Source organism: Vibrio sp. 10N.222.52.B12 (assembly GCF_002875385.1).
Taxonomy (GTDB): domain Bacteria; phylum Pseudomonadota; class Gammaproteobacteria; order Enterobacterales; family Vibrionaceae; genus Vibrio; species Vibrio jasicida.
The window spans coordinates 57672-115342 of sequence record NZ_MDAW01000102.1 but is presented as its reverse complement, the minus strand read 5'-3'; the positions used below and the strand labels follow the sequence as shown (position 1 = coordinate 115342).

Annotated in this window: 52 protein-coding genes and 1 pseudogene (2 of these 53 cut by a window edge); 26 read left to right on the top strand and 27 right to left on the bottom strand. The window is 44.8% G+C overall.

The window, feature by feature from the left end:
• The 5 genes from BCT11_RS07335 to BCT11_RS07315 all read left to right on the top strand — a co-directional run.
• Window positions 1-172, top strand: partial view of a winged helix-turn-helix domain-containing protein gene (locus BCT11_RS07335; RefSeq protein WP_102387794.1) — the 3' portion only. The gene continues 578 nt to the left of window position 1, outside the view; only the last 172 of its 750 coding nucleotides appear in the window; its start codon lies beyond the left edge, outside the window; it ends in the stop codon at window positions 170-172.
• Window positions 169-630 (top strand): hypothetical protein, encoded by a 462-nt coding sequence (locus BCT11_RS07330; RefSeq protein WP_038872374.1) that lies wholly within the window; start codon window positions 169-171, stop codon window positions 628-630. Before BCT11_RS07335 ends, BCT11_RS07330 begins: the two co-directional genes overlap by 4 nt.
• A 498-nt stretch (window positions 631-1128) precedes the next feature.
• Window positions 1129-2601, top strand: a complete 1473-nt coding sequence (locus BCT11_RS07325) for an aerolysin family beta-barrel pore-forming toxin (RefSeq protein ID WP_039976639.1) — start codon at window positions 1129-1131, stop codon at window positions 2599-2601.
• A gap of 177 nt (window positions 2602-2778) precedes the next feature.
• Window positions 2779-3447: a ParA family protein gene (locus BCT11_RS07320; RefSeq protein WP_102387788.1), complete on the top strand. Its 669-nt coding sequence runs from the start codon at window positions 2779-2781 to the stop codon at window positions 3445-3447.
• Between the two features lie 284 nt (window positions 3448-3731).
• Window positions 3732-5201, top strand: a complete 1470-nt coding sequence (locus BCT11_RS07315; RefSeq protein ID WP_102387770.1) for an aerolysin family beta-barrel pore-forming toxin — start codon at window positions 3732-3734, stop codon at window positions 5199-5201.
• Between the two features lie 69 nt (window positions 5202-5270).
• On the opposite strand, the gene BCT11_RS07310 is transcribed toward BCT11_RS07315, so the two are convergent.
• A complete protein-coding gene (locus tag BCT11_RS07310; RefSeq protein ID WP_102387769.1) occupies window positions 5271-5837 on the bottom strand; it encodes a threonine transporter RhtB in 567 nt (188 codons plus the stop codon).
• Window positions 5837-6472, bottom strand: a complete 636-nt coding sequence (locus BCT11_RS07305; protein WP_038878644.1) for a LysE family translocator — start codon at window positions 6470-6472, stop codon at window positions 5837-5839. Before BCT11_RS07305 ends, BCT11_RS07310 begins: the two co-directional genes overlap by 1 nt.
• A 365-nt stretch (window positions 6473-6837) precedes the next feature.
• Between BCT11_RS07305 and BCT11_RS07300 the strand changes: the two genes are divergently transcribed.
• Window positions 6838-8316 carry a carboxypeptidase M32 gene (locus tag BCT11_RS07300; protein WP_102387768.1) on the top strand — a complete coding sequence of 493 codons (1479 nt, stop codon included), beginning with the start codon at window positions 6838-6840 and terminating at the stop codon, window positions 8314-8316.
• Between the two features lie 92 nt (window positions 8317-8408).
• Here the strand turns inward: BCT11_RS07300 and BCT11_RS07295 are convergent, their stop codons facing one another.
• Window positions 8409-8708, bottom strand: a complete 300-nt coding sequence (locus BCT11_RS07295; protein ID WP_102387767.1) for a DUF3861 domain-containing protein — start codon at window positions 8706-8708, stop codon at window positions 8409-8411.
• 20 nt (window positions 8709-8728) lie between these two features.
• Window positions 8729-9223: a DUF2798 domain-containing protein gene (locus BCT11_RS07290; protein ID WP_102387766.1), complete on the bottom strand. Its 495-nt coding sequence runs from the start codon at window positions 9221-9223 to the stop codon at window positions 8729-8731.
• A gap of 96 nt (window positions 9224-9319) precedes the next feature.
• Here BCT11_RS07290 and BCT11_RS07285 point away from each other — a divergent pair, with 96 nt between their 5' ends.
• Window positions 9320-9754: a MarR family transcriptional regulator gene (locus BCT11_RS07285; protein WP_038872355.1), complete on the top strand. Its 435-nt coding sequence runs from the start codon at window positions 9320-9322 to the stop codon at window positions 9752-9754.
• Between the two features lie 69 nt (window positions 9755-9823).
• Here the strand turns inward: BCT11_RS07285 and thpR are convergent, their stop codons facing one another.
• The 4 genes and pseudogenes from thpR to BCT11_RS07265 form a co-directional block, all read right to left on the bottom strand.
• Complete coding sequence (gene thpR, locus BCT11_RS07280; RefSeq protein ID WP_102387765.1) at window positions 9824-10345, bottom strand: RNA 2',3'-cyclic phosphodiesterase; 522 nt, start codon at window positions 10343-10345, stop codon at window positions 9824-9826.
• Window positions 10346-10355: 10 nt separating this feature from the next.
• Window positions 10356-10487 (bottom strand): annotated as a pseudogene (locus tag BCT11_RS28340) (glutathione transferase); the annotation flags it as partial.
• 81 nt (window positions 10488-10568) lie between these two features.
• A complete protein-coding gene (locus BCT11_RS07270) occupies window positions 10569-11516 on the bottom strand; it encodes an LpxL/LpxP family Kdo(2)-lipid IV(A) lauroyl/palmitoleoyl acyltransferase (protein WP_038878656.1) in 948 nt (315 codons plus the stop codon).
• A 248-nt stretch (window positions 11517-11764) separates the two neighbouring features.
• Entirely contained in the window at window positions 11765-12706 is a 942-nt protein-coding gene (locus BCT11_RS07265; protein ID WP_102387764.1) for a LysR family transcriptional regulator, read from the bottom strand.
• Window positions 12707-12963: 257 nt separating this feature from the next.
• On the opposite strand from BCT11_RS07265, the gene BCT11_RS07260 reads away from it, so the two are divergent.
• Both BCT11_RS07260 and BCT11_RS07255 read left to right on the top strand, forming a co-directional pair.
• Window positions 12964-13593 (top strand): LysE family translocator, encoded by a 630-nt coding sequence (locus BCT11_RS07260; RefSeq protein WP_042601340.1) that lies wholly within the window; start codon window positions 12964-12966, stop codon window positions 13591-13593.
• 522 nt (window positions 13594-14115) lie between these two features.
• Window positions 14116-15543: an APC family permease gene (locus BCT11_RS07255; protein ID WP_061035713.1), complete on the top strand. Its 1428-nt coding sequence runs from the start codon at window positions 14116-14118 to the stop codon at window positions 15541-15543.
• Between the two features lie 92 nt (window positions 15544-15635).
• Here BCT11_RS07255 and BCT11_RS07250 read toward each other — a convergent pair whose 3' ends face one another.
• From BCT11_RS07250 to BCT11_RS07235, 4 genes are all read right to left on the bottom strand, one after another.
• Entirely contained in the window at window positions 15636-15989 is a 354-nt protein-coding gene (locus BCT11_RS07250) for an SMR family transporter (RefSeq protein ID WP_038872335.1), read from the bottom strand.
• Window positions 15990-16122: 133 nt separating this feature from the next.
• A complete protein-coding gene (locus tag BCT11_RS07245) occupies window positions 16123-16800 on the bottom strand; it encodes a hypothetical protein (RefSeq protein ID WP_038872333.1) in 678 nt (225 codons plus the stop codon).
• A 188-nt stretch (window positions 16801-16988) separates the two neighbouring features.
• On the bottom strand, window positions 16989-17486 hold the full coding sequence (locus BCT11_RS07240; protein ID WP_102387763.1) for a GNAT family N-acetyltransferase: 498 nt from the start codon (window positions 17484-17486) through the stop codon (window positions 16989-16991).
• The gene (locus tag BCT11_RS07235; protein WP_038872327.1) at window positions 17486-17890 is read right to left on the bottom strand and encodes a hypothetical protein; all 405 of its coding nucleotides are present in this window, start codon (window positions 17888-17890) and stop codon (window positions 17486-17488) included. Before BCT11_RS07235 ends, BCT11_RS07240 begins: the two co-directional genes overlap by 1 nt.
• Window positions 17891-18243: 353 nt before the next feature.
• Here BCT11_RS07235 and BCT11_RS07230 point away from each other — a divergent pair, with 353 nt between their 5' ends.
• From BCT11_RS07230 to BCT11_RS07210, 5 genes are all read left to right on the top strand, one after another.
• Window positions 18244-18546: a DUF1330 domain-containing protein gene (locus BCT11_RS07230; protein ID WP_045405646.1), complete on the top strand. Its 303-nt coding sequence runs from the start codon at window positions 18244-18246 to the stop codon at window positions 18544-18546.
• 149 nt (window positions 18547-18695) lie between these two features.
• Window positions 18696-19637 carry a homoserine O-succinyltransferase gene (gene metA, locus BCT11_RS07225; protein WP_038872321.1) on the top strand — a complete coding sequence of 314 codons (942 nt, stop codon included), beginning with the start codon at window positions 18696-18698 and terminating at the stop codon, window positions 19635-19637.
• Between the two features lie 148 nt (window positions 19638-19785).
• Window positions 19786-20514 (top strand): type IV pilus biogenesis/stability protein PilW, encoded by a 729-nt coding sequence (gene pilW, locus BCT11_RS07220; protein ID WP_038872471.1) that lies wholly within the window; start codon window positions 19786-19788, stop codon window positions 20512-20514.
• Window positions 20515-20868: 354 nt separating this feature from the next.
• Window positions 20869-22461: a S41 family peptidase gene (locus BCT11_RS07215; protein WP_102387762.1), complete on the top strand. Its 1593-nt coding sequence runs from the start codon at window positions 20869-20871 to the stop codon at window positions 22459-22461.
• Window positions 22445-22849 (top strand): hypothetical protein, encoded by a 405-nt coding sequence (locus BCT11_RS07210; protein WP_045421356.1) that lies wholly within the window; start codon window positions 22445-22447, stop codon window positions 22847-22849. Before BCT11_RS07215 ends, BCT11_RS07210 begins: the two co-directional genes overlap by 17 nt.
• Window positions 22850-22924: 75 nt before the next feature.
• Here BCT11_RS07210 and BCT11_RS07205 read toward each other — a convergent pair whose 3' ends face one another.
• The 3 genes from BCT11_RS07205 to hrpA all read right to left on the bottom strand — a co-directional run bounded on the left by BCT11_RS07205 (window position 22925) and on the right by hrpA (window position 28381).
• Complete coding sequence (locus tag BCT11_RS07205) at window positions 22925-23440, bottom strand: outer membrane beta-barrel protein (RefSeq protein WP_038872315.1); 516 nt, start codon at window positions 23438-23440, stop codon at window positions 22925-22927.
• Window positions 23441-23655: 215 nt separating this feature from the next.
• Window positions 23656-24135 carry an outer membrane beta-barrel protein gene (locus BCT11_RS07200; RefSeq protein WP_038878755.1) on the bottom strand — a complete coding sequence of 160 codons (480 nt, stop codon included), beginning with the start codon at window positions 24133-24135 and terminating at the stop codon, window positions 23656-23658.
• 214 nt (window positions 24136-24349) lie between these two features.
• Window positions 24350-28381, bottom strand: a complete 4032-nt coding sequence (gene hrpA / locus BCT11_RS07195; protein WP_198593926.1) for an ATP-dependent RNA helicase HrpA — start codon at window positions 28379-28381, stop codon at window positions 24350-24352.
• A gap of 196 nt (window positions 28382-28577) precedes the next feature.
• Here hrpA and BCT11_RS07190 point away from each other — a divergent pair, with 196 nt between their 5' ends.
• Window positions 28578-29162 (top strand): FMN-dependent NADH-azoreductase, encoded by a 585-nt coding sequence (locus BCT11_RS07190; protein WP_038878688.1) that lies wholly within the window; start codon window positions 28578-28580, stop codon window positions 29160-29162.
• Window positions 29163-29217: 55 nt separating this feature from the next.
• Here BCT11_RS07190 and BCT11_RS07185 read toward each other — a convergent pair whose 3' ends face one another.
• From BCT11_RS07185 to BCT11_RS07160, 6 genes are all read right to left on the bottom strand, one after another.
• Entirely contained in the window at window positions 29218-29715 is a 498-nt protein-coding gene (locus tag BCT11_RS07185) for a 4Fe-4S binding protein (protein ID WP_038878691.1), read from the bottom strand.
• Window positions 29702-30313, bottom strand: a complete 612-nt coding sequence (locus BCT11_RS07180) for a molecular chaperone TorD family protein (RefSeq protein ID WP_038878694.1) — start codon at window positions 30311-30313, stop codon at window positions 29702-29704. Before BCT11_RS07180 ends, BCT11_RS07185 begins: the two co-directional genes overlap by 14 nt.
• A 111-nt stretch (window positions 30314-30424) precedes the next feature.
• Window positions 30425-31276, bottom strand: a complete 852-nt coding sequence (locus BCT11_RS07175; protein ID WP_012128140.1) for a DmsC/YnfH family molybdoenzyme membrane anchor subunit — start codon at window positions 31274-31276, stop codon at window positions 30425-30427.
• Entirely contained in the window at window positions 31276-31905 is a 630-nt protein-coding gene (locus BCT11_RS07170) for a DMSO/selenate family reductase complex B subunit (protein WP_005433785.1), read from the bottom strand. Before BCT11_RS07170 ends, BCT11_RS07175 begins: the two co-directional genes overlap by 1 nt.
• On the bottom strand, window positions 31905-34352 hold the full coding sequence (locus BCT11_RS07165) for a DmsA/YnfE/YnfF family dimethyl sulfoxide reductase (protein WP_102387760.1): 2448 nt from the start codon (window positions 34350-34352) through the stop codon (window positions 31905-31907). Before BCT11_RS07165 ends, BCT11_RS07170 begins: the two co-directional genes overlap by 1 nt.
• Before the next feature lie 524 nt (window positions 34353-34876).
• A complete protein-coding gene (locus BCT11_RS07160; protein ID WP_198593925.1) occupies window positions 34877-36190 on the bottom strand; it encodes a MipA/OmpV family protein in 1314 nt (437 codons plus the stop codon).
• Window positions 36191-36463: 273 nt separating this feature from the next.
• On the opposite strand from BCT11_RS07160, the gene BCT11_RS07155 reads away from it, so the two are divergent.
• Window positions 36464-38482, top strand: a complete 2019-nt coding sequence (locus tag BCT11_RS07155; RefSeq protein ID WP_102387759.1) for a M4 family metallopeptidase — start codon at window positions 36464-36466, stop codon at window positions 38480-38482.
• Window positions 38483-38532: 50 nt separating this feature from the next.
• Here the strand turns inward: BCT11_RS07155 and BCT11_RS07150 are convergent, their stop codons facing one another.
• Window positions 38533-40353 carry a ricin-type beta-trefoil lectin domain protein gene (locus BCT11_RS07150; protein ID WP_241908998.1) on the bottom strand — a complete coding sequence of 607 codons (1821 nt, stop codon included), beginning with the start codon at window positions 40351-40353 and terminating at the stop codon, window positions 38533-38535.
• 323 nt (window positions 40354-40676) lie between these two features.
• Here BCT11_RS07150 and BCT11_RS07145 point away from each other — a divergent pair, with 323 nt between their 5' ends.
• From BCT11_RS07145 to BCT11_RS07135, 3 genes are all read left to right on the top strand, one after another.
• Complete coding sequence (locus BCT11_RS07145; RefSeq protein WP_038872292.1) at window positions 40677-41027, top strand: hypothetical protein; 351 nt, start codon at window positions 40677-40679, stop codon at window positions 41025-41027.
• Window positions 41028-41049: 22 nt separating this feature from the next.
• A complete protein-coding gene (locus tag BCT11_RS07140; RefSeq protein WP_102387757.1) occupies window positions 41050-42990 on the top strand; it encodes an alkaline phosphatase D family protein in 1941 nt (646 codons plus the stop codon).
• Window positions 42991-43133: 143 nt separating this feature from the next.
• Window positions 43134-43574, top strand: coding sequence for a TerB family tellurite resistance protein (locus BCT11_RS07135; RefSeq protein WP_005451837.1), 441 nt, complete (start codon window positions 43134-43136; stop codon window positions 43572-43574).
• A gap of 207 nt (window positions 43575-43781) precedes the next feature.
• On the opposite strand, the gene BCT11_RS07130 is transcribed toward BCT11_RS07135, so the two are convergent.
• Together BCT11_RS07130 and BCT11_RS07125 are read right to left on the bottom strand one after the other, a co-directional pair.
• A complete protein-coding gene (locus BCT11_RS07130) occupies window positions 43782-44312 on the bottom strand; it encodes a 3'-5' exonuclease (protein ID WP_102387756.1) in 531 nt (176 codons plus the stop codon).
• Window positions 44313-44395: 83 nt separating this feature from the next.
• Window positions 44396-45937 (bottom strand): sensor domain-containing diguanylate cyclase, encoded by a 1542-nt coding sequence (locus BCT11_RS07125; RefSeq protein WP_102387755.1) that lies wholly within the window; start codon window positions 45935-45937, stop codon window positions 44396-44398.
• A 287-nt stretch (window positions 45938-46224) separates the two neighbouring features.
• Here BCT11_RS07125 and BCT11_RS07120 point away from each other — a divergent pair, with 287 nt between their 5' ends.
• Genes BCT11_RS07120 through BCT11_RS07110 form a run of 3 tightly spaced genes read left to right on the top strand, consistent with a single transcriptional unit; the run spans window position 46225 to window position 51702 of the window.
• Window positions 46225-46857: a DUF2760 domain-containing protein gene (locus tag BCT11_RS07120; protein ID WP_102387754.1), complete on the top strand. Its 633-nt coding sequence runs from the start codon at window positions 46225-46227 to the stop codon at window positions 46855-46857.
• Window positions 46857-48821, top strand: a complete 1965-nt coding sequence (locus BCT11_RS07115; protein ID WP_102387753.1) for an Hsp70 family protein — start codon at window positions 46857-46859, stop codon at window positions 48819-48821. The genes BCT11_RS07120 and BCT11_RS07115 overlap by 1 nt, the downstream gene beginning before the upstream one ends.
• A 55-nt stretch (window positions 48822-48876) precedes the next feature.
• Window positions 48877-51702 (top strand): Hsp70 family protein, encoded by a 2826-nt coding sequence (locus tag BCT11_RS07110; RefSeq protein ID WP_102387752.1) that lies wholly within the window; start codon window positions 48877-48879, stop codon window positions 51700-51702.
• A gap of 351 nt (window positions 51703-52053) precedes the next feature.
• Here BCT11_RS07110 and BCT11_RS07100 read toward each other — a convergent pair whose 3' ends face one another.
• Window positions 52054-52248, bottom strand: a complete 195-nt coding sequence (locus BCT11_RS07100; protein WP_005377692.1) for a hypothetical protein — start codon at window positions 52246-52248, stop codon at window positions 52054-52056.
• An 86-nt stretch (window positions 52249-52334) separates the two neighbouring features.
• Between BCT11_RS07100 and BCT11_RS07095 the strand changes: the two genes are divergently transcribed.
• Complete coding sequence (locus tag BCT11_RS07095; protein WP_005377694.1) at window positions 52335-53021, top strand: DNA-3-methyladenine glycosylase I; 687 nt, start codon at window positions 52335-52337, stop codon at window positions 53019-53021.
• 84 nt (window positions 53022-53105) lie between these two features.
• Here BCT11_RS07095 and BCT11_RS07090 read toward each other — a convergent pair whose 3' ends face one another.
• Together BCT11_RS07090 and BCT11_RS07085 are read right to left on the bottom strand one after the other, a co-directional pair.
• A complete protein-coding gene (locus BCT11_RS07090) occupies window positions 53106-54083 on the bottom strand; it encodes a Gfo/Idh/MocA family oxidoreductase (protein ID WP_102387748.1) in 978 nt (325 codons plus the stop codon).
• An 11-nt stretch (window positions 54084-54094) separates the two neighbouring features.
• Window positions 54095-54382 carry an antibiotic biosynthesis monooxygenase gene (locus BCT11_RS07085; protein ID WP_042601318.1) on the bottom strand — a complete coding sequence of 96 codons (288 nt, stop codon included), beginning with the start codon at window positions 54380-54382 and terminating at the stop codon, window positions 54095-54097.
• Between the two features lie 103 nt (window positions 54383-54485).
• On the opposite strand from BCT11_RS07085, the gene BCT11_RS07080 reads away from it, so the two are divergent.
• The 3 genes from BCT11_RS07080 to BCT11_RS07070 form a co-directional block, all read left to right on the top strand.
• Complete coding sequence (locus tag BCT11_RS07080) at window positions 54486-55361, top strand: LysR family transcriptional regulator (RefSeq protein ID WP_038878725.1); 876 nt, start codon at window positions 54486-54488, stop codon at window positions 55359-55361.
• Window positions 55362-55693: 332 nt separating this feature from the next.
• Window positions 55694-56185, top strand: coding sequence for a type II secretion system protein (locus tag BCT11_RS07075; RefSeq protein WP_045421390.1), 492 nt, complete (start codon window positions 55694-55696; stop codon window positions 56183-56185).
• A 271-nt stretch (window positions 56186-56456) separates the two neighbouring features.
• Window positions 56457-57671: the 5' portion of an ABC transporter transmembrane domain-containing protein gene (locus BCT11_RS07070; RefSeq protein ID WP_102387747.1), read on the top strand. 525 nt of this gene lie beyond the right edge of the window; the window shows 1215 of its 1740 coding nt (coding positions 1-1215); its start codon is at window positions 56457-56459; the stop codon falls past the right edge of the window.

The window sequence follows — 57671 nt, the reverse complement described above, 5'->3', positions numbered from 1 at the left end:
GACGAAACATCAGTGCGTTTGTGTCGTTTACATTGAAGAAAATGACCAGTTCTCTGAGATGTCTTGGTTAAACAAACAAACACGAAAATCGATCAATGTGTTCTATACCCAAACGCAGTTTGAGCAAGCTTCAGAGACAATCGCTCAATTCATTGCAGAGGAAAACCGATGAAACCGTTTATCGCTATTGCCCTTTCATGTTTGGTCTTTCTTGGCGCTTGGAGTCTACCTTGCTATCACGATATGGAAGATAGACGCTATCACCATAGCGTGGTTGATATTCTCCCTCATGAGCATACCGTGCGGATTGATGGCTTAACGCGGGTAAATCATCGTATCATCACTCATATTGTATCGCTGCAAGATGAATCGATGTCGAACCCAATCATTCTTAGCTTTAAAGGCAAATCAAGACCCTATTCCGATTCGAGTCTTTCTGTCTCTGGTAAAATGAATCTACTCTCCGTACAAGAAATCCGCCCTGCTTTGAACGATTCATTTCTTTCACCCTATCTAGTATTAAACGATGATCCTATCTATTTTGATATAGAAGTTCTATTACAAAATGAGGTGTTCTCTCTTATTAGAGATAAACAGACTGGACGAACAAAGCTTCTCGCTAAGCGGTAATAGATAATTTAATAAGTACACTTCATTGATAATATTTCGATACAAAGCACTCAACTATTGGCCTTTTAAATTCATTTTTCCTAATACAGTTTTTCTGAAATTACCATTTACTAATACTCTAATTGAACTTTCTACTGATTTCATTATTTAACCCCAACGCTTTAATTAGTCTTATCTGATATAAATCATAAACTCAATTACGTTAAAAACGTATAAATCCAAATTTAGTTGTCCTTTCGTTTATTTCACTTAATCATGAGTAATTATTCTAATTTCAAAATGGTTGGTGCAATCCATTTTCCATTTCATGAAAATATAAACGCAATCGATGTCATCGACTGAGAAATGACAAATGAAACAACATAACCAGCTGATTGTATGGGTAATAATATTTCAACTATTTTCAGTACTATCAATCTTATCAGCATGGAACAGTAAGCCTGTCCGCTAAATCGCGGCTCATAACACAAATAAAAATACAGTTATAAGGGAACGTTCATGCGAAACATCAACATTAGCTTATTGTCCGCCGCTATCCTTTCTACCTTCGCAAGTGGTGCATATGCAAAGATCTACCCCGACCAAATCGTACTAGACCAGCTGGGTGAGGACGTATGTCGCAGCGGTTATCGTCCACTCGACCGATATGAGGCAGAAGAGCAAAAAAGTGCCTTGCTATCACGTATGGGTCAATGGCAAATTACCGGACTTAAAGGGGATTGGGTGATCATGGGCCCGGGTTACAGCGGAAGAATCAAACAAGATTTACCGAATGGCAAAACCTTCTGTTACCCAGATGAAGCGCAATCTGAAATCCCCAAATACGCGGCACGCGCCGTACCTGAAGGCGGTGAAATCGACGTCCAATACGATTTAGTGACCGACCGTAGCAACTTCGTTCGTCCCTTAAGTTACCTCGCTCATTACCTCGGCTATGCATGGGTTGGTGGCAATAACAGTCAGTTCGTGGGTGAAGACATGAAAGTCGACCGCGTTGGTGATAGCTGGGTCATCCAAGGTAATAACAATGGGTCTTGTAGTGGCTACCGCTGTGGAGAGAAGTCCAGAATCACGGTCAATAACTTTACTTACACACTGAATGACAAAGACTTTTGGCATGGAGAGGTCATTGAATCCGAACGAGAATTGGTGAAAACGATTTCTGCAACAGCTCGAAACTACAGCAACACGCCACAGCAGATCGTTGTCGACCTTAAATTAGATGAATCAACTAACTGGTCGAAAACCAATAGCTATGGGTTCGCTCAACAGGTTAAAACAGAAAATGAATTTAAGTGGCCACTGGTTGGCAATACCAAACTGAGTATTACTTTTGAAGCGAATCAAAGCTTCTCAAATTCCAATGGCGCATCCACCAGCGAGCAAGTCACATTACAAGCTCGCCCAATGGTACCCGCGAATTCCGAATTGCCTGTGCGTGTCGAGCTTTATCGTTCCACTATCTCCTACCCTTACCGATTCAATGCAGACATCAGCTACGACGTAAACTTTAACGGCTTTTTACGCTGGAGTGGTAATGCATGGCACTCTCATCCAGACAACCGCCCTTATCGTAGCCATACCTTTACGATGGGACGCGGCAGCGACAAATCTGCGGATATCCGCTACCAATGGGATCATCGTTACATCCCAGGTGAAGTGAAATGGTGGGATTGGAGTTGGGCCATTCGTGAAGCCGGACTGAGTAGCATGCAGTATGCAACTGGAGCAAGTTTACGTCCGTTCTATTCTTACGTGTCTGGTGATTTTTACGCAGAGTCACAATACGCAGGAACAATCGAAATCGGTAAAGCAACACCGCTTGGCCTTCAAGCGCGTTCAGCAAATGATGTATCTCAAAATAACACCCAACGTGTTGGAGATATTGAAGTCACGAGCAACTTTGATTCTGATGAGCTAAGTGCTCTTGGGTTCAGCAGCGCCGAGATGACGATCCACGCGACAGAATAACACACAAAAACAACAATAAAGATCGCTAACACTTTGCCCGCGACTCCCCATCGCGGGCTTTTTTAATCAAACGAGCACGAGAATAAGCATCGGCAGAGTATCGATTTATAGAATGCCAACCAATTTAACTAACCATTCAGACATAATGCCTAAGTTTTTCAAATTGGGGATAACCGTTTGCTGTCGCAAGTAAAACCACGCCAAACCAGTATTGCTTATTCAAAAGCTAAAAAAATCATTGTCTTAAATTTAAAGGGTGGTGTTGGTAAATCAACCTTTTCTGCCAGCTTGGCAAGCAAACTCATCCATAACGGACATACGGTAGAGCTGGTCGATTTTGACAAACAACAATCGACTAACAGTTGGGCGAATAGCATTGAGGCACTACCAAATCAAAGCTATAACCCTTCTCTGCGCAGCCTGTCTAACATCGCAGTGACGTTGAAAGTCAGCACCAACACTGATTACGTTGTGATAGATTCCCCTGCAAACTTTTCAGAAAGCGACTTAGTGCGCTATTTGCGTTACGTGGACTACATCGTGATCCCCATGCAGCCATCGCCTATCGATTTGCATGCGTCATTGCCGTTCATCAATACCCTTATCGAGAAACACGCCTTTAAGTCTCGTCAGATTAAGATTGGCTTTGTCATCAATCGTTGTGTCCATCAAGATGAGCGGCTCGATCGTGTGATGCGGCTATTACGCTTTTTCCGTCAGTTTAAAACGCTCGGAATCATGAGTGAATCCCACGTCTATCAGCAACCTTTTATGGACAAACAACTCGTGGATGCCAAATGCGTTGACCCAAAACTGTGGGACAACGTCATTAAGTGGTTGAACTAATGATTCGAACCTCCAAGCGCAAATGAAACTAACGTTGAGCAATCATAACGGATTGTTCAACACTAACTTAACCTCACACCTTTAAGCTTTTCTTTTAAAGCACTCAAAACCTCATAAGAATAATACTTTCATCACCTCAAGAGATTGATAAATAACAGAATTATTTTTCAACTATTTTCAGTGTTTTTTGACTTGTTTTATATGAAAGAGTACGCCCGCTTTTGGGCAATACGAGCCTAAAAGCTAACTAGAACTCAATCATTAAAATAAAGGACACTGTATTTATGCTGCACGTCAGTACGCCACTATCGATTACGCTTGCGCTTTCCTTCTTATCCACTTTTGCTCAAGCCAAAATCTATTCAGATCAGCTTGTTATCGATGAATTGGAAAATCATCAATGTAGATCCGACTATCGTCAGCTTACCTACCAAGAAGCACAAGAGCATAAAACAGCCATTCTATCGCGCATGCAAACTTGGGACATTGTGGGCCTCGAAAGCGGCTGGGCGATCATGGGCTCAGGCTACCATGGCCAGATCAAACCAGAACAATCGAGCCATAAAACTTGGTGTTACCCTATTCACCCAAATACAGAACTGCCCAAGCACCTTGGTATATCTATTGCGGAAGGGAGTAAGGCTGAAATTGAGTATGAACTCGTCTCCAATCAAGAGCTTTTTATTCGGCCAGTGAGTTATTTGGCGCATACGCTTGGCTACGCATGGTTAAGTGGTAACGGGGGCAATTTTGTTGGCGAAGACATGGTTGTCAATCAAGTACATGATGGCTGGGAAATACAAGGAAACAACGCGGGCTCATGCAACGGTGAACGATGCTCAGAAAAAACGAAAATCACCGCCAGCGACTTTGCTTACCAGCTCAACCCTCATTACTTTTCACATGGCAACATCACTGAATCTACGGAAGATTCAACATACACAATTACAGCCTATGCGATCAACACTCTCGACCAAGCCAAACAAATCCACATTCAGTTTGATGTAGAGCAAACCGCAACTTGGTCTAAAACCGATAACTCCGCTTTTGCACAATCTGTTCATATCAGCTCCCCATTTCAATGGCCTACCATTGGAACCACATCACCTTGGTTTATTGTCAAAGGGAATCAGGCATTCTCCGACTTAACCTCTGGCACCAGTACTCTTCCTGCAACCAGAGAGGCAAACCTCACTGTGCCTGCACGCTCAATTCTCCCCATTCGTATTGAGCTCTCACATTCTAGAATCTCTTATCCGTTTCGTTTTCGAGCTGACATCAGCTATCGAGTCAATTTCGATGGGTTCTTACGTTACAGTGGTAATGCTTGGCATGCTCATCCAAAAGATAGACCGACAATCTCGCATACTTTCACGCTTGGTCGCGCCAGTGAACTCAAAGAAAACATCCGCTATCAATGGGATCATCGCTACATTCCGGGAGAAACGAAATGGTGGGACTGGAGTTGGGCGATTCACAATCACGGCTTACCCCTGATGCAGTATGCGGCTGGCGCAACACTTCAGCCATACTATTCTCATGTTTCCGGGCTCTTTGACGCCGAATCACAGCAGATAGGAATGATAGATGTAGGTCGTGAGTTGGCCGTAGATACACCTTTAAATTGGGATAAAAACGCACACGTTCAACACCTTCAAATTGGTGATATCAGCGTTGTAACAGATTTTGATTCAAGCGTCTTAGACCGACTCGGCTTCCGCGCCGCTCACTTGTTGGTTCAACCCATAAACTGACCTACAACTAAAAAAAGAGACAAGCGGATGACTTGTCTCTTTTAGTATCAAACGTCAACTCTAAATGAATTAATCACGAAGCCATTGATGTTCCTGACTATCGCCCTGTTTATTGAAAAAAGTAGAATGCTGTTGCTTGAACTGGTCGGCTTTGATCTCTGAAATCGGCCATAGGCGGAAGTCTTCTCGAATGAAATGGTCATCAATCCCAAATTCTAGAGATTTCAACTTCGGACCGACAAATCGATAAATATAACCTTCACCCGACGCTTCACACAGCATAGGCACATGAGACATCGGTTGACCATTAACCGAAACAGACGCCCATTTGCTGGATTCAGGGTCGCAAGCGTCTTGATTCACAACATCGATTTCAAATTTGTTGTCTAACGTCGTCCCTACAAAAACAGCGGTCGCGTCTTGCAAGTAAACTCGCCTAAGCAATAACTGCTTTGTGTCTTGTGTGCGTGTGGTTTGAATTCCATTGGAAAATGGTAAGAAATACTCCCAATGCCAATCCCACTCCATTCCTTTCTCAACAAAGTGCAATTGGGGAATAGTTTTCCACGCCACGAACGCTCCGACAGCAAATAGGAAAGCAACAAAACTAATAATCAGTCGAATCAATACGCGCATTATGCTGGTTTTTCTACAAGTAGCTTAATCCCAAGGGCAACTAATACAGCACCCGTTGCTCCTTCCATCCATTTCATAAAGCTGGCATTTTTTAATAAACTTTTCGCAGAATTGAGTGCACCTGCCAAACCACATTGCCAAACCATCGCGATCATAAAGTGAATAGAAGCCATGATCATAGATTGTAGTAATGGCGATCCTTCTGGATTTACAAATTGAGGAAGAAACGCAAGATAGAATACGGCGGTTTTCGGGTTTAACACGTTAGAAAGAAAACCTTCACGAAAAGAACGTTTACCACTGTAATCTTGGTGCGCTTGTTCAGAAACCGAGATTCCTTCATTCGATTTCATCAATGCACGCAAACTGCTCAACCCCAGCCATATTAGATAAGCAGCGCCCACCATTTTAACCATCTGAAACAGCTCTGCCGACTGCGCCAAAACGGCAGAAATACCGACCGCAGAGAAAAACGCATGCACAAACAAACCAAAACAAATCCCCAAACTTGTCGTGCAACCGTCTTTAAGCCCTGCTCGAGTGGTATTGCGGATCACCAAAGCAGTATCCAATCCGGGTGTCAGCGTCAAAATCGTGATGGCAATCAGGAATGCTTCAAAATTCAAAATATCCATATTTTTTTAATAAGTGATTAAGTATCACACATCAATACCGTCAAACCGTTTAATGCGCAAGCAACTTTTGTGATCTAAGTCGTTGAAAGTCGCAGAGTGTCGATATCAAGGTCCATTAAAATGCATTGCGTATCATTGCCAACAATTCACATCGTTAACCTTCTCTCGGTTATCTATACAAGTACCTGAATTTGTGCACAATAGACCTGCATTATTTGTTAATAAATAGTAAATTAGACACACTTCTCTATCGACATTACCTTGATGCTGCATTTTGCTCTGCATCGGTGTCGAGAGATACGAACATCACGTTCAAGGACCCCATTTGGGGCGTTTAAGGAAAGAACATAACAAAGAGTAGTCACATGAGCGCATTTCAAAAACTCGTCGAACATTCAAAAAAAGTCTCTAACTTTGGCCATTTATCTGCAATCGTAGGATGGGATCAGGCAGCCGTAATGCCATCAGGCGGTGCGGAAGCTCGCTCTAATGCGATGGCTGAACTAGAGGTTCATATTCACTCTCTTTTGACTCAACCTCATCTAGGTGATCTGTTTGCTCAAGCAGAAGAAGAGTCATTATCAGCACAAGACCAGTCGGTACTTCGCGAAATGAAACGCGATTGGCAGCAAGCGAACCTGCTACCTGAATCTTTGGTTCAAGCACAATCGCTAGCTGGCTCAAAATGTGAGCACGCTTGGCGTACCCAACGTGGCAATGACGACTGGGCTGGCTTCGAAAAGAACTGGGCTGAAGTGGTTAAGCTGTCTCAAGAAGAAGCGCAAATTCGCGCAGAAGCGACTGGCACATCACCTTACGATGCAATGTTAGAACTGTACGAACCAGGTACAACGTCAGCCTCTCTAGACGTGCTATTTGCGGACGTGAAAACCTGGTTACCATCAATGATTGATGAAGCCATCGAAAAGCAAAAAGCCAACAACATCCTGCTTCCGAACGGCCATTACCCTGCTGAAAAACAAAAAGCACTGGGACTGGAAGTCATGAAGCTACTGCAATTCGACTTCGAACATGGCCGCCTTGATGAAAGTGTTCACCCGTTCTGTGGTGGCGTTCCTACCGACGTCCGTATTACCACCCGTTACGATGAAAAAGAATTCGTACAATCATTGATGGGCATCGTGCATGAAACAGGTCACGCGCGTTATGAGCAAGGTCTGCCAAAATCGTTAGCAGGCACAATGGCTGGCCAAGCTCGCTCAATGGGCATCCACGAATCTCAATCTCTGTTCTTCGAGATGCAGGTAGGTCGTAGCCAAGCATTTGTTGAGCACCTTGCGCGTCTGGCTTCTAACCATTTTGAAGGCCCTGAGTTTGCACAAGATAACTTGTCAAAAATCTACACGCATGTAGACAAAGGTTTCATCCGTGTCGATGCTGATGAACTGACATACCCTGCTCACGTTATCTTACGTTACGAGATTGAACGCGATCTAATGAACGGTGTGATCAAGCATACAGACGTTCCAGAACTGTGGAACGAGAAGATGAAAGAGTACTTGGGTCTATCGACAGAAGGCAACTTTAAGAACGGTTGTATGCAGGATATCCACTGGACAGATGGCGCCTTTGGTTACTTCCCATCATACACGCTTGGCGCGATGTACGCGGCGCAGTTTATGGCAGCGATGCAGCAAACCGTGGACGTGGATGGCGCGATTCGCTCTGGCGATCTGTCGCCAATCTTTACTTGGTTATCAGACAACATCTGGAGCAAAGGTAGCCTGTTCTCGACCGATGATTTGGTGACGCAAGCAACAGGTGAAGTGTTAAACGCGAAGCACTTCAAAGCACATCTAGAAAACCGATACTTGGGTAAATAACTTTTACCAAGTCATCACACGAAAAAAGGCTGGTTTAATACCAGCCTTTTTGTTTGCGCTAGAGTCTACTCAAAGCGCTCAGAAGCTTATCATTAAGCTAGATTACGTTTCACCGTACTCTTCATATTTTGCATGAAGTTTCTGAAGTGCGGCATGAAATCAGCGAATAACGGATGCTTGCGATCTTTCATCATCACAGGACCCAGCAGACGAAGGGCAACACCAACGCGTGTCGCATCTGCCGGTTCTAGTCCACTGCCCTGACCGATCTTATCTACGATATTCAACATGTCTTCGCGATCTTGGACTTCAAAGCTCAAGCTTCTTGCTTCACGGCCTTCTTCTAAGTTTACTTCTTCAATAGTAATGCGGTAGTGGTTATCTTTTCTCATCTCATTTCTCCAATCAATATTCACTCGCTTTTTAGAAAGCGTTCAATCTTTGGTTTGATGGTCATGGATGTAATGGTCATCAACACCATTGCTATAGGTAACGCAGCGAAAAGTCCTTTTAACCAAGCAGATCCAAATACGGATACGTCCTCAAACCCTATGTTGTGAGCGGCGGTGATAAACGCCATAACGGATTCCATAATCAGCGCCATAAAGACACCAACCACAAGGTTTTTCTGCTTTTCACTGGCGCGGCTAAATAGTTTGCCAACCAGTTTGGTCATTAACGTCATCATCACCATACCCGTTGGCATAAGGACAACAATCGCCATTAAGAATGAGCGCAACCAATCGCTGAAGAAAGAATCGGAATAGCCTACGTTCATGTAAGTCATTACGCCTGTCAGTGTCCCTCCCATTAGTGTCATCATCCCTAATACAACAGCAATTTTATGAATCAGTGGCGCCTTCGCCGGTTGTGTCAGTTCGTTCGACATGGTCAAGGATTCTGTCATTCAATTCTCGCTCTTGAAGTTACTCTCAATTAAGTTGATAATGTCAACTATAGTTATTTAGTTGACAATGTCAACCACTTTTGTTTGGAGTGTTACATGTCGAATCCAAAATCGCTGGATAATCTGTTCCATCTTGTGCACGTTTTAAAGCGTCAATTGCACGAACAAATTGAACAACTAGAACTCCCTATCGCGCCTATGCATGTGCGGGTGATAAAAATCATTAGCAAACAGTCACCATGTACGGCAATGGATGTGGTGAACTTCTTAAACCGAGATAAAGCACAAGTCACACGCTTAATTAAGACATTGATTGAAGAAGGCTTTATTGAGAAGAGACCGAATCCAGAAGATAAACGTAGCCAGTGTTTGTTGACCACCGAGAAAGGCAATGAAGTGTTATCGAAGATCAAAGCCGTCGATGCTGAGATCTTTCAAAAGATGACGTTAAATGTGTCTGAGGAAGAGCTAGAAGCGTTCCAACTTGTCGCTGGGAAACTGGCTGAAAACCTGTCGAAAAAGCCAAGCTAAAAAATGGTAATCATTTAGAAATCAGTTCAGCTATTATGGATTATTGGCTGAACTGAGGTATAGAAAGCACTAGCAAACCACCTCTTCTAGCGCGTGATAAACGAGTTTTCCATTAACCGTTTTGCTTTCCATTAGAGCGATAGAATAAATGGGAAGTAGTAAAGGTGATATCTCGACAGCATCAAGTGACGCTTGTTGATCGACATGGCGAGCAAGTGTGATGTGAGGAACATAGTCACGCGACTCCGTCACAAAGCCATGCAGTTCTATTGCCTCTATGAGTTCGTTTTGCAATGTTGTAACCGCTAAATTATCTTTAATCCCCAACCACGCCAGTTGTCTGCCACTTTGGCGAAATGAACCTAGATGATCGACGGTAATCTGCTCACAACGACTGCGAAGTTGATGAAAAATATCAATAAGACGCTGCGTTTCTTCTTCTGTCGATTCACCGATAAAAGCCAACGTGATATGAAAATTATCTTCGCAAGTATAGCGCCCTGCTATCTCATGCTGTTGAAGCTTGTCTTGAATCTGCTTGAGCTGTGACTTACTGCTTTTATTAAACGTGAGTGCGAAAAACAATCTCATCTAAACGCTCCTACAACCACTCTAAATCTTCATAAGACTGATACTTTATGCTCTCTAATCGCGAGTGCAAATCACCACTGTGGATTTCTAATTTATGTCCATCTGGAGCTAAGAGATAAAGCGAATCCCCTTCACTCTTGTGTGTCATTATTGTGGCAAACAACCAAGCAGAAATGAATCGACAGATAAAAGAAAGCCCAGAGCGAACGTCTGGGCTATTGAACTACATTGCAGGAGCTAACTGAGGCTTATACAAACAGCACTCGCCGCTCGGTCTGGTTTTAAAGCGTCTGTGCAACCACATATATTGGCTTGGACTCGCTAAAATAGATTTCTCTACAATCTTGTTTACAAAGGCGGCAGCTTGGTCTGGATCGTTTTTCGGGAATCCTTCAACCGGAGCACTAATGGTTAACGTGTAGTGCCCGTTGTCACCTCGCACCATAGTAAATGGCACAATGGCACAGTCTGTTGCGTCAACCAACAAACTTGTACCCGTTGTGGTGCAAGCACGCTTAACCGCAAACAAAGGCGCAAACGTTGAACGACGCGTCCCGTAGTCATGATCCGGCGCATACCAAACACGTTCGCCAGTATTCAGCGCATTCAGCATAGCTTTCACATTTTTGCGATCAATCAACGTTCGGTTGGAACGCGAACGGCCTTGATATTGAAAATAGTCAAAACAGGGATTGTTATTTGGACGGTAAACGCCCATACCTGATTTTTTAATACCAAACGCTCTTGCGCCTAACTCTAGGTTCATAGAATGAACGGCAAGCATTAAAGCACCTTTGCCCTGTTTTTCTAGAGCTTCGATGTGTTCCATTCCTTTGATCGTCACGTGTTTGTTGACACGATTATCAGACCAAAACCAAGCCATTGCGGTTTCAAATAGCGCAATACCCGCGTTGTCGATATTGTCTTTTAAAATTGCTTCACGCTCTTGAGCACTCATGTCGGGAAAACACAGCTCTAAATTACGTTTGATCGTGACTTGACGCTTTTTCATCAGTCGCATAGCAATACGACCAATTCCGCTTCCTAGCGATAGCTGTACACGAAAGGGAAGAAGGCTAAGAAGATACATGATCCCTATGATGATCAATGTACCCCAATAGCGAGGAGCCAGAAATTCTGCCTTGAATTTTGGTGTATTTTGCTTATTCATGAATGTGTCATCAGACGAAACTCGCCTATAAAATCCTTAAAAACAACGATAAATGAAAGTAACTTTTATCATTGAGTGTGCTTATTATAGAAACTAAAGCGCGCGGATTTTATGGTTGTTCGACACAGGACACAATAAGAACTTTCTGATCTTGCGGTCGTCCGTAGCAAGTTAGACAAAAAAGAGGTGATTTCGCTCGAATCGCAACAAAAACACCGCACATAATGCTTACAACGTGCGGCATATGGCTAACTGACTTTTAATACCGAAGCATCCAATATCCCCTTCTCAACCAAATCTGTAAGGATGACTTTAGTTTTTTCTCTGAACAGATCGCGTAGCAATCTCACTGTTGCCGTAATTGATTGACGGCTCGGACAAATCAACCACAGTTCTGTCGGAGTGGGTTTATATGCACTCATGACATTGACGACATTTCCGGTATGCAAGTCTTGCGACATATCCAAACAAGACTTTATCGCTAAGCCCTTCCCAGAAACACACCAACGCCTAACGAGATCGCCATCATTGGAAGCGCGATTACCTTTGAGTTTAATTTTGTGCTCGTTATGGCCATCATTAAATCCCCATACGTCCTGCAATGTATCGTGCAGTTGGTACAGCAAACCATTGTGTTCGATTAAGTCTCGCGGAGTCTTTGGTGCGCCGTGCTCTACAAGGTATTCAGGGGTTGCGCACAATAGCCTAGGCACATTGCAAATTTTAAAGCCGTACATGTTGGAGTCTGTTGGTGCTCCATAGCGCAGCGCCATGTCTACCGAGTCTCGGTAAAAGTCCACGTTACTGTCGCTGATGTTGCTTCTCAACGTGACCTTTGGATAGCTATCCATAAATTCATCGAGCCAAGGTGTGACTAAATTTCGCCCTAAATCGGAAGAGAGCGCAATTCGAACTTCTCCATCGATAATATCCAGATCTTCACGCATATTCTGTTTCGCGTGTTCTAACATTTCTAGCGCTTTTTCACACTGAGGAAGGTAACGCTCACCCGCACTGGATAAACGCAAATGACGTGTAGTTCGAACAAATAATTCTGCCCCTAAGGAGGCTTCAACTCTCTTCACCGCCGCGCTGGCAGTTGCCGTTCTCATGTCTAACGCCGTCGCGGCTCCTGTGATGCTACGAAACTCTGCAACTTTGAGCACGACTTGAAGATCTTCAAGCAACATATTATCTAATCCTATTTGATAATCTTCGAAAAATTATGCGGTTTGACCTAGGTTATTATGCTGCATCCGAACAGGAAGGAAAGAGGAAAAATAAAACCATATAAATTTACGCCAGCCAGCACACAATCACGGTCGTTCTTCAAATCTGTGAAAAACACTGGCTTTCGTAATAAGCGCCATTTGTTTTTCCCTGCACGCAAGTGTACAGTCTCGCCTATCTTAGGTGATGCCAATCTTTTGCTTTAATTGGAATAATAATGAATCTCGACACCTTGCTCGCTTTTGGCGGTATTGTTTTCTTCCTTGCTGTCATTCCCGGTCCCAATGCTTTGCTGATTTTATTTACTGCACTCACGCAAAGCCGCCGTTTCGCGATCGCCAATATCCTCGGTGTTGCGCTTGGTTTTTTAATCCATGCGTTTGTTTCCGCAAAAGGATTGAGCTTGCTGCTCTCTCAGTCTGCACTTGCATTCAACATTCTAAAATGGATGGGCGTAGCGTATTTGATTTGGCTTGGTATCAATAACCTCAAAAGTGGCTTTAAGCTCACAGACAAAAAATTGAAATTCGACCGTAAGATTGAAAAGCACACCTTGAAGCAAGCATTCGTTAAAGGCCTTCTGACAAATTTACTCAACCCGAAAATCGTCCTTTTTTACTTGTCTATCTTTCCGCAATTTGTCAAACCAGAACATATTCTAGAGCAGAGCATGATGCTAGGTGCGTTACAGGCAAGCATTGTGGCAAGCTGGTTCTTGTTTGTGATTTTCTTCGCGACAAAAGTAAAGGCGACACTGACCTCTCCTAAAACCAGTAAATGGCTTAATTACGTCAGCGGCGGTTTGTTTATTTTCTTCGGAATTGGTTTGGCCAATACCCGCTTCTAGGTAATCTAATCAAACGCAACACTCGCTTTAGGGCGTGTTTGTGTTTGCTCGCTTCTAACCGAAGAACGCCGCTAACAGCAAGATAACCACAAACAACAAAGCCATTAACCCTAATAAATAGGACAGTTTTCCCGTGCCACCTTTCGGTGCTTGATTGCAACATCCCATCATATTCTCCTACTTCTGTTTCATTCGAGTCGCACTCAATCTAGACCTTCCCCTAAGGGCAGAGTCAAACAATGGTGTATTTTCATCAAATTTCTAGGTTTCTGGTAATAATTAAATCGCTATAAACACCTTTACTTATATGCATTTTTTGATTCAATTTTGCGTTTTTTAAACAACGCAATCGATTATATTGATTACGAATAAACCACTGAGATTTCGGTTCATTTTTGAGTAAATACATACCATTTTTGGCTATATACCCGCTGATTCTCACAGACCTACAATACGCTCGTCTTACTTGTAGCACGCGGGTTCTACGACCCAAACGCGTGGCTCAATCACTAAAGGTATCGAATGAGCAATATCGCCAAATCCGCCGTCAAACTCAGTGTCTTTTCTGTCATCATGATTACGGTTACGTCCGTCGACAGCATAAGGAACATTCCGGGTGCCGCCTTATTTGGTAGTCACGCAATTTCTTTCTTCTTGTTGGCTGGGTTGTGCTTTTTCGTCCCGACTGCTTTAGTATGCGCAGAATTGAGCACCACTTATCCGCAGCAAGGTGGCGTATATTTATGGGGTAAGGAGACCATTGGGCCAAACTTCGGGTTTGCTACCGTGTGGTATCAATATGCGGAAAATATTGTTTATTACCCGCCACTGATTTCGTTCATTGTCGCCACAGGGGCATATCCATTCTTCCCTGAACTAGCACAAAACAACATTTTTATGCTGGTGATGATTAACGTTATTTTCTGGGCACTAACCTTGGTGAACATCTTTGGGTTACGTTTATCATCAATCATCACCAATGTTTTCGGTACTTTAGGACTTATCTTCCCTATTCTTCTGATCATCGGTCTTGGAGGCTATTGGGCCTACACAAACCCTAGTGAGTCGCATATTTCACTGCGTCACGCATCAGATTGGTTACCCGATTTTTCACAAGATGGCATTGGGGCTGGCTTTACTGCCGTGGTATTGTCATTAACCGGCTTGGAGATCACCACATCATACGCCAGTGAAGTCGACAATCCGCAAAAGACCTATCCAAAAGCATTGATTTTCTCTACTGCTCTCATCTTGGTGTCCTTAACAGCATGCTCACTGTCTATCTCTTCCGTTGTATCGAGTGATCATTCAAGCTTGAGTGAAGGTGTCATTCTGGCCTTTAAGGCTTTCTTTGATGACCTGAACCTGTCCTTCATGCTGCCAGTTATCGCACTCGCCATTGTCTTCGGTAGCCTAGCAAGCTTGAACAACTGGATCATCGCGCCGACAAAAAGTTTGCATGTGGCGGCAAAAGATCACTTCATGCCGATGGCGTTATCTAAGGAAAACAAAAACCAAGCGCCCGTTCCTCTGCTACTGCTGCAAGGTGCGATTGTCAGTGTTCTTTCACTGGTGTTCATCTTGGTGCCAAACGTCAATCAAGGCATGTGGTTGCTGAATATTCTGATGACACAACTTTACATGGTGATGTACATCTGTATTTTCGTCAGCTTTTTGGTTTCTCGTCGTAAGCACGCCGACATTGAACGTCCATTCCGAGTGCCTGGTGGGAAATTAGGGATGATGTTAGTCGCCACTTTAGGTTTGATTAGTTGCATGGTAACTATTTTTGTTTCTTTCGACGTGCCTGCTGGCATCAGTGAGAAGACTGGAGCCTACGCGCTTATCCTAGGCTTTATCGCATTCAGCTTACCTGCCTTGGCTGCTGTGATGTACCGAAATCGTAAACGCCGTCGACAAGTAGAGCTCATTGAGGCAATGGCAAATTAATGTGAATTAACCGCCTCAATCAATCAGAAGCAAGTAACAAAAAAGCCGCAGCACATAACGTGTTGCGGCTTTTTGCTGTTTCATTCTGCCGTTTAATGCCCGGCAGTTTTAGAAAGTAAGTTAACAATCATCACACCGGTGAGAATAAAGCTGATCCCAACGATCGCCGCTAGGTCGAGTTTTTGCCCGTAAAGGAAATAACCTACAGCAGCAACCAAAACAATACCTGCTCCACTCCAAATCGCATATACGATACCAACAGGCATGCTTTTCACTGTTACAGACAGTAGGAAGAAAGCAATCCCGTAACCAATAATGACAATGGTGCTCGGCATCATTTTGGTGAACTGTTCAGTTTTAGGGATTGAAGAAGTAGCAATCACCTCACATACGATAGCGATAGACAAAGCAACCAGTGGAGGCATAGAAACAAGCATTTTGAACATAAGGCAATCAACGCTCAATAAAACCTGAACTCGATGACATATCGAGTCTCTGAGCGGCGCATTATAATCAAAATCCTTTGATTAGCTATAAAAAGTGATACAAATCACATTTACGTGGACGTAATAATCAAACCTAAAAGTCATTATCTTCTAAATTGATGACACAGCTAGAGCCACTACGAGCAACAAGTAAAGATTCTGGGTCCGCGTAAACAATGTTGTTCAGCCCCAACTTTTGCATATCATCGATATGGTACGTCCACGCAGCATCGTCAGTATCACAGCCGGCTTTTTGCAACTTTTCACGCTTGTTTATATGGCCATACATTGTGATTTTAGGGTTAACATCGACCAAAGCAAAAAATGCGTCTTCTTGTTGACGCCATAGACTGAGCGATTCGTGCCACTGCTCAAGTTCTTGCTTATCAAACCCGTCTTGCAACCATTCATTGCTCATCGCTCCGCCAAACCACAAAATCTCGGAACCCTTCATGACAAGTGTACTTGGTGCAGCGGTCAAAACGTAGTTTGCACAAGCCGACGCACAAACACCATTGACGATAAGGTGTATCTGATTGTTATACAACCAACGTCCAAGCTCCATGGCCGGACGATACTCACCGGAGTCACTGTCAATCATTAATGCAACAACACCATTTGGCTGAACATTGGCAAGATCAATCACTTGAGCGACTTTTTCTGCAGTGATTTCACCGTTAAAATACAAGGTTCGACCTTCGATATGTACCTCTTCAGACAAACTGCACCCAAACAGGCTCACGACCAACCCCGCTGCTAGACACTTATTCATGCATCCTCCATGATCCTAGTTCCAAAAATTGGTTAATCAACTAGAAATGAGTATTAGACACATTGCATATATAGATCGTAAAAAGTGGCATAATTTTGACCGATGTCAATATATGCACGCTAATGCTTATTGATTTCAATCTTAACGATGAAGAAATAGTGTGATTGAGGTGCGTGGGCGGATGACACTTAGCGGAGGGTCCCAGAAGATTCCCAAACCATTATTGTCGTCTCTACTCCGTTATGATTCGCTTTGTGTAAAGGACGAAAACCATGCCTAACATATAAGGCTTGGTTATGTGCTTCACATTGTAAGAAAAGCTTTGCGATACCAAGTTGAAAGACATGATTTTGAGCGTGAGTGACAAGCGCTGCTGCATAACCTTTTCCTCTTGATGAGAACTCCACATACACGCCACCTAACCAATGTTCATACTCTGGAAAATGAACATTTTCACGAATTTTTAACTCCGCCACAGCAGCAAGCTTGTTGTACTCATCATGAAGAACAAAGGCCAAAGGAAATTCACGTCGACTGTTGGCTTTGAGTAAAACCTTTTCTTGAACTTGTGAAGGCGTAACACCTGGAACTGTGTACGCCCATTCATCAAAATACCACTGAGCAATAATGCTAGTTTCATCAGGGAAATCAGCAAGAAAATGGATGTTAGAATTCGGCCCTGACACTAGTGGCTACCACCCACACTGCTCTCGACAACCTTTGCTTCATTGCCGACATCAACTTGGTTTGTATTAAACTCAGGTTGCTGAGCAAGTTCAAAGTATATGTGCATATCGATAGGCTCGGGCGTGTTGAGCAGCATCTTGCCGACTTCTCGCTGAAAATGACCATAATTACCAAGCTCTTCCGTTAAACCCAGTCGTTCATAACTGACTAAGTTCGCAAACATGCCATAAGCGTATTGATACCTCGTAGCATCCGCATGCTTTTCATGACCGAGTTGATTTAACGCTTGGTCAATTTCCTCTGGCGAGTAAGCTTCCTTATCGCCAAACTCTTTCAGCAAGAGAGTTGGTACCTGATGCGCAATACTCTGAATCGTCTCTTTCTTTTTAAACATACCGAACATGATGTCCTCCACTGACGATGATGACCCAAACAACGCACTTAAAGCACGCGTCGGTTAGCTGATTAAGGTATTTATTAGTATCACAGCTCAAGAATCATACTAACTTGATATCATAATAACCTACAAATGCTAGCCGACACGTTGCAGTAAGATGTAATCAGAAACCTTGCCGCAATCACAATTGGTCGTTCACTTAATCGGATATTCAATACGCTTTCGTTAAGCGTTATCGTCATCCGATTCCCATTATCAATAGAATCTAAAAAGTGTTTTGCAATCCTTCTTGCTTATCACAATCGCTTTATCTCATTACACTAAAATTCATTGGTCAGAGCACAAATAAGGAGCAAACCGTGACCTATTATTCTGTACTAGATGTAACCCCTACCAGCCAAGACTGGGTACCCGCTTATGTAAGCGTTTCAAACGATTTAGTTGAGAAACACGGTGGCAACTACATTGCACGTACTAATGTTCATGAACGGTTGGAAGGAACGGGAGACTCACCAGCCCTTCGAATCATTATCGAATGGCCATCTCGGCAGGCTGCGCTCAATTTTATGAATGACCCAGATTATGTTCCGCATCTTAAAGCTCGTACCGAAGGCTCGGTCAGTAATCATTATCTAATTGAAGGTAATGACCAACTTGCTTAGCTATTACGCCCAGTTAACCACTGGGCATTTTGTTTTATTGGGCAAAAGAAATCTTGTGCAAAGTCACATTTCGTATCGACATCCGTAAGCAATTGCGTTAGCTTTAGATGTATAGACGTCTAAAAAGTGAAGCTTAGGGAGAGAAAGCCGTGCCAATTAGAATTCCAGATCAGTTACCCGCTAGCGATGTATTAAGGACAGAGAACATCTTTGTGATGAGCGAGAGTCGAGCGGCAAGTCAGGAAATCCGTCCATTGCGAGTGCTTATCCTCAATTTAATGCCAAAAAAAATTGAGACCGAAACTCAGTTTCTTCGCCTACTTTCAAACAGCCCTCTGCAAGTAAATGTCGAGCTACTGCGTATCGATAATCGTCCAAGTAAGAACACACCAACTGAGCATCTTGATACCTTCTACCGTCAATTTGAAATGGTAAAAGGTAAAAATTTCGATGGCATGATCATTACTGGGGCGCCACTCGGTTTGGTCCAATTTGAAGATGTCATTTATTGGGACCACTTAAAAACCATCATGGAATGGGCAAAAGACCACGTGACCTCCACACTGTATGTGTGTTGGGCAGCACAAGCAGGTTTAAAACTGCTTTACGATTTACCCAAAAAAACCCGCAAAGAAAAATTATCTGGGGTTTATCATCATAAAATTCACAACCCTTACCACCCAGTTCTGCGTGGTTTTGACGATACTTTCTTGGCGCCACATTCTCGTTATGCTGATTTCTCACGAGAGTTCTTAGAAGAACATACCGATCTCGATATTCTCGCCACGTCTGATGTTGCGGGTGTTTACCTTGCAACAACCAAAGACAAACGTAACGTCTTTGTCACCGGCCATCCTGAATACGACTCTCATACGTTACATAATGAGTACATTCGTGATTTAGGTGAAGGCATGGAGCCCGCTATTCCTGTTAATTATTACCCGAACAACAATCCGGATAACGGCCCTGTCGCAAGTTGGCGTAGCCATGGTCACCTGCTTTTCTCAAACTGGCTAAACTACTGCGTTTATCAACAAACGCCTTACGACCTGGACCATTTCAGCGAAGCCGCCTTTACCAAAGACGATTAATTCACTCGTAGAGATTGTGAACCAAGCCGCCAACTGGCGGCTTTTTCATACGAGTTTGCAAACCTGATCGCATTGTGTTTTTTCCTCATTAGGCTTTTGCACTGTAATTCATATCATGCTGAAAGAATTAGGGATGTGGGAAAGACAAATGAAGATCATAAAACTCAGCGCTCTTATACTGGCGACTCAGTTTGGCCTGCTCGGTTGTGTGACCGTGAATGAAGATGGTAATAGTCCAGTTGTAAAAGCCGACCCGGTCGCCATGGCTGAGTCTCGTATCGCACTTGGTTTGGGATACCTAGACGGTGGCAACATGATCCGAGCACATGATAACTTCCAACAAGCCCTCACCCACGCTCCAAGCTACTACCGTGCTCAGCTTTCTATGGCTCATTATTACGAAACGGTTGGTGAAGACAAAAAAGCAGAAGAGATGTACAAACGTTCTCTGCGACAACATTCCAAAAACGGTAACGTACTTAATAACTACGGCACATTCTTATGCAAGCAAGGAAGTTTTGAGAAAGCGGATAAAATGTTCAACCGCGCCATTGAACAGCCTTATTACTTCCTAATCCCTGCTAGTTATGAGAATGCTGGCTTTTGCGCACTCAAATCCGACAATACAGAAAGAGCAAAATACTATTTCACGCGCGCTATTGATCATGACCCTCACCGTCCAAAATCCATTCTCCAGTTAGCAAAGTTAGAAATAGAAAGCGGCAACTACACAGATGCACGCATTCGTCTTATGCGCTTTAATCAAATGTATGGGGTCAAAAAACCTTCGCTTCGTTTAATGGTTGAACTTGAAGGCGCAGCAGGTAATGAAGCACTTAAAAAGAAATACCAAACACAGCTCAATCGAATGTCTTAACTGTTGAACTTCAGCACGCCACTTGGTATTCAGAAACAAAGAATACCAAGTGTTCCTTACTCCGTTTTATTCTTCGTTTATTTCTGCTCAAGGGTAATGTAGGTACTGTAAGCTATTATTTAAAAACAGCTTTTTAGTTAAAGCTAATTTAGCACACCCCTATATCTGACGTTTTATATGATGCCAATCACACTTGATTGCATATTTGTTGCACAATCAGACTCAAAATTTATACATTCAAGTAGCTTATATAAGGATTAATAAAAACAAATAGAACCATATACCCTAGTAACCTCAAGATGCTTGGCTCAGCGAGATTGACTCGGGTATATATCACAGATGTAAGGACACGTTATGTTGAAGTATAAACAAGCAGCGTTATTAACCGCCCTCCCTATTGCACTGCTAGGTTGCGGTGGCGGCGGAGGTGACAGCACAAGTTCCGCGACGATCAATGGTCTTTCTTGGTCTGCAGGTGATTTCTCGCAGACAGCAGCCAACTTAGCCAATAAATGCAGCGTAGCAAGAACGGGCACCGATCCGTATACCGGAAAAAATTACCCAGATAAAGCAGGCTCAAACCTGTATGAAAAGATGTTCCTTCGAGCATTTAGTAACGATACCTACCTTTGGTATGACGAAATCCCAGACAATAATCCAAACAATTATCCGTCTGTCGTCAACTACTTTGATTCACTCGTCACATCATCGACCACAGCAAGCGGCCAAAAGAAAGATCGTTTTCATTTCACACGTTCATACGACGAGGTGATGAAATCTCAACAAGCTGGCCTTGTTGCCGGTTTCGGTTTCAACTGGAAATTCGTTAATAGTTACGCGCCTCGAGAGGTGCTTGTTTCTTACACAGAGGATGGTTCACCAGCATCACTCAATGGTGTTGAGCGTGGAGACAAGCTATTAAAAATTAACAGCGTGGATGTCGTTAATACCTCTTCCCAAGCAGAAGTGGATCTCATTAACCAAGCATTGTTCAACCCAGAGTTAGGACGTAATTACACGTTTACCTTTGAAGCGGTTAATGGCGGTATGAAGATCATTACACTCACCTCTTCTGATGTAGCAACAAGCCCTGTCCGTAATGTCAAAGTTATCGACAACAACGGAACAAAAGTCGGCTACATGCAATACAACGCATTTGAAGTCACGGCACAGCAACCGCTTATCAATGCATTCAACCAGCTTTCAGCCCAAAATGTGGACGAAATCGTCATGGACTTGCGCTACAACGGCGGAGGCTTGATTTGGCAATCAGCGCAAGTCGGTTACATGCTGGCGGGTTCTCATCCAAACGCGACGTTTGGCGAGTTAATCTATAACGACAAGGTCATGAACTCCGGTCAAGTACGAGACAATGTTTACAATTTCGTCGATAAAGAAATCAACTGGGCAACAGGAACGCTCACGAACAACCCTCTACCGACACTTAATGCCACAACTGTTTATGTCTTGACAACAGATAACACCGCGTCTTCAAGTGAACTTCTGATCAACGGCCTACGCGGGATCGACGTTAACGTCATTCAAATTGGCACGACGACGACGGGTAAACCTTACGGGTTCTCTCCACAGCAGAACTGCGGTAACGTGTATTACACCATTCAATTTAAATCTTCGAATGACAAAGGCTTTGGTGATTTTGCCGATGGGTTTACTCCTACGGCGGCAAAAAACATTGTATCGTCTAACATTGGTATAGATGACAAAGTGGAAGGTTGTGTAGTGGCAGATGACTTAACCAAACCATTGGGTGATCCATCCGAAGGTATGCTGTCTGCAGCGCTAAACTACATGACAACGGGGGGAACTTGTCCTCCAGCACCTGCAATGGCTCGCTCATATCAAGCAATGCCGAGACTAGGTGGCACTCCACTGACTCAAGAAATTGACCCACTTCGACAAGAGGCGATTCATGTCAAAATTAACTAAAACAATGACCTTACTCACTGGAGCTGGACTTAGCCTTGTACTGATGGGGTGTTCAACATCAAGCAACAGTGATGCAGTTAATGCGTTAAGTATTAAAACCTCCGCAGATACCGTGAGCGAAATCCAAAGTGCAATTAACACGATTCAAGGAACACAAGCACCGACGAAGATCGCATCGAATACCTTTGAGACGAACTCACACTTATTGATCGTGTCGGGGCAATTAATGGAAAAGCACAACATGCCATTAAACGGAGCAGAAACTGAGTTGCCCGATCAATATACCCTACAGTTACGCGGAGAAGATTGCGGGGTTTACTACGAGAAGGACGATAAATTTGTCCCTCTCACGAATATTCAATGTAGACCGAATCCAATTCAGGATTAATGAAAAAGCGCGCCGTCACTTTATCCAAAAGAACGGCGCGCTTCTTTTATTATCTATTGATTGCTCAATTTCTTTCTATAAGAAGTGGAACGTCAAGTTACCCGTGATGCTGCTTACTGTATCACTGTCTCCATCAATATCCACCCCAAAGGCTTGATAACTGGCACCGACAGAAATGTTGTCTAACAAGAAGTATTCCGCGCCAACACCATACATGTAAGAGACACCATCGTCTTTGTCCAAGTTGCTAAGGTTACCATTGTATTCGACGTTAAATGCGTTGATACCACCCTTCGCGTAAACGTGCAGAGGACCAAAATCGATACTTGGTTTAGCTGCTAGATAAAATGACGAGAAGTCCACATCGCCTCGATTACCGCCTAAATTCAAGTCAACTTGGCCGTGATTAAAATAACCTACTTCAATGCCGATCAGTGGCAAGATCCCCGTCCCTACATGAATGCCGTAGGTCGTGTCGTTTTCACTGTCTATGTCTGATTGACCAATTTGACCACCAGCATATAGCCAAGAGTCAGCAAGTGCTGATGTTGAGCATAGCGCCAAAGCCAATAACGAGAGTTTTGTTTTCATAGTTATACCTTTCCTGTTCGATTCCTGAACGGAACATCACGCGAACTGCATCGCGTTCCTTATGTAGCTAGCTAAATACTATATGCGAAAGTTTGATGGTTTTAAGACCGAGAAATGAATAATTTATGCTCAATATTGATTTGTGTGATTTACAGACAAAAAAACACCGGCGCGTTGCCGGTGTTTATCAAATAAATCTTCGAAATGTTCGACGATTATAGGAAGTGCAACGTCGCGTTTAGAGAGAACGTACCGATGTCGTCTTTACCTGCTGTGTAGTTCATGTAGCTTGCGCCAACAGACATTGGACCGAAAATGAAGTATTCAGCGCCTACACCGTACATTAGATCCACATCATCATCGTCTTTACCGCCAGACACTTTCTTATCCCACTGGTGGATACCACCTTTCGCGTAAACGTGCAGTGGACCGAAGTCGATGCTTGGCTTAAGCGCTGCGTAGTAAGAAGTCAGCTTAGTTTCGTGACCTGCGATCTTGAATTCACCGTGCTGAGTAACACCCGCTTCGATACCGATGATAGGCAGAATACCTGTACCTACGTGTACAGAGTATGAAGTGTCAGTCTCGCCTTTGAAGTCAGACTGACCTACAGAAGCACCACCATAAATCCATGAATCTGCCATTGCTGCAGAAGAAGCACTTAGAAGTGCCACTGCCAATAGAGTTTTCTTCATCATCAACCTTTACTCTTTATAATTACCCACTCCTGCACCGTCGCAGAGGTTGGTACTGCAAACACAAGGGAGGCGAATCATTGCCTCCCTTGTGACTTAAAATAACTTGTGAACAATTCTTAGCAAATACTATACCAACAGCGACCTAAACTGGACAAACCATTGATAAGTCGATGAACCTCACAAGAAAAACTGCCGCTATTGTACTTAGCGTTTAGCAAGCATCAATCGCATTTTTGACTCGTTTATCAGAAACCGGATACGGAGTGCCTAATTGTTGAGCAAAAAGGCTTACTCGAAGCTCTTCGATCATCCAACGCACTTCTTTCACGTTTTCTGGAATCACCATGCCTTTCGGAATCTTATTAAGTAGTTCTTTGTAATCACTCGCCACTGACTCGATTCTCAACATGTGTAAACGGTCTTTGTTTGGATCGATCGGTAGCTTCTCCATACGACGTTCAATCGCACGCATGTAACGCAGAATGTCCGGAAGACGCTTCCAACCACACTCTGTTGCGAAGCCTTTGAAAATCAAACCTTCCACTTGCGCTTTAATATCAGATAACGCAAATGCCATGGTGAAATCCACTTTGCCTTTCAACTTTTTGTTGATATTGAAAGCCGTCGTCAGAATGGTTTCGACTTGTTGTGCAATATCCACAACTGTGTCACCCAGCTCTGCACGAACGTGTTCTTTCAGCGCATCAAACTTCTCAGGCTCCCAAACCAAACCGCCCTGCTCTTCGATAAGCTTATCGACACCACACGCGATACAGTCATCAATCAGATCCAGCACTTTACCGTAAGGGTTAAAGTACAGACCCAACTTCGATTTGTTCGGTAAGTTGGAGTGCAGATATTTGATTGGCGACGGCACGTTTAACAAGATCAGACGACGCTGACCCGCTTGCATAGCCGTCACCTGTTCGTATTCCGTCTCGTACAGTTTGATTTCTACACTGTCTTTGGAATCCACAATCGCCGGGTACGCTTTAACGTCGTAACCACCGCGTTTTTGTTGATATACCTTAGGCAGTTCACCAAAGCTCCAAGTATGTAAGCCTTGCTGCTCAATGTCATCATCGGCGACTTTAGACAGCGTTTCTTGAACTTTGTCTTTCAGGCTTTCTTTCAACGCATGAAGGTCGCTATTTTCCTTCAACTTGCGATTTCTATGGTCAACCGCGCGGAAAGTCACCTTCAAGTGCTCAGGAATTTGCTCCATATTCCAATCTTCGCGCAGAACTTCCACACCAGTCATTCGACGAAGCTCTTTTTCAAGCGAATCTAATAAAGGTGCTTCCATTGGCGTCGAGCGAGCTAAGAAAGCATCAGCATAGTTTGGTGCAGGAACAAAGTTTTTACGAATCGTCTTCGGCAGCGATTTAATCAAGCTCACCACAAGCTCATGGCGCAGACCAGGGATCTGCCAGTCAAAGCCCGCAGGCTCAACTTGGTTAAGGATCGGCAGCGGTAAGTGTACCGTCACACCATCGCTGTCTTCGCCCGGTTCAAACTGGTAGCTCAGCTTAAGTTTTAGGTTGTTTTGGTGCCAGAAGTTCGGGTAATCCAAATCGGTTACGTGGCTAGCATCGCCTTTGAACAGCATCTCTTTCTCGAAGTTCAGCAGCTCTTTGTTGTCTTTCGATGCCTTCTTCCACCATGTATCGAAGTGCTTACCAGAAACGACTTCCGTACCCACACGTTGGTCATAGAAATCAAACAACTCATCATCGTCCACCAAAATATCGCGGCGACGAGATTTATGCTCAAGCTCTTCCACCTCTTGCAGAAGTTTGCGGTTTTGCTTAAAGAACGCGTGTTTGGTATCCCATTCGCCTTCTACCAATGCGCTACGGATAAAGATCTCACGGCTCACCGTTGGATCGATACTTCCGTAGTTCACCAAACGGTTAGGAACAATCGGTACCCCGTAAAGCATCACTTTTTCGTGTGCCAAGACTGCTGCGCGTTTCTTCGACCAATGCGGCTCGCTGTAGCTGCGCTTAATTAGGTGCTTCGCTAACGGTTCAATCCACTCAGGCTGAATCTTAGCGATGATGCGCCCCCAAAGTTTAGAGGTTTCCACCAATTCAGCAGACATGATCCACTTGGGCTGTTTCTTGAATAGACCTGATGCAGGGAAGATATGGAAACGAGCGTTACGCGCGCCTTGGTACTCATTCTTCTCTTGGTCTTTCATACCGATGTGCGATAACAAACCGACAAGGATTGAGCTGTGTACGCCATGGTAAGACGCAGGCTCATCATTCAGTTTGAATTCCATTTCACGCATCGACTGGTGAATTTGGAAGTACACATCTTGCCACTCACGAACGCGCAAGTAGTTCAAGTAATCTTGCTTACACTGTTTGCGGAATTGGTTGCCCGTCAGCGCTTTTTGCTGCTTCTGGATGTAGTCCCACAAGTTCACCAACGTCAAGAAGTCTGATTCTTCATGGAAGAAGCGTTTGTGTTTGTCATCTGATGATTGCTGCTTGTCACTTGGACGCTCGCGCGGGTCTTGAATCGACAATGCCGCTGCGATAACCATGACTTCTTTCAGCGCGCCTTGTTTTGGAGCTTCCAATACCATACGCGCTAAACGTGGATCGATTGGAAGGCGGGCAAGTTGACGGCCAATACTGGTCAGGCGTTTCTTGTTACCTTGAGAATCGGACGGTTTTGCTTCTGCGTTAATCGCACCAAGCTCTTCCAGCAAACGAACACCGTCTTGGATGTTACGTTTGTCTGGCGCTTCCACAAATGGGAAGGCTTGAATATCGCCCAAACCAAGTGCCGTCATCTGCAAGATAACCGACGCTAGGTTGGTACGCAGGATCTCAGGATCAGTAAACTCCGGGCGTGACTCAAAATCTTCCTCTGAGTACAGACGGATACAGATACCCTCTTCCACACGACCACAACGACCTTTACGCTGGTTCGCACTCGCCTGAGAAACTGGCTCGATTGGAAGGCGCTGAACCTTAGTACGGTAACTGTATCGGCTAATACGCGCCGTACCTGGGTCGATAACGTACTTGATGCCCGGAACCGTCAACGACGTTTCCGCTACGTTGGTTGCCAGTACAATGCGGCGACCAGCATGAGGTTGGAAAATCTTGTTCTGTTCACCCGCCGACAAACGCGCGTAAAGCGGCACAATTTCCGTGCTCTTCAGATTACGTTTAGACAGTGCGTCAGCGGTATCACGGATTTCACGCTCACCGTTCATGAAGATCAGGATGTCACCTAAGCCTTCATCGCACAGTTCGTCTACCGCTTCGAAGATACCTTCAAGTTGGTCACGATCATTATCGTCATCACCACTTAGTGGACGGTAACGCGTCTCTACTGGGTAAGTACGACCTGACACCTCAATGATTGGTGCATTGTTGAAGTGTTTTGAAAAACGCTCAGGGTCGATGGTTGCCGACGTGATGATCACTTTCAGATCAGGACGACGTGGCAGCAACTCTTTCAAGTAACCCAAGATGAAATCGATGTTAAGACTGCGCTCGTGCGCTTCATCGATAATGATGGTGTCATATTGATTCAAGAAACGGTCATGCTGAATTTCAGCCAGCAAGATACCGTCCGTCATCAATTTGATTTGGGTATTTTCAGAGATCTGATCGTTAAATCGAACCTTGTAACCAACAAACTCACCAAGCTTGGTTTCCATCTCTTCGGCGATACGGTTCGCAACCGAACGCGCCGCAAGACGACGAGGCTGAGTATGACCAATCAGACCGAATTTACCGCGACCAAGCTCAGCACAGATTTTTGGTAGCTGAGTGGTTTTACCTGAACCTGTTTCACCCGCAACGATTACCACTTGGTTTTCTTCGATCGCTTTCGCAATGTCGTCGCGTTTTTGGCTGACTGGCAGGATTTCAGGGTATTCAATCGTTGGTTTGTAGCTACTGCGTTGCTCCACAACCATCATGGATTTGGCGATGTCTAATGCGATTTCATCAAACACAGCGTTACGCGCTGCGTCTTTTTTGATTTTGCTTGCACCAGAGATTCGTTTACTCAAGCGGAAGCGGTCACGCATCATGCACTGGTTAAGTGCCTTGCGTAGTGACGCCGCGTTATTTACTTGAGCCTGAGGCGTAGCATTCTGAGAAGCTTGTACTTGAGATGCATTAGCCTGCTTCGCTTTGGCATTTTGCGCACCATTTGACGGTGTCGCTTGCTCTTCAGCGGGATTCTTTTTTGGGGGCTGTGACGAAGTCAAAGCGTTTCCTATTCTTTTCATTACATAAAACTGCGCGGATTGTAGCACATATGGGCTAGAACAAGATAACGGAAAGCAGCATCCAGTAATCATTCAATTTTTTCGAACAACTTAAGAAAATCCATCGGGTTTTGAGTCGCTGAGCATTACCTATAATGCACCACATAGCCGAAAGCACTTATTAAAGGAAATCCATATGTCTCGTGTACTAGCTCTTAAATCAAGCATCCTTGGCGATTACTCTCAATCAAACAAACTGGTTGAAGACTTCATCAAAAATGTAGACCAAGATAAGCTAACTGTTCGTGACTTAGCTGCAAATCCACTGCCAGTGTTAGACTTTTCAGTTGCGACAGCACTACGTGCAACAGAAGATCTTTCACAAGAGCAACAAACGGTGGTTGACCTATCTGATACCTTAATTGAAGAAATCAAAGCAGCAGATACTTTGGTTATCGCAGCACCAATGTACAACTTTACGATTCCAACTCAGCTTAAAAACTGGATTGATTTGATTGCTCGTGCAGGCGTGACATTCAAATACACAGAAAACGGCGTTCAAGGTCTGATTGAAGGGAAGAAAGCAATTGTAGTCACCACACGTGGCGGTCTTCATAAAGACTCACCAACCGACAGCATGACACCATACCTACGCACAGTATTGGGCTTTGTTGGTATCACGGATGTGGAGTTTGTTTACGCAGAAGCGCTAAACATGGGTGATGACGCAGCAGCGAAAGGCATTTCAGACGCGCAAAGCCAATTGGCAACCTTGGCGTAAGATTAAATAGAATTGAATACAAACAAAAAGGGATTGGTACGCGCCAATCCCTTTTTTATCGTTTTAAGTCAAAGCTGATCATGCTGTTGTAGCAGCTTTGCGCGCATTGTCCGCAACCTTTGCATTTGGCAGCGTCAATTTTAGGTTTGACATCATCTTGCCATTGCAAAGCATCATAAGGGCAACTGTCCTCGCAACTACCGCAATAACCGTATAAGTTTTCGCAGCTGTTCGAGATAGTTGCTATCAAGCCTGTAGACTCTGTTTGGTTAGAAAGTGCCAATGTAGGGCATGCCGACTTGCACGCACCGCATAAATCACATGCCGAGTAACTGATGTCTAACGCGGCAACGCCATCAACCATTTCAATGATTTGGCTTGGACATGCAGAAGCGCACTTACCACATCCATCACAAAGCCGAGTGAACATAGACTCTTCCACCGCATACGGCGGTCTCGCTTGAACACGAGGCTCTTGAGCTTGTTCCACTGGCGCGCGACGGAACGAAAACAGACGTCGCTTGCTTAGATCAACCGATTCAGACTGGCGCATCCGAGTAATCTCTCTTTACTGACACAACGACTTGGTATTGCTCACTCAAAGATTGAAGTAGTTCTTCAGTAAGGTTCGACAGTTTTGAGTAAGGCGCAAGAGTCACCGCTTTTTTGAAGCGCTTGTTGAAAAAACCAAACCACGTCATCAAGTGCTCGCGCAACATTTCAGCCGCCAGTTTTTGTTGATCAGTTTCAATCAACATGCCTAACACCATCAGCATCAAGCCGATCTGGTCTTCTGGCTCACGTTGGTCAGATTCCAAAGCAAAACCACAACGCTGCAAGAAGTAACGATATTCAATGGTTGATTCGCCAAACAACACTGCTTCTTTATCTAGATAAGCCGAACCCCAAGGTGGCGCTGGCATCTCACCAATACCGGCAAACATACGATCGTGCTCCATTTGCAATGCCTCTTCACTCTCGCTTTGAAAGCTGCGCAGCATGTCATTAAGCGCTTCGATTGGCGTATCAGTATTGCTCAACAACGTATCGAGATTTGCCGCTGGGTAATCTTTTGGTTGGTAGTAAAACAGTGCACCAAACAGCTTAAGAACGATGCTGGTATCTTGTGGTTCAAGTTGAGAAATTTGCATGAAGTACCTTTGATGACTGGTGTTTTTATTCTTCGATTAAGTAAAACGGAAAAGAGATGGGACGAACACTCGCCCCACTCCATTAATGGTTATCAGCACAAATAACGGTTATTAGTACAAACCAGATGTAAAGTGCATGCCGTAGAACACATTGCGACCTAGAATCTCTGCAACGAACAAGGCAACGAATGCCACGATAACTAGCAAGTTCTTCTGACGACCTTCTGCGGTAAACAACTCAGCGAATACCCAAAGAGCAGCAGCAACCACAAGCAACAACACGTGACCGGCAACATAGCCAGACAGCATGGTGATTTGATCCAAGCCACTGTGAATCGCCGTTGAGATACCTGCGAAGTAAATCGTCTGCATTACTGAGAATGCTAAGTTCAGCGCAATCAGACTTACACCAGCCCACATTAGGCGACGATTGGTTTTCTCAGCCGTCACGTCCAATACGTTGATCAGCGTGTAGCCGAACATCAGACCCGAAGTCACGACCGTGAACCAAAACGCAACCGTTGTCATTGGTGAGTACCATGCTGGAACCGTTTCGATTTGGTAAACATTTGCCATCGCGAACATGAAAATCACGCCGACCGCGATAGACAACCAGTTCACGATTTTACGCATGCCTTCGCTGCCGATTTTTAGAATCGTTAACAACCAGTACAAACCCGCTAGAGACAGAAAGCTTGCACCCGTTAAGATCTCGTTAGATAGCGCCGCACTACCAACACGGTTTAATGCGTTGAAGGCACGAAGTGGGCTACCCAAGTGAGTGGTTGAGAACAAGAAACCCAACCCCATCACAACCAAAATAGCAAAACGAGCGATGTTCATACGAGGTTCTGTCACGCGTGGTGGCTTACCGAATTTCTCGAACGCGTTAACCGTTAAGTGCGCGCCAACCGCTGTTTGAGCAAGAACCGTAAAGGCAACTAATGGTGCTTCGTATAACATTATTTCACCTCTCTTGGATTCTGTAGGAAACCAGTGCGGTCATTGGTTGGACGACCATTTGGATTTAGCTTCACGATCAGGTTCGGGCTCGTAATGCGAGAATCTGGCAGTGGTGCCACATCCGCGTTTGAACCGTATTTCGCGCGTAGCTCATCAATTGGACCAAACTCAATCGCACGCAATGGACAGCTATCAACACACACTGGCATTAAGCCTTCTGCGACACGTTCGTAACAGCCATCACACTTAGTCATGTGACCTTTTTCTTCGCTGTATTGAGGTGCGCCGTATGGGCATGCCATGTGACAAGATTTACAGCCGATACACACGCTTTCATCGACAACAACAAAGCCGTCTTCTTCACGCTTGTGCATTGCACCTGATGGACAAACCTTGGTACACGCTGGGTTAGTACAGTGGTTACAAGAGATCGATAGGTAGTACGCGAACACGTTTTGACGGAACGCGCCGTTTTCTTCCGTCCAGTTGCCGCCTACGTATTCGTAAACACGACGAAAGTTGCGGTCAATACCCAGGTCTTTGTTGTCTTTACAAGAGAGCTGACATGTTTTGCAGCCAGTACATTTGCTTGAATCAATGTAAAAGCCATACTGCTTCGCTGTGCTCATTATTTAGCCCCCATTTTCTTAATTAGCGTCACTTCAACGAGGTTGGTATGGCTCGGGTTTGATTTTGCCAACGGGCTTGGACGTTGTGTCGTCAGTACGTTGATTGAACCCGCTTGGTCAACACCTTTACCATTTGGTGAGTACCATGCGCCCTCACCCAAACCAACGATGTGTGGCATGATGCGTGGGGTTACTTTTACGCGAACGTTCATTTCACCGAACTTGCTACGCACGCTAACCAAGTCACCGTTATCGATGTTGCGTGACGCTGCATCAATTGGGTTGATCCAAAGTTCCTGTGGTGCGGCTGCTTTTAGGATGTCGACGTTGCCGTACGTAGAGTGCGCACGAGCTTTGTAGTGGAAACCCGTTAACTGAAGTGGGTACTCTTTACGATCAGGAGAATCCCAGCCATTAAACGTCGAAACGTATTCTGGTAATGGCTTGATTGATTCATCTTCGTCCAATTCCCATTCTTCGTTGATCTTCGCTAACGTCTCTGAGTAGATTTCAATCTTGCCCGATGGTGATGGTAATGGGTTCGCTTCTGGGTCACGGCGGAAGTCTTCATACGCCACGTGTGGACGGTCGAATTGCTTCTTATAGATACCCTGCTTTCTCATCTCATCGTAAGAAGGCAGGTTTGGATCGTTGTTTTGTTTAACGGTCTGAACGTACATCCATTGCAGCCACTCTTCTTGAGTGCGACCTTCAGTAAACTCATCAAACACGCCCATGCGCTTCGCCACACCAGACATGATGTCGTAGATAGGTTTGCATTCGAAACGAGGTTTAATCGCTTGGCTTGCAAAGATGAAGTAAGGCATTGATGCAGCTGCACCATCCATACAGAAATCCGATTGCTCTGACGTTGTACAGTCTGGTAATACGATATCGGCATACTTCGCAGAAGACGTCATGTGGTTGTCGATCACCACAATCATTTCACACGCTTTTTCATCTTGAAGAATTTCGTGTGTGCGGTTGATGTCTGAGTGTTGGTTAATCAGACAGTTACCCGCGTAGTTCCAGATAAACTTGATGTTATTTTGTAGCTTCTGAACGCCTTTAATGCCGTCGGTCAAATCTGTCATTTCCGTACCGCGGTAAATCGCGTCTGTCCAAAGGAACATTGGGATAGAAGCACTGATCGGGTTTGGTACTTTCGGGAAGCGTTGGAATGGGTATGAGTGGTTACCCTCACGAGCACCAGTACCACCACCTTGTAAGCCAACTTGACCGCGTAACAATGACAACATCATTACCGCTTTACACGCTTGCTCACCATTTGCTGAGCGTTGTAAGCCCCAACCTTGGGTAATGTAAATTCGTTTAGCATCGCCAACTTCACGTGCAAGTTTCAAAATCACATCCGCTGGAATGCCCGTGATAGGCTGTGCCCACTCTGGGGTTTTCTCGATACCATCTGGGCCAGTACCCATAATGTAATCTTTGTAGCTGCCGTTTTCTGGCGCTGATGCAGGAAGCGTTTTACGGTCGTAACCCACACAGTAACGATCAAGGAAGTCTTGATCGACTTTGTCTTCCGTAATCAATACGTGAGCAATGGCTGCAATTAAAGCTGCATCAGTACCATGCTTGATAGGAATCCACTGGTCTTCACGGCCAGCTGCAGTATCGGTGTAACGAGGGTCGATGCAAATCGTGCGAGTGTGACTGATGTTTTTCGCATCCACGTAGTTGTGAACCTGACCACCACCCGACATACGGGTTTCTGCTGGGTTGTTACCAAACATCAGACATAGATCTGCATTTTGAACATCGTCAATCGAGTTGTTATCAACGAACGAACCGTAGAAGTACTCCGACATACATTCGATGTTTGCTGCAGAGTAGTCACCGTAGTGATTTAGGTAACCTCCACAAAGGTTCATCATACGAGCAACCAATGTCGCGCTCGGATCCCAACTCTTAGTTACTGTGCCACCAAGCGTACCTGTACCGTAGTTTAGGTACACCGCATCGTTACCGTGGTCTTTAATAATGCGTTTTAGGTTATCACCAATGAGGTCAAAGGCTTCATCCCAAGTGATGCGTTTGAACTTACCTTCACCACGCTTACCAACGCGAAGAAGTGGGTATTTCAAACGGTCTGGCGAGTAAACACGGCGACGCATAGAGCGACCACGCAAACAAGCGCGAACTTGGTGATTATGGTTGTAAACATCATCACCCGTGTTATCGGTTTCTACCCATTTGATTTCACCGTCGACCACGTGCATACGAAGCGGGCAACGAGAACCACAGTTTACGGTACATGCCGACCAGACAATTTTTTCGTTTGGTTTTGCTGGTGTTTCTTTGGCAACCGCTTTAGTTGCAAACGGGAGAGAAAGCGCGTTTCCTGCTAACGCCAAAGCGCCAAGTGCAGAACCACCCTTTAAAGCATCACGCCGAGTAATATTAAACTTACCATTTTGACTCATGGTTTTTTCCTAAATTACGTTTTTGAATTTGGTCGTGGCGCTTAATTAATGGCTTTAAGTGGGGAAAGAACACTCGTTAGAAATAAAAGACATAGAGATTGTATTTTCAAAATAGGCATTCATTGAAAATATCTAATTTCGCTTTAATTAATACACAAGGCAAATCAAAGCAACATTTCTACAAAACCATCAATTAAGCTAGACAGCACAAGCCTTGAGCAACTAAGGCATGGCCACCCGCCACTATTAATATCCTTGTAGATTTAAGGGGTGATAATCTTGACCACAGTCAATTATTAAAAAATACTCAATGCAATCTTATATTTCATTTCAACGTTTTATATGAATGAAATATTAATAGGTCAGAGAGGTGTCAATTCAATTAAATATTAGAATGGTTTTTAAATTGAATGGATAATAAATACGAATACAGAAGAATGGAAATAAGAATAATTACCAATTGACAGGAAATAAATAAGCCTCATGTCAAGATGAGGCTTATTCGTATTTGTTTTTAGCTAAGCTTAAAAATCATACTGGAGGTAGATGGCATTGTAGTTACTGCCGCCTTTGATGCGACCAAACTGAGAAGCACTCTCGAAGATAGCACTACGGTGATGCAACGAATAACCAACCCACATGTTTTCCCAATCTTTCTGGTTAAACAGATCACCTACATTTACATCAAATGAGAAGTCTAGATAGTTCAGCAAATTACTTGCGGTGTAACCTTTCTCTTCCATCTCAGTACCTTCGATGTAAGTGATGTTATCGATGTAAGACATACCCTCTGCGACACCGAAACGCCATTTGGTCGGCCAATCAAAGGTGTAGTAAGCCTTAATCGCCATTACATACTCAGTACTGGACGATTGAACTTCAGATGACCAATGATGAACCAAACCTGGTGTTAGATAGATATCAATTGGGAAACCGAAGATTTCATCCGTCAATGGGTGTCCGTAGAATAATGAGGTGAGCTGGTTGTTATACTCGTCCTTCTCGGCATTAAATTTGAAAATATCGCCAATATTGGAAGGCGTTGCCCAGCCGTGTGCAACACGCAGATACGGACGGTTGCTCAACTCTGATTTACGAGCCTTCCCTTTGTCATTGAAAAAACCAAAGCCAACGAATACTTCACCCTGATAGCGGTCTTCAACAATTTGGCTGTTGTACGCTTCGCTGTCTAGACGAGTAATGCTCGTTTCGCCGAGTAGGTACAAATTAGAAATGACGTGGTATCGGGCTTTAATGCCTAAGTTCGCATCAATACCTGCACCAATTTTCTCGCCCGTTACTTCATCAAACGAGTAATAAGTACTGTTGAAATCGGCATCTTTATAACGAATGGTAAAAGAAGGTTCCAACTCCCAGTCGCCTAACTCATAGTTAGCCGCGATACGGTAGTTGGAATGAAATTGGAATTCGTCATCCGTCATCACTTCGAATTCGGCGCGCCAGTTCTCGTCAAAGTTGTAACGAATTTGGCCACCGAAGTCGACACGATCGCCCTCAAAAGCGTTTTGAACCGATTTAGGTATGTCAACAAAGCGCAAGCGCATGATCGCACTTGCACGCCAATCTGAGTCGTCCTCATCATATAAGAACACACCACCTTCAAGGCCATCAATGTAAAGGTGCTCATTCTCAAAGAACATCATTGGCACAAACGTGCTTACCGTCGAGTCATCGTCAGCAGTATAAAAAGGAATCGCAGCAGTCCGGTACATCGCAGCAATGCCCCACTCTTGTTCAGCATGCTTCGACTCAGCAAATGCGGCTCCGTTTAGCAATAAGCCTGAGCAGGCTAGCGATGTTCCTAGTAGGTGTTTCATAACTCTCCTATGTCGCTGTAATTAGAGACAGTATTCAATCACAAAGAGTATATCTGACTTTATTCGTCTATCGGTTAAAAATTCCTACAGGACTACTTAACCTCGTTATAACCGCCCATATTTTAGGCGATTTATAAATTTGTTTTGAATTAACCTCAAATATTCAACCAATTGCACTTACGCATTTCTGGATTTTATCTTTAATCTGCAATCGCATTTTTGCTATGAATACATACACATAAGAAAATACACAATCATAATCAAAGGTTAATTATGCGAAACGTCACTTTATTATCGCTTGTCCCTTTCGCGTTCGCCTCGCAGGCAGCACAAATTGTGGAACACTCTCAAACTGACCTCTCTGAAGCACTCAATATTGCTGGTGAATCATCCTATATGCCAGCAAGTACCGAACTGAGTTATCAGAACATCAACCGAGTAGAAATAGGTCAACAAACGTTAGTTCGTAAGCAACAATTGCATTACGGCGTACCTGTATATGGTCACTCTGTCGTCACAGATCTTTCCGCAAAAGGCTTTGCTCAATCGATTGACGGTAATGTGGTGGTTGGAATCGACAACGACTTAGACTCGACGCTGCCAATGATCAGCGCAAACCAAGCGATTGAAATCGCAATGGGCACTCAGCAAGGTTTTGCATCTAACGAGTCGACAGAGAATGATGCTCGTGCGGAACTAATGGTTTGGCTAGACGAACAAAATACCGCGCACCTTATCTACAAAGTCGATGCGGTGAAAATTGTCAATCTACGTCCCTCTCGTCCTATCACGCTGGTCGATGCAAAATCAGGAGAGATCATGGACCAATGGGAAGGTCTTGCATTTCTTGAAGCAGAAGGCCCAGGCGGCAACCAAAAAAGTGGCCGTTATTACTTTGGTCCAAATACAAAGTTTGGTGGATTCCAAGTTGACCAATACTGTCAGATGAACAGTGATAATGTCGAAACGATCAACATGAACAACCAACAATGGGGTGGTCAAGTTCATCGCTTCAACTGCAACGTGAATAACTACCGAGAAATCAATGGAGCGTACGCGCCAATGAACGACGCACACTACTTCGGCCAACGTGTATTTGACATGTACCGTGAGTGGCTTGGCGCACGTCCTATTCAACAAAAACTCACCATGCGCGTTCACTACGGCTCAAACTATGGCAACGCGTTTTGGGATGGCCGTCAGATGACCTTTGGTGATGGCAACAGCTCTATGTACCCTCTTGCGACTTGGGATGTTATCGCACATGAAGTCAGCCACGGTTTCACCGAGCAAAACTCAGGGTTGGAATATCGCGGCATGTCTGGCGGAATGAACGAATCATTTTCTGACGTCGCTGCTGCTGCACTTAGCCAATACGTGCATGGTAGCTTCAACTGGAAGATGGGCGAACACGTGATGAAGTACTCGCCCGCTATGCGTTACTTCATCAACCCAAGCCATGACGGTTCCTCGATCGACCATATAAACCAATACTACAATGGCATCGATGTGCACCACAGCTCAGGCATTTTCAACAAAGCCTTTTACCACCTAGCGACAAGCTCAGGCTGGAGCATCAAAAAAGCATTCATGGCTTACGCAACGGCGAACCAGTTGTACTGGACGCCAAACTCAACCTTCCAGCAAGGTGCAGAAGGCGTATGTAAGGCAGCGCAAAAGCTGGGATATGAAAGCTCCGCTGTCACGTCTGCGTTCTCTCAAGTGGGTGTTCAGGTGATGAACTGTGAAAGCGGTCAACCTAATCCAAACCCTAGACCGGATACTGGCATGACCGAGCTTTCGCTCAACATGCCTGTCGCGATCCAAAGAAACACGGCACACGAGCAACAGTTCGTTCTGCGTCGAACCTCTAGCGATGATGTTTGGGTACAAACTTACAATGGCTTTGGTAATGTGGAACTTTATGTAGCGATTGATCGCCCAGCAACACCTTCAGATTACGACTGCTCATCGACCAATATGGGTAATGAAGAAGCGTGTGGTTTTGGTGGTATTCAAGGTTCAGACATTTATGTCACTGTAACAAATACGCAGAGCGCTTCTGACGCCTACCTTGCCGTCAGTGAGGCATACGGAACGCCACAGCCAAACCCAGAACCACAAGACCAGTGCGCATCTCTGCAAGAGTGGTCACCTTACAATTACTACCCTGCCGGTTCTTCAGTGAAGTATTGGGGCAACCGCTTTGTTGCGACACAAGATAACTGGGGAGCAGACCCTTATCAGAACTACTGGTTCTGGACATTTGAAGGCAGCTGTAACGACTATTAAGCAATGATAAAGAGAGCCTGCTACGATAGCGGGCTCTGTATTTATCTCAACTATTCCAAGTACCACTCACTGCCTTGTACATCGGCTTCAACTAGCCAAGTGCGGTCATTCCACTTCAACGAATTATCAAGGCGGTTCTTTATCTGCCCATTTTCCCATCGCCATTGTTGGGTAGGAACATCCCCACACTCCTCAAGAGTAATCTCGATACCTTGCTGATCGAGGCACAATTCTGAGTTGCTTCGACTCATGAGCTTCCCTGCAGAAGTTAACTTCCACTCTTGGTTATCCCCATTATGACAACGCCAACCAAATACTCTTGAGCCCTCACCTGATGCGCGGTACTCCACATCAAGACACTGCGAGCCACTCTCCGTGTTGGTTTTTATTTTTTTCCATCCATCTTGGTCATCCTGCTTACCTGACGAAGCGGTAAACAGAGCTTCGACGACTGCCGTCATTGGTTGTGTGTAGCGAGAAGCACGTGGTGCTTGGTACTGCCAACTCTGCGGAATCGGTAAAGACATATCCCATTCGCCATTTCCGTCATAATAGGATTTCGCCATCGCTGCAGGTGTTGGCGTCCAAAGAAAATCTGGGTGACGATTTTGATACCACTCCCCTCCAATTACTTGTCCATTTGCATCGATTTCAAGGTCGTAGTAATACGTCACTCGTGATACGCCATCATAACGGGGCATGTCAGTCGAGCGATGCGTAGGATTCGTTTCAACCATGTATTCGACTTGCATTTGAACACCAACAATGGAAGCTGCGCGACGTGAACGATATGCAGAGAAACGATCTTTGTCGTAAGATTCCAAGCTGATCATGACATCTGCAGGGTCGGAGGCCGAGCGGTACGTTTGTGGATTAAAATATTGCAAGTTGTAGCCTAAAACAGGCTGGTTCCAAACTTGATAATCGTAAGTAGCATCCATGATCAAGCTACGGCCAGATAACCCCAACTGGTTTAGCACCGCTAAGTGCCAACTGGCTGGGTTGGTGTCATTACAATCCGGTTCAATCACTCGCCCATTTTCATCTTTTGCTGGGTTCTTTATGTTACATCGCCCACCAATAAAACGAGTTTCAAACGGCGCTTCTGCCCACAATAAAGTTCCAAGTGCTTTGATATCAGAAGGGTAAAACTTTAAAGGCTCCCCATTGGCATCTGGCACAGTGACGGATTGCGTTGGTCGAGGAAGCATATAAGCCGCAGCAGCCCATCCATGGCACAGTCCCATCCAGCGTTCTACACTGCCATTCGATTCGTAGTACCCTTTGCCAGAGTCCCACGAACGTTTTGATAGCGTAAATTGAGTATCCCCCACCAGCAAATCGTATTTTTCTGCCGGAGATAAATCCTCTCGATCCTGTCCTTGAACCGAGACTACCGGTTTTTGAATGTGCGAAAAGTCAAAATACTCTTGCCAATTGCTCGCACTGAGTTCCCTGTCGCCATAACGCCAAGCAGCAGCACCAGAATACAGAGGCCAGTAGGTGTCGGACCAAGGTTGTACTTCAAGTCGCTTTGAATTCGGTATTTGACGGTGAAGCTCATCGAGATTGCGAATCAAGCCAGTACCCACATCCACCAAACGCGCCGGGTTGTCATTATTAAGATTTGCAGAAAATGAGTGATGAGATTCTGATGTCGCTCTCTCCATAATGATATCACGCACGGATGCTCGAATGGATTCCGATTCTTCAACAATGATGGGAGACGTGTCGCCTACTTTCTGAGGTAACTCGTTCATTACTTTTGAAGGATTCTCATGAAAAGCATTCATGAAAGATTCAATCTTGTTATCAGCAGCACTCACACCAAATACAGGCGCTAAGCAAAGTAAGGTCATTATTCGTTTCATTTCAGAACTCTATTTATACGTCAGTTAAATTAATTGTCGATAATTATTCTCATTATCGATTGGTGACGTAGAGTGCTGAGATTTGTTGATGAAATCAATCGACTCATCGGACCAATAATTGAATTCGTGATTTCACCTTTGAAGATTGATTAGTTATATCTCCTAATTTATTTAAAGTGAAAGTTATCGATATTTGGCGGTCTACTCACAACAACAAAATGATGACAATGCAAGCAATTAAAACGTTTCGATGATGAAAGGGCTTAGTTTTTTCCGGTTTGGTCGATACAATAGAAAACCAATGACCAAATCCGCAGTTTATCGTGAAAGCATCTGAACTCATCTCCCTTATCAACAATTTGCCTGATGGTAGCGATCCCGATATCGTAATGGGTGAAGAATGGCTACCAGAGCGTTTAGAGAGCACCACGCTTGATGGTGATATGCTGTTTATGCATTTCGATAATGCACCAGAAGATGGCCAAGGCGAAGAAGAAGGCCGTGGTTTTGTTGAGCATGAAATTGACTTGATTCGTACTCGCCTACAACAAATCCTTGATGAAGATAGCGACAGTGCGTCAAAAGCCGACGCCATGTTAGGTTTGTTTCTGATGGGACATGAACTTAGCAGCTCACAAGTTATCGAAATACTCGAAGAAGATTCAGAACACTGATTCAAAATACTAAGGAACCACTTTGCCAACATCGCTCAACACCAATGAACTTTCCTCTCTTCCCCTGATTGTTGCCGGCCCGATTTTAAGAAAGGTCACCGCGAAGGAAGTGAATATTTGGTTGGTGACCACGCAACCTCTCGAAGGCTTGGTTGAAATCAGCGATGCTGGCACGGGTGAACAATACTATTCTCAGCCTGTTTCAAAAGAGCATCTATTACAAGTCGGTAAACGTGCTTGGGTTTGCATGCTGACGCTGCAAGGCGAATTTCCTACCCACCGTACACTGCGTTATCAGCTCCATACTCAATCCGGTTTGTTAACCGAGTTGATGCCCCATCTTATCTATGGCGAAGATAAGCAAACAGAGCAAGGTGTAGAATTCTTGATCAGCGAGAAAGCTGATTATGTATTGCACGGTTCTTGTCGTAACCCACATCATTTTAGTAAGGACACACTCGTCCAAGCAGACGCTAAAGTTGCTAGCCAGCAGATAGAAGACCGCCCAGATATGCTGATCATGAGCGGCGATCAAATCTATGCCGATCATGTGGCGGGGCCAATGCTGGACGCCATCGAACAGTTGGTCGAGTTATTGGGCTTACCTGATGAAGAGTTCGCTCAAGCACCAATAAGAAACACGCAAGAACTGTATCAAAGCCCAGATTGCTTTTATGGCCGAGATAACATTCTGCCCCACTACGTGGACGACGGAAGCTTACTGAGCAAGTTCTTCCCCCATCGTGGCACCCCTATTTTCAGTTCACGTGAATGTGAAAATCATCTCATCAGTTTTGCCGAACTGTTTGCGATGTACCTGCTCGTTTGGTCTCCAGTACCATGGACGCTAGTCAATCGTGAACGTTTATTGGAAAGAGAATTTACGACGGGCGGAAAAGCGTTAGAGCCGAAATGGCAGCAGCATTGGCGTGATGAGAAAGTCCACATCGATGCGTTTGTCGAAGGCTTGGATAAAGTCCAGCGTTTGCTCGCTCACGTTCCTACTTACATGATCTTTGATGACCATGACGTGACCGACGATTGGAACCTAACGGTTGGATGGGAAAAAGCAGCCAATGAGAACCTCTTCTCACATCGCATCATCGGTAACAGCCTGATTGCTTACTGGTTATGCCAAGGTTGGGGAAACGCGCCAGAAAAATTCAACGCCTCGTTTGTGGAGCATGCGCGCCGTTACTTTGAAGAGCTGACTTCAGAATCTCAAGACGAGTTCATAAAGTACCTCTATCGTTTTGAAGATTGGCACTACACGATTCACACCTCACCAAAAGTGGTGGTACTGGATACACGTACTCGTCGTTGGCGTTCAGAGTCTCGTATGAACAAACCATCAGGCTTGATGGATTGGGAAGCCTTGATTGAATTCCACCAAGAGTTGATGCACCAAGACAAAGTGATCATTGTCTCTGCCGCGCCCATGTTTGGTGTGAAGTTTATTGAAACGCTGCAACGCATCATGACGGGCTTGGGTCAGCCATTACTGATTGACGCAGAAAACTGGATGGCGCATCCGGGCAGTGCGAATACTTTGATCAGTATTTTCACCCACACCAAAACGCCAACTAACTTCGTGATTCTCTCTGGCGATGTACACTACTCTTTCGCCTATGACATCAAGTTGCGTTTTCGCCGTAATAGTCCAAACATCTATCAGATCACTTGTAGTGGGATTAAGAACCAATTTCCTGCGCAACTACTGAGCGCATGTGATGCAATGGATCGCCTGCTTTATAGTCCTCGCTCGCCATTGAACTTGTTTACCAAACGTAAGCGTTTGAAGATTTTTAAACGCGCCCCAAGCAATCACAATTTCTATCGACTCGTGAACCAAAGTGCAATTGGCGAGCTGAGGTTGGATGAAGACGGAAAGCCAAATAATATCAGCATCTTAACGAGTGAAGGCGATTCAATCGATTTCCCGCCGACAAAGGTTGAGGAATAAATCTGCTTTTTGGCGGTCAAATACTGTATTGAGCAAAAATGTCATCTCAATCGTATGAGATCTTGATCAAATTCAATCAAGACCTTGAGATTTGCTCAAACCATTACCATCTTAAATAAATAGATAACAGCTTGGTGCTCAACATGTTTAATTCGCTTACTTCATTATTTAAACAACTTATAGAAGGCTCGGACCTTAGCCAATCCAACACACTGTCACCCAATATGGCGATAGCATGTTTGCTTTGTGAAGTAGCTGGTGCGGACCATCAAATCGATGAAAGGGAGCAAGCGACCAAACGCTCTTTGATCATGAAATTGCTTTCCCTAACAGAAGAAGAGACCGACACCCTACTGAATCAGGCTCAGAACCGATCGAGTGAGTCGACTTCCCTTTATGACTTTACGTCTCAACTGCGTGAGCTTTCACAAGAAACCCGCTACGAACTGATTAAGAGTATGTGGGAAGTGGCGTATGCTGACGGTGAAATTGACCCATTGGAAGATGCCGTAATTCGCAAAACAGCGGAGCTGCTCTATGTAGACCACAGCGATTTTATTCGAGCGAAATTGCAGTCTCAGTGAAGCACAGTCTCCATAAACAGTAAGAACCAATAAAAAACGCGCTACATGAGCGCGTTTTTTGTGTCTCTAGTCTGGATTAAGCCGAATCAAACATCGTCATCTCCGCAAGAGGCTAGCCAACATTGTTGTTATTTACTAACAACCAAAGTAAAGCCGGCTTATGACGAGAAGACTGAAATCCGATGAAAGATTTATGAAAACAGAAGCTTATAGCATGGCCAGTGCAAGTTTCGCCAAGTTGTATGCATCCACATAACCGGAATGCTGGCGACCTTCCCATTCGATGCCTTTGGCCTCTTGTGCGGCTTTATGACCAATGCGTTTTTCTTTCAAGCGGTTTTGTATGCGATACAAGGTCGCTAGATTAATGAACTCACTAAACGGGGCATCAATGCCTTTTTGTTGGCACTCTTCAAGCAAGATGAGGTCATCACGTCCCCAAGAGGCATAGATCTTATTACGACCGCCAAAGTTCTTTAGCATCGACTTCAGCACTTCCTCTAATGGTCTGCCCTGTTTTTCAATTTTACGTGGTGTGATACCAGTTAATTCTGCGCAAAACAATGAGACTTCATCATGTTCAGGCTTTACGTAGTATTGCGCGCGCTTAACGATTTCACCTTTCGACAAATCTATTTCAGCCAAACCAACTTCAATGATTTCACCCGTGCGACCTACGCCGTTTTCACTCCAGCAGCACATTTCTAAATCGAAGCAGACGATACGGTTATGGTTCATAGTTTGTCTTGATTCCTAACGTAAACTTGAAAGCGTAGAGATTCTACCGTAACCAATCTCAAAACTCGAATTTGCTCGCTGAATTAATCGCCGATCGATACAGAGTTTCGACCATTTTCCTTACTTTGGTAGAGCTGCACGTCCATTTTGTGGAATAAACTCTCAGGATCTTCATCTTTGTGTACCGCAGCACCGATGCTCAAAGAACAGATAATAGGAGTTGCCCCGTATTCAAAAGGAGAGCTGGCGACAATACCACGCAGTTTCTCTAAATAAGCAACCAACTCTTCTTTATTGGTTAAACGAGAGAGTATGCAGAATTCATCACCGCCAGCTCGGTAGAAGCGATCGCCTTCAAGCAAATTCGCATTGACCAATCGAGTAACATGGAGCAAAGCTTCATCACCAGCTAAGTGACCGTGCTTATCATTGATGCGTTTAAAGTGGTCGATATCAAAGCCAACCAAACTAAAGGCAACGCCAGTATTAATATAATGCAGTAAGTTGTCGTTAAATACGCGGCGATTGAGTAACTGAGTCAACGGGTCTAACTCTGCCATGCGTTTTAGTTCTACCGTTTTATTATCCAGCATGACCGCTAAACGCTCTTTTTCCCGTGACTGTAGATTCACTATATAACTGATCAAAAGTGCAATAACCAAGCCCGCAATCCCCGTCCCGTAAAGTACGGAGCGCTCCCAAGCAGAAACGGATTCCGTTAGCTTGAATTCTACCTTCCACTCTCTATTGGGTAGTTGAATCTTGCGGCTAATAGTTTTCCCTTTCAGATCACTCCAATTATCGCTCTGAAACAGTAATGGATCGTCGTATGCATCAAAGCCTAAGTCTTCCACCTTAATCGACATATCGAGCTCTGTCGCTGTCTTGGTGATCAACTCGTCGAAGTAGACAGTGCTGCGAACAACACCGACGACAACGCCCAGAAGCTCGTGGTTGTCGTAGCTAAACACTGGGTGATAGACCAACAATCCAGTTTTATCGAGGGATTGATCGTATCCATCTTGAAGCAAGCGCACTTTATCGGAAATGTTGGCTCTACCCTGAGTAAGAATGTCATCTAGAATCAGTTCAAAACGCAAACGCGAAGAATAGAAGCCAAGCAGAGAAAGGTTCTGCGGCGTTCTTGGGTAAATGTCGGTTGCAATAAACGCCGGAGCGCCATCCTTTAAGATGTAGCCATTGGTTTTAGGCCCATCTTTTGGCACGGTAAAGATATGAAAATCAGGGAACGTTTTACGCGTTTTTTCCAAGAAGCGATCGAGATCTTGTGGGTCAACACGCTCCATCCATTGCAGGCCAACTAGGCTTTTGGAACCATTAACGACTTGTTTGGCATACAAGGGAAATTGTGACCAGTATGAGTCATCGACAGAGTGAAAAAAATTCGCTCCTGCCCCGATAAACTCAAGGTCATTTTCTACTGCAGATTTTAAAGATTCAGCTTGGCGATCCGCCAAGGTATCGAAGATAGTCATCGTATAGCGCTGCTGGATTTTATAAGCAACACCAACCATAGCCGCTGTCACGATAAGCACCGCAATGAAAGCGACAATAGAAGCAGAATACCGTTTGAGAATGCTCTGTTGAGCCGTGCTGTATGTCATTTAGTGTTCCACGTTAATTACGTGCAAAGCTTCGATAATGATGGAAATACTGCGCCACATGTGGATAAACATCAAGCAACAACGTTTGCATCCCTATCTAATCGTTGATTTTTCATGCTAATCATGCGGTATATTCACGAATTATTACAGTCTTAAGCCTTGAATATGCTACCATCCACCATCATTTTAATGTCTAAACTTGGTGCAGGTCGCAAAGCCGATCCTTTTAGTAAACACACATGAGCCAATACTGAGCACCAGTAAATCAATAGAAAGAGAAAAATGTCATGAACATTGATTTGAACCTAATTCCTCAAACGTTCGATATGTTGCACGCAGGCCTTGCGGCTTCGAGTGTTTTACTTCTTCTAATCGCGGTATCTCGCAAATCTAAAGTGATCGAGAAAGTGGTAGAAAAACCAGTCGAGAAAATCGTCGAGGTTGAGAAGCCAGTCGAGAAGATCGTAGAAGTAGAAAAAGTCGTGGAAGTAGAGAAAGTCGTCGAGCGTGTTGTAGAAGTTGAATCTAAGCTTGCTACTGCATCTACAGACTCTGCAATGCAGCTGCTTTCTATCATGCAGCAAGAAGCTCGTTTAATTGACTTCCTAAAAGAAGACCTAACGTCATTCTCTGATGAGGAAGTTGGCGCAGCCGCTCGCGTAATCCACACTGGTGGTCAAAAAGTATTAAGCGACTACGTGACGCTAGCGCACGTTCGTAACGAAGACGAAGAAACTCGCATTGCGGTTGAAGAAGGCTTCAACCCACAAGAAATCCGCCTAACCGGCAACGTAACAGGCAGCGCGCCATTCAACGGCACGCTAGTTCACAAAGGTTGGAAAGCAACATCAATGACGTTGCCTAAACTGGCTGAGAACTACGATGCATCTGTGATCGCTCCAGCTGAGGTTGAGCTGTAATGGAACACATGAACCAAAAAAACCATTCTCAAGAAGCGTCTGTTGAAACTCAACAGACGCCTAAATTCAGTGTTGGTATCGACTTAGGTACAACACACTGTGTCATGTCTTTTGTTGATACACACAACGAAGACGCTCGCGTTGAAGTGATGCCTATCCAGCAGCTTACTGCACCGGGCACGGTAGAAACTCGTAGCCAATTAGGCTCTTTCCTATACCAACCACACGAGCACGAAATGAACCCGCAATCACGCGTTCTTCCGTGGTCGAGCGAGCCAAAAGCTCTTGTTGGTGCAATTGCACGTAACCTAGGTTCGAAAACGCCAATTCGTCTAGTTGCAAGTGCGAAATCTTGGCTTTGCCACGCAGGTGTGAACCGTCGTGATGCTTTCCTGCCAGCAGGTAGCCCAGAAGAAGTGGAAAAAGTATCCCCTCTTCGCGCGACAGAGCTTTACCTAGAGCACCTAAAAGATGCTTGGAATCACACGAATCCAAATCACAACCTTGCCGATCAAGACGTGACTATTACAGTTCCTGCTTCTTTTGATCCTGCTGCTCGCGATCTAACTGCAGAAGCAGCACGCAACGTTGGTTTTGTGCACCTAACGCTTCTAGAAGAGCCACAAGCTGCGCTTTACAACTGGATCGATAACAGCAACGACAAATGGCGCGACGAAGTTGAAGTTGGCGACATCGTGCTTGTAGTCGATATCGGTGGTGGTACAACCGACCTTTCTTTGGTTGAAGTAACTGAAGACGACGGCAACCTAACTCTGAACCGCATCGCGGTAGGTGAACACATCCTACTTGGCGGTGACAACATGGACCTTGCACTTGCGTACCGCTTGAAGATGAAGCTAGCGCAAGAAGGCAAAGAGCTACAGCCATGGCAAGTTCAGGCGATGATGCACGCATGTCGTGACGCGAAAGAAGCGCTACTGAACGACAGCGAGCTTCAATCAGTGCCAATCGTAGTACCAAGCCGTGGTTCTAAACTGCTTGGCGCAACGCTAAAAACAGAACTGACTCAAGAAGAAGTACAACAGACACTGGTTGACGGCTTCTTCCCTCAAGTTGCGATTACTGATCACCCTGTTCAACGTAACCGTGGTGCACTAACGCAAATGGGTCTGCCTTACGCACAAGATGCAGGCATTACTCGTCACATTGCAGCGTTCTTGTCTAAGCAAGCCAATGCCCTTTCGGCTTCAGGAAATGGCACAGAAGCAGCAGCTCAAGATTTCAACCCATTCGCTAACATGCCTGGTATGCCGGGTGCGGATGCAGCGCAGTCAGCTGACTTCATCAAGCCAACAGCAATCCTATTCAACGGTGGTGTTCTGAAATCGAAACTTCTAGCAACTCGTCTAGAAGATACGATCAACGAATGGCTAATTGAAGCAGATACTGAAATGGCAAAACGCCTAACAGGTGTGGATCTAGACCTTGCAGTTGCTAGCGGTGCGGCTTACTACGGCTCTGTGCGTCGTGGACAAGGCGTTCGTATTCGTGGTGGTATTGCTTCGGCTTACTACGTGGGTATCGAAAGTGCAATGCCTGCGATTCCTGGCATGGCGCCTCCAATGGAAGCACTGTGTGTAGCACCATTTGGTATGGAAGAAGGTTCAAGCGTTGACGTACCAAGCCAAGAGTTTGGTTTGATCATCGGTCAGCCAGTTAACTTCCAGTTCTTTGGCTCAACCGTTCGTCGTGATGACCTAGCAGGTACTCACCTAGACTACTGGGCACCAGAAGAGCTTGAAGAGCTTCCAGAAATTCAAGTAACGCTGCCGGTATCTGAAGGTCGTCGTGAAGGTGAAGTGGTTCCGGTAACCCTAGCCTCTCGCGTCACAGAGCTTGGTACGCTTTACTTAGAAGCCATTGCCGCTGATAACGGTCAAAAATGGCATGTTGAGTTCGATGTGCGCGAAGACGCGAAAAGCAACTCAAACGAAGAAGAATAAATAGAAATCAAACGGCATCCAATCGGGTGCCGTTTTTAAATACACGAAGGTTTGTATGGCATCTCCTCGTTTTCTTGTTGGTATTGACCTTGGCACCACAAACACTGTGGTGGCGTATTGTGAAATCACCGACAACCTTGAACAATCCGAAGTATCCCTATTCGACATCGACCAATTGATTGGCCCGGGTGAAGTGGTTCGTAAACCATTGCTGCCCTCTTTCCGCTATCACCCTGCGGTTGGTCAAATCTCCCCTTCTGACCTAACACTCCCTTGGGAAAGCGAACCTGTATCTGGCGACATTAGTAATGTGATCGTGGGTGAATGGGCTCGTGAATTAGGCGCTAAGGTGGAAGGGCGTCAGGTATCCAGTGCTAAAAGCTGGCTATCGCACCAAGCAGTGGATCGTAGCTCAGACATTCTTCCTTGGGCTGGCGCGCAAGACGTAGATAAAGTCTCTCCCGTCATTGCCAGCGCAAGCTACCTCAACCACATTCGTCAAGCATGGAACTACCGTCACCCTAGCAACAAGCTAGAAGACCAAGATGTGGTTGTGACCGTTCCAGCGTCGTTCGATGAAACCGCTCGTAAGCTCACGCTTGAAGCTGCACAACTGGCAGGTTTGAAAAAAATCGTCCTGCTCGAAGAACCACAAGCCGTATGTTACGACTGGTACGCACGCCACCAGCAAACCGCAGCTGATGAGCTCAAAGAGTTGCCACTTATCCTAGTGTGCGATGTGGGCGGAGGGACCACCGACTTAAGCTTGATTGAAGCAAGTTTCTCTTCTCAAGATGAGCTAGCCCTTGACCGTATTGGTGTTGGCGAACACTTGATGCTTGGTGGTGATAACCTCGACTTAGCATTAGCGCACCTTGCGGAAAGCCGCCTTTCTCAAAATAAAGGGGAACAAAGTAAGAAGCTCACTGCAGCAAGCCTGACTAAGCTGATTCAGCAAACTCGCAAGGCGAAAGAAAACCTACTTTCAGCGAGTGCACCTGAAGAAGTAAAAATCACCATGCTAGGCAGCGGCTCAAAACTTCTTGGCGGAACAAAGAGTATTGGGTTGAGCAAACAAGAAGTGCACCAAATCGCTTTGGATGGCTTCTTCCCACTTTCTGATTTCAGTGAAGTGCCAGACAAACGCCGCAGCGCCGTTGTTGAGTTTGGTCTTCCATACGTCGCTGACCCAGCAGTGAGCAAACACGTTGCCGAGTTCTTAACCACGCATCAGCAAGTGTCTCGTGCCGCTCTTGGCATTGAAGACGACAAACAAAATGCCATTCCAGTCGGTTTGCTACTCAACGGTGGCGTGTTCAACAGTGAACTTGTGACTGAGCGTGTCACTACCCTACTGTCCGATTGGCGCGGCGCTCCGGTTACGGTACTAGACAACCCACATCCAGATTGGTCTGTTGCGCTGGGTGCCGTTGCATTTGGTAAAGCACGTCGTGGCGCACAACTTAAAATTGGTGGTGGCGCAGCGCGTTCTTATTTCTTGCATCTTCAAGAGAAGAACAAGATGGGCAAAGCGCTCTGTTTGCTTGCAAAAGGTACAGAAGAAGGACACGAGATACGCTTAAGTGGTCGTCGCTTCTCGCTTACCCTAGGTGAACCTGTTCGCTTTAACCTGCTAACTTCTACCCACGACACCTTAACCAATAACACCGCTATTCAAAACGGTGTGATGGTTGATGTTGACCCCGACTTATTTGCTCCTCTGCCACCTTATATCACCACTCTCGAGGGTGAAGGCGCCGAACTGCAAACCAACCAGAAAGAGCGCGTAGAAGTACAACTGGCGTGTCAGTTGACTGAAGTCGGCACACTTAAGATGGAATGTGTCAGCGCAGAAGACGACAGCAAACGCTGGGAGCTGGAATTCGAAGTTCGCAACAAACAAGCCGACGACAGCGAACAAGTTAAGCTTCATCCTAAACTGAACGAATGTAAGGAGCTGATCGCTCGCCTTTACAGCGGTAATAAGAAAAGCGCGGAAAGCAAAGAGATCAAAACCTTAGCCAAAGATCTTGAGAAGAAACTTGGCAAGCGTGATGAATGGGATTTCACTACCCTACGTCAACTGTTCGATACCTTTGCACAAGGTCGTAAGCGTCGCCGTCGTTCTGAACAACACGAGAAAAACTGGCTTCGTTTGGCAGGTTTTGCACTGCGTCCGGGCTTTGGCGATCCAACCGACTCATGGCGCATTGAGCAAGTTTGGGGTCTCTACCAGCAAAACATTCAGTTTAAGAACCATCAAGGTTGGACTGACTGGTGGGTATTCTGGCGTCGTATTGCAGGTGGCTTGAGCCAAGAGCAGCAAGAGACCATCTTGGCGGACATCGCGAAATACCTACATCCTGGTGCGATGAAAAACCCACAATCCGCCAAAGCAGCGCAAGACATGGGTTACGAGTCGATGGTTCGTTTGTCTGCCTCTCTAGAGCATCTAGAAGTCGAAGACAAAGTTCTATTGGCTACGTGGTTCTTGAGCAAAGCCATCAACCATAACCAGTTCGAACAAGCACACTGGTGGGCAATGGGTCGCTTGGCATCGCGTACGCCTTTGTATGGCAGTCAGCATAACGTCGTTCCTCGTGAACAAGCGGAACAGTGGTTGCCTAAGCTGTTAGAGCAGAACTGGCAGAAAGAGCCAATGATCGCTTTCGCAGCCGTAATGATTTGTCGTAAGACGGGCGACCGCCTATTCGATATCTCAGACGACTACCGTGAACAGGTACTGGCTAAGTTGAAGCAAAGCAAGGTACCTGAATCTTGGGTATCATTGGTTGAAGAAGTCAAAGAGCTATCTGAGAGCGAATCGAAGCGTATCTTCGGTGATGCACTCCCAAGCGGTCTGACGCTGGTAAATAACTAAGCTCCCATGCTTATAAACGCAACAAAGCCCTTCGAGTGAAGGGCTTTGTTTTATCTGATTCTACTTGCTGACGAAAGTCGACTCATAAGGGTCTGTTGATCTTTTGCGGTTAAATTTTGTTCGAGATAAAAGCGTTTTAATCGCGGCGAGAGGTTTGTAGCCTAGTTATTCTAAGCAAAATCCTCTCAACAAAGAGTAAAACGCTTTTAGCCGAACCCGTCGGGCAGCGTTTGTGGCTCCTTTCTACTGCGTTATCGGCTTATCAGGTAGGGCAACTACATTTCAAAGCCTCTGCCTTGTATAAAGAACCCACAAACTGCTGCAAAAATCAGCTCAAAAGGTCAACAGACCCTAATTCATTTCCGTATTGATTACCACATCACGCGTTTCATTATCCATATCACTGATGCCGACAACTGAGATTTCACGGTCAGATAAATTCTCAATCATGCTGTCTTCCAACCCACCGTCCGTCATCCACGCATAGAATTTTTCTGCAATACGATCCGAACCTTCTCCGACAAACGTTAATGTGACCTTCTTCATTTGTGACACTCCATCAATTTACGATTCAGCCACTTAAGCGTAGTATGTTTCGCAAATATCGACATAAACTAGGACTAACTTCTTTTATGAGTATCGAAAAATTTGACGCGATTTATCAGCGCGCTGCTGAGCGTAAAGGTGGTGAAGATCAACTTGAAGCGCTTTTGTCTCATCCACTAAGCAAAGAAGAATTGGCAGCGATTCCCGACGACCGTTGGCTGGCCGCTTTTTCGATGAAAGTATTCCAAAGTGGGATTTCGTGGAGCGTGGTTCGCAACAAGTGGCCGAACTTCGAAGAAGTGTTCTTTGGGTTTAAGATTGAGCCGCTATTGATGCTGTCGGATGAGCAATGGGAAACCAAAGCAACAGATAAACGCATTATTCGCCACCTCACTAAAGTCATGTCGATTCCTGCTAATGCTCGTATGATCCACGAAGCAAAAATCGAATACGGCTCGTTTGGCAAAATGGTTGCCGATTGGCCACAAGAGAAAATCACCGACCTATGGGCATATTTGAAGAAACGCGGTAATCGCCTAGGTGGAAATACCGGCCCTTACACACTTCGTCAAATGGGCGTTGATACCTTCATCTTGTCTAGCGACGTTGAAGCTTACCTGCGTAATTGCAAGATCATTGAAGGTGGCAAAGATACGAAGAAATCGCTCGATGCCACCAACAAAGCGTTTGTTCAATGGCAACAAGAAAGTGGTAGAAGCCTGTCTGAGATCAGCCAAATCATTGCGTTTAGCACCGGCGATAATCGCATTTAATCCAGACTGAACACAAAATAGAAACGGCGCACTAAATATTGTATTTAGTGCGCCGTTTTTATGTTCATTGGTTCAAATACACACTTACTTTGAAGCCAGTGACTCCCACTCCGTCAGTAGCTGCATGATTCGGTGAGAATCTTCCCATGTTGCACAAGGGTTTTCTAACGAGGTACGCCCCTCTTCAACCGCTTGGCGAATATTGCGCACTTGATAGAAGAAAGCATCCCCAGCTGCCGGTACAGACACTTCACGCTTCGACGTCTCGTAAATTTCCACACTAAACTGGTTTTCTTGCGTTGGTAGCCATGGGTTTGAATCTAACGTAATACAACCTTTGCTACCCAGAATGGTGAATTGGTGTTTCAATCCGTGATCTTCGGCAGTGTGTACGCTCGCCGTTTGTTGCTCACCGAATTGCATCATCAAGTTCGACTCGCAGATGTTCCCATCGTTACCTCGTCGGCCAATCGCCGTCATTGAACGGCTCTCAAAGGTTTGTTCACCCAACATGGTTTTCACCACCAAATGCACCAATGACATTGGGTAACAACCTAAGTTATACAAAGCACCTTTACTGTCTGGATTCACAAACTGTGCAATCGACGCAATATAAGAAGTATGAATCGAGCGAAGTTCACCAATCTCTCCCGATTTAAGCACCGAAACCAACTCGCTGCTCAACGGGTGATGCAAGTACATTAAGCCTTCAGCAAAGAATACCTTGTGCGTTTCGACTGCTTTTAGTGCCAACTCGGTTTTTTCCATATCTACCGACAGTGACTTTTCACACAGGATCGCTTTCCCCTGCTCTGCCGCTTTAACGATAAAGTCATGATGAAGGTGATTTGGCAATGCGATGTAAATAATGTCGACTTGCTCATCGGCAATCAACGCATCGTAATCGTTGAACGTATTCTCGATGCCATATTGCTCAGCGAATGTCTTTAAGTTCTGCTCCGAACGCCCAGCAACCGCGTACAGTTCACTCTTGTCATCGCCTTGGATTGCTTCAGCCATAACACCAGAGATAAAGCTTGTGCCTAAAATACCCCATTTCATGTTCACGTCTCCTATTGAGCTTGGGTTTCGAATGCTTGGACTAACTCCGCCATTTCAGCCGCAATAAACGCTTGTGTATGCGGCATAGCAAAATGCGCTTCAATCGCGGCACGGTTTTCATATCGCTCCCAAAGAATCACACGTTGTGGTTCTTTCGAATCGTAGGTCGCATTCGCTTGCAAGCATCCCGCTTCGCTTTGCATATCAAGGCAAAATTGTTCGATGGCTTCAACCACTTGTTGTCTTGGCTTATCGACATTCATTTTCAGCTCGGCGGTAACAAAAATCGTCTCGCTCATGATGGCTCTCTTTCTCCATTCTTAATCATACGTCCACTGTAATTAACCTCATTTGATTGATAAACTCTGCTTTAGTTATTTCTTTATCAACTCTGAGTGTGCAATGGATAAATTAACAAGCATGAAAGTTTTCGCTTACGTGGTCGAACATGGCAGCTTTCGTAATGCTGCACACCACTTTGATATTTCACCGACCATGGTTGGCAAGCACGTGGGCTTTCTTGAGCAAAGCTTAGGTACACAGCTAATTCATCGCACCACGCGCAAACAGTCCCTAACCGAAGCTGGTAGACTCTACTATCAAGAGTGCCACCGCATTATTGAAGACATCACCAACGCAGAGAACCTAATCCAGACGCTGATTAACCGTCCAACCGGAACAGTAAAAGTTAACTGCCCTGTCACTTATGGTAAAAAGGTCATCGCCCCCATCGTGGCTGACTTCTTAGCTGAATTTCCCGATTTGAACATTGAGCTGATGTTGGATAACAACTTGATTGACCCATATCGAAGCGAAGCTGACGTGATTATTCGAATCGGTGAATTGGTCGATTCGTCGTTAGTCGCGAGAAAATTGGGTGAATACCACATGACTTATTGCGCCTCACCCTCTTACCTTGAGCAACATGCCCCTATCCAATCGCTTGATGACCTTGAACACCATCATTGTTTGGGGTTTCAGTATCACCAAGGAGAAAGCCAACAAGTGGTGAACATGCCATCTAATACCTTTGGAAACAGCAACACCCGATTAACGTCTAATAATGGCGATGTGCTTAAGTTTGCCGCGTTAAAAGGCTCTGGTGTTCTTCTGCAACCAAAGATCTTAGTTGAACAGGAAATCCAATCTGGTGCCTTGGTAGAAATTCTCCATCAACATGCTCCCAAGCCAAAACCGATCCACCTGCTTTACCGTTCAAAACAGCTTTCCCTTAAAAATCGCACGTTTGTCGATTTTGTTCTTTCTGACACTAACTAATCCACCTCTCGTCGCCAAAAGCCGATTTCATTTACCATGACAAACTTCGCTGGTACATCAGTGATAAAAATGTCAAATTCATCAGAGGGTGTGCACGATTGAGGACATCATCTTCAACACCTTATTCCAACGTGTGTTTCACCTCTTCTTGTTGAGAGAAGACTTACTTTTTGTGTGAGAATGAATGAATTTCTTCTGTAATTTTAAGCAACTTGTTTAATAAACAAGAACCATGTTATTCATCCAAAAACTTCATTCTTTTTCAATCCTCTCCCAGCCATAATTTTGCTCCAGAATAGCAGACGATAAAAATGCAAATTTGGAGGTTGGCTGTGCGTAATACAAAAGGTTTTACACTGATAGAATTAGTGATTTGCATCGTCATTCTTGGCGTATTGAGTGTCGTCGCATTTCCCAAGTTTCTGGACATTCAAAAGGATGCGAGAGTCGCCGTGCTTTTTGGGGCACGTGAAGCTTTAATGACAGCAAATAATCAGGTGTACGCTAAAGCCGTTATTCAATCTCAAGAGCAAGTCGATTCAGGTGATCTTAAAAACATCGACTTGGACAATGATGGTGTGAACGATTTGATTGGTTATTACGGTTATATTAAGAATGTGATTCCCGCTCATGATTTAGCAGGATTTGATCCGCAATTAACGATCAATCGATGGTATGGGGTTGAAGACGAAAATGAACCCTATTTCCTCATCGGTTTTGCTAACAAGCCTGTAGACATCTTTCACCTTTGCTATGTTGAGGTATACTACCCACATACAGCCGGTGGTCAAATAAAGTACGAAATTAAAACTGACGACTGCTAAAACGCCTTAAAATGGGCTTCAAGAGACTTACTTTTGAAGCCTTCCCTCTTTTACACGACAGAAACCCGCAAAACCAAGCATTAACATAAATTTCACAATATTTTGTTACATCCGGTCCTTACAGAGATAGATAAAGCTCTAAATCAATGCACCATGACAAAATCGACACATTGTATTGTTTTTTATTTCGCTCAAAAATTATGCTTGTAAACTCATCATTTCGCTCAATAATGGTTCCATAATAAATTCAATCATTTAAGCAGGAGGCGAAATGCGAATATTCTGGCAATTGCGTTGGTATTTTCGACAAAAGTGGAAACATTATGTAGGTTCAATCCTATTATTTGCTGTCATTTCCGCCCTGCAATTAATTCCTCCCAAAGCGGTTGGTATTATCGTTGACGGTGTCGTCGATAACACGCTAGAAACCCGTACCTTAGTCATGTGGTTATTGGGCCTTATCGTGTTGTTTTTTGCGATATATGCCTGTCGAATACTCTGGCGTATATGGCTATTTGGCGCGAGTTGGGAATTAGGGACCATTTTGCGTAATCGCCTGTATCGTCACTTGTCGACTCAACCTCCTCGTTTCTTTGAGCGTTTTAAAACTGGTGACCTCATGGCCCGAGGCACTAATGACGTGCGTAATATCGTGATGACCGCTGGAGAAGGTGTACTAACGGCAGCTGACTCACTGATTACTGGCATTGCAGTACTGATTGTGATGGTCACTCAAGTCAGTTGGAAGCTCACTGTCATGGCGTTGTTACCAATGCCATTCTTGGCGGTAATTATCTTCTTCATTGTTCGTATTCTTCATAAACGCTTTAAAATTGCTCAAGAAGCCTTCTCTTCAATGTCAGATATGACGCAAGAATCTCTCAATGGCGTTCGCATGTTGCGTGCTTTTGGATTAGAAACCCAAGAGCAACAACGCTTCGAAGACGTCGTTGATGATACAGGCGCAAAGAACATTGCAGTTGCAAGAGTGGATGCTCGTTTTGATCCTGCCATCCAGATTACCATTGGTATGTCATTCTTCCTAAGTGTGGCTTCTGGCGCTTACTTGGTAGATAAAGGCGACATCACTTTGGGGGACTTAACCGCATTTACCATGTATCTCGGCTTAATGATTTGGCCAATGCTGGCCTTTGCATTTTTGTTTAATATTCTTGAGCGTGGCTCTGCCGCTTGGAATCGCCTACAAGAAATCTTCGATGAACAACCTGAAATCATCAGTGGTGAGAAATCGTTAGGTAAACAGCCATTACCATTGAACATCAAAATTGATGAATTCTATTGGTCTAAGAATTTACCCGCCGCACTAACCGATTTATACGTCACATTAGAACCTGGAAAGATGTTGGGTATTGCGGGACCGGTTGGTAGTGGCAAATCAACGCTGCTGACTCTCTTGCTCCGTCAACATGATATGGATAATGGCACGATTCAGTTCGGTGACATCAACATTAAAGATGCCGTATTA

Coding starts and splice junctions, on each gene's coding strand:
- BCT11_RS07125 (WP_102387755.1), bottom strand. CDS start 45,937: ATGACATACAGCACGGCTCAACAGAGCATTCTCAAACGGTATTCTGCT.
- BCT11_RS07100 (WP_005377692.1), bottom strand. CDS start 52,248: ATGAAGAAGGTCACATTAACGTTTGTCGGAGAAGGTTCGGATCGTATT.
- BCT11_RS07215 (WP_102387762.1), top strand. CDS start 20,869: ATGTTGAAGTATAAACAAGCAGCGTTATTAACCGCCCTCCCTATTGCA.
- BCT11_RS07120 (WP_102387754.1), top strand. CDS start 46,225: ATGAACATTGATTTGAACCTAATTCCTCAAACGTTCGATATGTTGCAC.
- BCT11_RS07085 (WP_042601318.1), bottom strand. CDS start 54,382: ATGAGCGAGACGATTTTTGTTACCGCCGAGCTGAAAATGAATGTCGAT.
- BCT11_RS07290 (WP_102387766.1), bottom strand. CDS start 9,223: ATGACAGAATCCTTGACCATGTCGAACGAACTGACACAACCGGCGAAG.
- thpR (WP_102387765.1), bottom strand. CDS start 10,345: ATGAGATTGTTTTTCGCACTCACGTTTAATAAAAGCAGTAAGTCACAG.
- BCT11_RS07150 (WP_241908998.1), bottom strand. CDS start 40,353: ATGAAACGAATAATGACCTTACTTTGCTTAGCGCCTGTATTTGGTGTG.
- BCT11_RS07260 (WP_042601340.1), top strand. CDS start 12,964: ATGAATCTCGACACCTTGCTCGCTTTTGGCGGTATTGTTTTCTTCCTT.
- BCT11_RS07165 (WP_102387760.1), bottom strand. CDS start 34,352: ATGAGTCAAAATGGTAAGTTTAATATTACTCGGCGTGATGCTTTAAAG.
- BCT11_RS07160 (WP_198593925.1), bottom strand. CDS start 36,190: ATGAAACACCTACTAGGAACATCGCTAGCCTGCTCAGGCTTATTGCTA.
- BCT11_RS07190 (WP_038878688.1), top strand. CDS start 28,578: ATGTCTCGTGTACTAGCTCTTAAATCAAGCATCCTTGGCGATTACTCT.
- BCT11_RS07310 (WP_102387769.1), bottom strand. CDS start 5,837: ATGCGCGTATTGATTCGACTGATTATTAGTTTTGTTGCTTTCCTATTT.
- BCT11_RS07265 (WP_102387764.1), bottom strand. CDS start 12,706: ATGTTGCTTGAAGATCTTCAAGTCGTGCTCAAAGTTGCAGAGTTTCGT.
- BCT11_RS07295 (WP_102387767.1), bottom strand. CDS start 8,708: ATGAGAAAAGATAACCACTACCGCATTACTATTGAAGAAGTAAACTTA.
- BCT11_RS07250 (WP_038872335.1), bottom strand. CDS start 15,989: ATGTTCAAAATGCTTGTTTCTATGCCTCCACTGGTTGCTTTGTCTATC.
- BCT11_RS07285 (WP_038872355.1), top strand. CDS start 9,320: ATGTCGAATCCAAAATCGCTGGATAATCTGTTCCATCTTGTGCACGTT.
- BCT11_RS07200 (WP_038878755.1), bottom strand. CDS start 24,135: ATGAAGAAAACTCTATTGGCAGTGGCACTTCTAAGTGCTTCTTCTGCA.
- pilW (WP_038872471.1), top strand. CDS start 19,786: ATGAAGATCATAAAACTCAGCGCTCTTATACTGGCGACTCAGTTTGGC.
- BCT11_RS07090 (WP_102387748.1), bottom strand. CDS start 54,083: ATGAAATGGGGTATTTTAGGCACAAGCTTTATCTCTGGTGTTATGGCT.
- BCT11_RS07095 (WP_005377694.1), top strand. CDS start 52,335: ATGAGTATCGAAAAATTTGACGCGATTTATCAGCGCGCTGCTGAGCGT.
- BCT11_RS07130 (WP_102387756.1), bottom strand. CDS start 44,312: ATGAACCATAACCGTATCGTCTGCTTCGATTTAGAAATGTGCTGCTGG.
- BCT11_RS07155 (WP_102387759.1), top strand. CDS start 36,464: ATGCGAAACGTCACTTTATTATCGCTTGTCCCTTTCGCGTTCGCCTCG.
- BCT11_RS07235 (WP_038872327.1), bottom strand. CDS start 17,890: ATGTTCGGTATGTTTAAAAAGAAAGAGACGATTCAGAGTATTGCGCAT.
- BCT11_RS07245 (WP_038872333.1), bottom strand. CDS start 16,800: ATGAATAAGTGTCTAGCAGCGGGGTTGGTCGTGAGCCTGTTTGGGTGC.
- BCT11_RS07110 (WP_102387752.1), top strand. CDS start 48,877: ATGGCATCTCCTCGTTTTCTTGTTGGTATTGACCTTGGCACCACAAAC.
- BCT11_RS07185 (WP_038878691.1), bottom strand. CDS start 29,715: ATGCGCCAGTCTGAATCGGTTGATCTAAGCAAGCGACGTCTGTTTTCG.
- BCT11_RS07115 (WP_102387753.1), top strand. CDS start 46,857: ATGGAACACATGAACCAAAAAAACCATTCTCAAGAAGCGTCTGTTGAA.
- BCT11_RS07270 (WP_038878656.1), bottom strand. CDS start 11,516: ATGAATAAGCAAAATACACCAAAATTCAAGGCAGAATTTCTGGCTCCT.
- BCT11_RS07210 (WP_045421356.1), top strand. CDS start 22,445: ATGTCAAAATTAACTAAAACAATGACCTTACTCACTGGAGCTGGACTT.
- BCT11_RS07180 (WP_038878694.1), bottom strand. CDS start 30,313: ATGCAAATTTCTCAACTTGAACCACAAGATACCAGCATCGTTCTTAAG.
- BCT11_RS07135 (WP_005451837.1), top strand. CDS start 43,134: ATGTTTAATTCGCTTACTTCATTATTTAAACAACTTATAGAAGGCTCG.
- BCT11_RS07255 (WP_061035713.1), top strand. CDS start 14,116: ATGAGCAATATCGCCAAATCCGCCGTCAAACTCAGTGTCTTTTCTGTC.
- BCT11_RS07325 (WP_039976639.1), top strand. CDS start 1,129: ATGCGAAACATCAACATTAGCTTATTGTCCGCCGCTATCCTTTCTACC.
- BCT11_RS07175 (WP_012128140.1), bottom strand. CDS start 31,276: ATGTTATACGAAGCACCATTAGTTGCCTTTACGGTTCTTGCTCAAACA.
- BCT11_RS07330 (WP_038872374.1), top strand. CDS start 169: ATGAAACCGTTTATCGCTATTGCCCTTTCATGTTTGGTCTTTCTTGGC.
- BCT11_RS07205 (WP_038872315.1), bottom strand. CDS start 23,440: ATGAAAACAAAACTCTCGTTATTGGCTTTGGCGCTATGCTCAACATCA.
- BCT11_RS07080 (WP_038878725.1), top strand. CDS start 54,486: ATGGATAAATTAACAAGCATGAAAGTTTTCGCTTACGTGGTCGAACAT.
- BCT11_RS07300 (WP_102387768.1), top strand. CDS start 6,838: ATGAGCGCATTTCAAAAACTCGTCGAACATTCAAAAAAAGTCTCTAAC.
- BCT11_RS07315 (WP_102387770.1), top strand. CDS start 3,732: ATGCTGCACGTCAGTACGCCACTATCGATTACGCTTGCGCTTTCCTTC.
- BCT11_RS07170 (WP_005433785.1), bottom strand. CDS start 31,905: ATGAGCACAGCGAAGCAGTATGGCTTTTACATTGATTCAAGCAAATGT.
- BCT11_RS07305 (WP_038878644.1), bottom strand. CDS start 6,472: ATGGATATTTTGAATTTTGAAGCATTCCTGATTGCCATCACGATTTTG.